The sequence below is a fragment of the Lentzea sp. DG1S-22 genome, from assembly GCF_036321065.1.
In the GTDB taxonomy this organism is placed as follows: Bacteria; Actinomycetota; Actinomycetes; order Mycobacteriales; family Pseudonocardiaceae; genus Lentzea; species Lentzea jiangxiensis.
Window position 1 is genome coordinate 4,325,269 of sequence record NZ_CP143276.1, and the last position, 55,836, is coordinate 4,381,104.

The following is a 55,836-nucleotide window of genomic DNA, read 5'->3' on the forward strand; positions in this document are numbered from 1 at the left end:
TGTTGGCCTGGTCGCTGCTCGAGGGCGTTCCCGCGTTCTTCGGCGGCAAGCTGGTCGGCAGCGCCGTCGACCGGGGCTTCGCGGCGGGACGGCCGCTGGCCGGCGTGCTGTGGCTGCTCGCGTTCGCCACGCTCGCGGTGGTCGGCGCGCTGGGTCAGCGGCAGGTCTTCGCCCGGCTCGGCTCGGTCGTCGAACCGATGCGCGACGCCCTGGTCGCGCGGGTCGTGCGGGGCGTGCTGAGCGATCCGACGCACCGCCGCACCCCGGACGCCAGCGCCGTCGCCATGATCACCCGGCACGTCGAGGTGGTGCGCGACGCCACCGCGGGCGTGCTGGTGCAGGCCCGCGCCCTCCTGGTCACCACGATCGCCGCGCTCGTCGGACTCGCCACCACGGCCGCCGCGCTGATCTGGCTGGTCGTGCTCCCGATCGTGGCCGCGCTGGTGCTCTTCGGGTTCATGCTCCCCTCCCTGGCCCGGCGGCAGCGCCACGCCGTCATGGCCGACGAGAGCACCGCGGAAGCGTCCGGCGCGGTGCTGACCGGCCTGCGCGACGTCGCCGCCTGCGACGCGGCCACCGAGGCCTTCGAGGACATCGCGAGGCAGGTCGACCGGCAGGCCAGGGCCACGATCACGGTCGCGTGGGCGAACTCGTTGCGCGCCACGGTGATCGCGATCGGTGGCTTCGCGCCCATCGCGCTGCTGGTGGCGTTCGCTCCCCCGCTCGTCTCGACGGGCCAGCTCACGACCGGCGCGGTCCTGGCGGCCGTCGTCTACCTCACCAACAGCGTGAACCCCGCGCTGCACGGCCTGGCCCGCACCACGAGCACTGTCGTGATGCGGCTGATGGTCGCGCTCAAACGACTGCAGGAAGCCGCACCGCGCACCGGCGTGGAGAGCGGCGACGAGATCCCGTCCGGCGGCGGCTTCGCGCTGCGGGACGTCACGTTCGGCTGGAGCCCGGAAGCGGTTCCGGTGGTGCGCGGCCTGTCGCTCGACCTGCGTCCCGGCGACCACCTGGCCGTCGTGGGGCCCTCGGGCATCGGCAAGTCCACAATGGCCGGTCTGCTGACCGGCCTGATGCCGCCGGACCACGGCCACGTCCTGTTCGGCGGCGTCCCCGTCGACCGGGTGGTGCCGGCCGTCCGGCACCACGCGATCGCGCTGATCCCCCAGGAGACGTACCTGTTCACCGGCACCGTGCGGGAGAACCTCACGCTCCTCGCACCGCGGGCGACCGACGAGGACCTCGTCGAGGCGGTGGACAAGGTCGGTGCCCGACCACTTCTGGACCGCCTGGGCGGCCTGGACGCCGCGCTGGGCCACGGCGGTGAGGGACTTTCCGCCGGAGAGGCCCAGCTCCTGGCGCTCGCGCGCGTCTACGTGACGTCGGCGAGCGTCATCGTCCTCGATGAAGCGACCTCACACCTCGACCCCGCCGCCGAGGCGCGCGTCGAACGGGTCTTCGCGCAGCGGGGCGGGGTTCTCGTCGTGATCGCGCACCGGCTGAGCTCGGCGCTGCGGGCGAACCGGGTGCTGGTCATGGACGGCGGCAGGCCGTTGCTCGGCACCCACGAGCACCTGCTCGAGACGTCCGCGCTCTACGGGCAGCTGATGCTGGCCTGGGACCCCACGCACAGAGAAACCCCGCTGCCCAAACGGTGAGCGGGGTCCACTCCGGACTGGACGACCCGGTCAGCCAACGCGGTGCAGCCAGGTCACCGGTGCTCCGTCGCCCGCGCGGCGGAACGGTTCCAGCGCGTCGTCCCAGGCGGCGCCGAGGAGTTCGTCCACCCCGTGCGCGAAGGATTCACCACCTCTGGCCCGTGCCGCGAGAGAACGCAACTGGTCCTCGTTCACGACGATGTCGCCGTTGGCCGAGGTGCGGGCGTGCCACAGCCCGAGAACGGGCGCGAAGCAGAAGCGCTCCCCGTCCTGGCCCGAGGAGGGTTCCTCGGTCACCTCGAACCGGAGCATCGGCCACGCGCGCAGCGCGGCGACGAGCTTGGCGCCGGTGCCGGCGTCTCCGGTCCACGCGCATTCAGCGCGCAACTGACCTGGTGCCGCTGGTTGCGCTGCCCACCTGAGGTCCACCCGGGCACCGAGGGTGCCCGAGATCGCCCACTCGACGTGCGGACAGACCGCAGACGGCGACGAGTGGACGTAAACCACGCCACTGGTGCTGCCACGGGTGCTCACTGCTGACCTCCGCTACTCGACGAGGGACGTCTTCCCCTACGCCTTTGCCGAGTGAGGTGATCACCGTGGAACCCGTTCGCTGCATTCTGCCCCGACTTGAGGCATGTCCGCCATAAGAACCAGCTCGATCATCACCCGACCGGGGCAGATACAGGTCTTAAGTCCCGATCTCCCCGGCCGAGCGATGCGCGATCGTGATCTACAACGCGTTTACCGCGGCGACGACGTCGACGAGACCCGTTCCCTTGTCGAAAGACGAGGTGTAGGGCCCGGCGGGCTGGTAGCCGGAGCCGTACCTGTACGCCGTCGACTTCAGCGCGCGCTCGATGTCGGCGGGCGTCGCGGACGGCTTCGACTGGAACAGCTGTGCGACGATCCCGGCGACGTGCGGGGCCGCCATCGACGTGCCGCTGATCGTGTTGAACGTGCCGAGGTCGAGCAGTCCCGGACCGTTCAGCGGCTGCAGGCCGGTCGCGCAGATCGGCAGGTGGAGCCGGCACGACGAGGTGATGTTCTCACCGGGCGCGGAGATGTCCGGCCAGGTCGCGGAGTCCGCGGCGAGACCGCGCGAGGAGAAGCCGGACACGGCGCCGTCGCGGGTGCCGGTCTCCTGGTCGTCGTACGAGGCGACCGAGATCACGCCGGGGGTCGGGTCGACGCCGGGCGGGTTGGACAGGTTCGCGGAGCCGTCACCACCGTCGTTGCCGTTCGCCCACACCACGACGACGCCCTCGGCCACGAGCTGCCGCTGCAGCTTCACCGTCACGGACCCGGGGTCGAACGCGCCGCCGCCGGACGGGCCGTAGGAGTTGTTGACCACCTTGATCGGCGGGCAGGTGGACGCGGGCACGCCGGCGCCGCACGGTGCCCGGTGGTTCTCCAGCACCCAGTTCAGCGCGGCGTCCGCGCCGAGGATGAGGACCGCCGCGCCGGTGGAGATCACGACGCCCTTGGCGCCGGGAGCGGCGCCGCGGACCACGGGTCCACCGGTGGTCTGCACGTCACCGCCGATCGCGATGCCGGTGACGTGGGTGCCGTGCCCGCCCAGCGACGTCGTGTCCGTGTCGAGGAAGCCCGGCACCGGCACGATGCAGTTCGCCTGCGCGGACCCGTCGAGGCAGAGGCTCTTGAGGTTGCGCACGATCCGGCCGCCGAACGACGGGTGCGTCGGGTCGACGCCGGAGTCGATCACCGCGACCGACACCCCGGCGCCGGTCAGGCCGAGGCTGTTGCGGGCGTCGAGACCGCGCGTGGCGGTGTGCGAGGTCGACCCGAGGAACCTGATCGGCTTCTGGACCTCGACGCGGGTCACGCCCGCCCCGGCCCTCGCGGAGGAGATCCGCGCGTCATCACCCCTCGCGGCGACCACACCGATCTTGCGGAAGCTCGTGAGCTTCTCCAGACCGGCCGCCTCGACCGCGGCTTCGGCGGCGGCGATGTCGGTGCCGTGGACGTAGACCGTGGAGGTCGGAGCGGCCGTCGCGACAGGGGATGCGGCGGCCACCAGCAGTACGGCGAGCAGTGCAGCGCGTGTGTACATGGACCCTCCGTGAGCATTGGCAGGCAATCACTCCAACGAGTGATCCACTTATCGGTGACGGCGATCACGCCAGGTCTCCGCCAACTGCGGTGAAACGACCCCGGAGCGCTACGGTGTCCCCCCGTGCGGAAAGGTGGGGACTCGTGCGGCTGATCCGTCTGGGCGCTGAACCTTCGGCCATCGGGGCGGACGTCCGTGCCGCCCTCACGGCCTGCGGCGCGGGTACCGAGGTGCTGGGTGGCGTGGCGCTGATCGGCGTGCAGCCGCCGGACTGCCCCGTCCCCCTCGACGCGATCGTCGTGCTGCCCAAGGGCGTGATGGTGATCGTCGGCGTCGACCTGCCCGACCCCGCGGTGAAGCTCGAGGCGCCGCTCGGCGGTCAGTGGAAGATCGACGGCTGGCCGCTGGTGTCCCAGGACGGCTCGCCGAACCCGGCGACCGAGGCCGTGGCGGCGGCGACGGCGGTGGCGCAGCGGATCCAGGCGATGCGCGCGGAACCGCTCCCGGTGAGCACGGTCGTCGCGGTCGGCCCGTTCGTGAGCCAGGTCGTCCAGCCGACCGTCGACCTCAACCGGGGCGTGCGGGTGCTGCACCCGAAACCGTCCACTGTGCTCAGCGCGGCCCGGGAGCTCGCGACGTCGTCGGTGCCGTGCACGGCCGACCACGCGGTGAAGCTCCTCGCGATCCTGCAGACCACCGGCACGCCACCGGACGCGCGGTCGCTGCTGTCCGAGGGCTTCAGCGACGCCGTCTCCGACCTCGCGTCCGCGAACACGATGCTGATCCCCAAGGCGCAGCTGCGGGCGGCGATCGGCCGCAAGCGTTTGCCGAGCAAGCTGGCCTGGACGTACGTGGCGGCCGGCGCGCTGGTGGCGTTGCTGCTCGTCGTGTGGCTGGTCGTGGCGCTGCCCGGCGGCGACGGCCCTGCCGACGCGACGCCCACACCGACGTCGGCCCAGCCCACGACCGTGGTCGTGGACGGCACGACGTTCGTGCCGAAGGACATGAAGAAGGACAAGGAGTGCCAGGCGCAGGCGTTCGGCGACGTGAAGGCGTGGCTGACCGCGAACGACTGCGGTGTGCTGCTGCGCGCCACGTACGAGGCGACCGTGCAGGGCAGGCAGGTGACCGTGATGGTGGCGGACATGGACCTGCTGGACGCACCCAGCGCCAAGTCGTTGCACGCGGTCGTCGTGCTGCCCGGCTCCGGCGGCGTGAACGGCCTGGACGGCAAGCCGCTGGAGAGCGCGGCGTTCGCGAACAGCACCAAGGGCAGCCACGTGACGCTGGCGTTCGCGGTGTGGACGGGCGGTGCGGGCGACCCGTCGCTCGAGCCGATCGCCAAGCAGGCGTTGCGGCTGCCCGCCACCAGGTAGAGGGTGGAGGGCATGGTCGGACAACTCCGCTCAGTCGTGCTCGACTGTCCCAACCCCTCCGAACTGGCGTCGTTCTACGAGAAGCTGCTCGGCGCCGAGAGACTCCCCGGTGACGACGACAACTGGGTCGTGATCGTCGCCTCCGGCACGCGCATCGCGTTCCAGCGCTGTCCCGACTACCGGCCGCCGGTGTTCCCGGATCCGCACGGGTCGCAGCAGTTCCACCTCGACGTGCTGGTCGAGGACGTCGAGGAGGCCGAACCGAAGGCGCTGGCCCTCGGTGCCCGGTTGGTGCAAAAGGACACCGACGACGACTTCCGGGTCTACGCGGACCCGGTCGGGCACACGTTCTGCCTCATGTGGCTTTCCTGACCCAGGCCTACTGTGGGCGCCATGGATTTCGACGTCATCGTCATCGGTGGTGGCCCCGTGGGTGAGAACGTGGCCTGGCGGACGGCCGCGGGAGGCCTGTCCACCGCCATGGTCGAGAAGGAACTGGTCGGCGGCGAGTGCTCGTACTGGGCGTGCATGCCTTCGAAGGCGTTGCTGCGCCCCGGTCACGCGCTCGCCGCCGCCCAGCGGGTGAAGGGCGTGGTCGGCGGGTCGCTCGACCCGGCCGCGGTGCTCGAGCGCCGCACCGGGTTCACGTCGAACTGGGACGACAGCGGCCAGGTCCGGTGGGCCGAGTCGGAGAACATCCACGTCCTGCGCGGCGAGGGCGAGGTCACCGGCGAGCGCGAGGTCACGGTCGGCGGCGAGGTCCACCGGGCCCGGCAGGCCGTCGTGGTGTGCACCGGCAGCGTGCCGAAGATGCCGCCGCTGGACGGTCTCGCCGACACTCCCGTGTGGACGTCGCGGGAGGCCACGTCGGCGCGCGAGGTGCCGGAGTCGCTGGTCGTGCTCGGCGGCGGCGTCGTCGGTGTCGAGATGGCGCAGGCGTGGGCGCGGCTCGGGTCGAAGGTGGAGCTGGTCGTCTCCGGTGACCGGCCGCTGCCGAAGATGGAGGAGTTCGTCGGGCCGCTCGTCGTCGAGGGCCTGCGGGCGGACGGCGTCGAGGTGCTGCTGAACGCGCGGGCGTCGGCGGTCAAGCCGGGCGAGGTGACCTTGCGGGACGGCAGGGTCGTGCGGGGCGAGGAGATCCTCGTCGCGACCGGCAGGGTGCCGGCCACCAGGGACGGCAAGCCGCTGGCCATCGACGACTCCGGTCTCGTGTCCGGTGTGGACGGACGGTGGCTGTACGCGGCGGGGGACGTCACCGGGCGCGCGTTGCTGACGCACCAGGGCAAGTACCAGGCCCGCGCGGTCGGCACGGCGATCCTGGAGCGCTCGCGCGGGGTCGAGCCGGAGCAGTGGTCGGCGGGTCGGGCGTGGGCGGACCACGTGGCGGTGCCGCAGGTCGTGTTCACCGACCCCGAGGTGGCGTTCGTCGGGCACACCGCCGAGGAGGCGCGGGCGGCCGGGCGGGACGTGAAGGTGGTCGACCTCGACATCGCGGTCGCCGGGTCGTCGCTGCACGCCGACGGCTACCGGGGCAGGACGCGGATGGTCGTGGACGAGCGGACGCGGACCCTGGTCGGTGTCACGTTCGTCGGTCAGGACGTCGCCGAGCTGCTGCACTCGGCGACGGTCGCGATCGTCGGCGAGGTCACCGTGGACCGGTTGTGGCACGCGGTGCCCTCGTACCCGACGATCAGCGAGGTCTGGCTGCGGATGCTCGAGGCCTACGGGCTCTGAGGTTCCAGCACGGACCCGAGCATGCCGGTAAGCAGTTCGTTCGCCGTGCCGACCACGTGCGCGCGGTCGTTCTCGTCGACCCGTTCGGCGAGCTTGAACAGCGCGTCCGCGGTCTGCACGGCGATCCGGAACGTCAGCACCACCGGGGCGTCGCCGTGCGCGCCGAACCGGGAGACGAACATGTCCGCCAGCCGTTCGGCCATCAGCTCGTACTGGTCGACGCTCGAGTCGAGGCGGTGGCTGTCGAGCAGGTCGCTGAACCGCACCCGCCCGAAGCCCGGCACCTCGACGAGCATCCGCATGTAGACGGTGACGACCTGCTTCATGGCCTCGTGCCACGTGTCCGCGATCAGGTCCGCGGCGAACAGCTCCTCGACCTCGCGGAGGTAGGTCTCCATACCGCGAAGCGCCAAAGCGTGCACAACAGATCGTTTGTCCGGGAAGTACTGATAGAAAGAACCAATGGGCACTCCGGCCACATCGACGATGCGCGCCGTGGTGATGTCGTCGTAGTCGTATTCGTTCAGCAGGCTCGCGCAAGCGTCGAGGATCGCGGAGACAGTCGCCGCGCCACGTTGTTGCACCGGCTGCCGGCGCATCACCCTGGCTAACCTGCCTCTGGCCGGGTTCTCATGCACACGGACATCTTTGTCCATGTGCACTCGAAAGCCCAAGCACAGCTTGGCGACGACTTTCAGCCCGGCTCCCCGCGGCGTTTGCGGCGGAGGACCCAGAAGAAGTCCACGACGCAAACGACCGCGAGTAGCAAAAGCACCACGGCGAGCCAGACGAGGTCAGCTCGCAGCGCCAGCCACCCGGCCACCGAGTTGAACACGAGACCGAACCCGGCCAGCCACAACCGCAAGGTCAGCGCGCTGCGCGGGGGCGCGGGTGGGGGCAGGTAGTCGCTCATCTCATCCGGTTTCCCGCAGCAGCGGGGCCTCAACCCGCCTCAGCCGACGCGGCGGTTTCGTCACATAAGGGCTGACCAGGCGCGTGATGGCCAGGCCGGGGGCGATGAGCGGGACCACCGCGGTCAGCACCGCGGCCGTGATCCCGGCCCGGGCGACGTCCTTCGGCATGACGGCGACGCGGTCGACGACGAAGGCCCGCCGGCCCGTGACGGAGACGGCCGCGAGGACGGCCAGGAAGACGACCATGCTGAGCATCGCCCGCTGGACCGCGGGCTCGTACCCCGCCGCCTCGCCCGCCACCAGGACCGCGAACCACCCGGTGAGGGCGGGCAGCTGACCCTGCTCGGTGGTGGCGGCCCAGCTCAGCCCGCCGAGCGTCGCGAGCCAGACGAGGACGTCGACGCGTTCGCGGGCCCATAGGGAAGCCGAATCGAGGGGGATGCCGGTCCAGGCGAGCACGTCGAGCGGGCGCAGGGGGTCGTCGGCGAGCTGGCCGAGGACCCAGGCGAGTGTCCACGCGGAGAGCAGCACCGCGACGACGAGTTGCCACCGGGGCCGGCGCACCACACAGCGGGCGAGCCGGACGATCTCCGCACGCGTCATACCCCCACCTTGCCGCTCCCAGGTGCTCCGCGGAGAAACGTCACCCCTTCGCTCACCCTGTCGGCCCTCGTCCGGGCGCGTTCCTCACGCAGCGCTATCCACGATAGGGGGATGGATCTTTCTTAGACTGGAGGACATGAGCCTTGATCAGCTCCTGCGTCTTCCCAGCTACCTGATGCTCGGACTGGTGCGGGAAGCACGCCGGATCGGGCGCGCGGACCTCCGCGGGCCCCACCTGACCGTGCTCGCGTACCTGTCCGAGCAGGAAGCCGTGGCGCAGAAGCGGATCAGCGACCGGGTGCGGATGGACCCGAGCGACCTCGTGTCCGTGCTCGACGACCTGGAGGGCCTCGGGTTCGCCCGCCGCAGGCGGGACGAGAAGGACCGGCGGCGGTTCGCCGTGTCGATCACCGACGGGGGCAGGCGGGCCCTGCGCGAACGCCTGGAGGCGGCGCGGGCGCACGAGGACGAGTTGCTGGCGCCGTTGACACCGCACGAGCGCGATACGTTGGCCACACTGCTGCGGAAGGCGTACCTGCACCACGCCGATAGGCGTGTAGATTAGACGATCTGCGCTCACGCGAACCCGGCGCGGGCAGGACGAGGCGAATCGGATAAAATCCGACGACGCATGATATCGAGAAATGAGGCAAGTTGTCAAGCCCCTCCGATGACCTCCGGCTCGCCGAAATGGAGCCGGAGCAGGAATACGTGGCCATGTTGTACGGCCGGCTCGACGACCTCCGCGAACAGACGTCGAAACGCCTCGCACAATCGTTGCGACAAACCGGCGGCACGCACCAGATGCGGTCCGAGCGCGACACGTCCGTCGCGATGTACACCGATCAATTGGCTCAGTACAGCGCGGTCGAGAACGGCCTCGCGTTCGGCAGGCTCGATTTCCACAACGGTGACCGCTTCTACATCGGCCGAATCGGTCTCTTCGACGAGGACAAGGAATACGAGCCGCTGCTGATGGACTGGCGGGCCCCCGCGGCCCGGCCGTTCTACCTCGCCACCGCGGCCTCCCCCGACGGCGTCCGGCGGCGCAGGCACCTGCGGACCCGCTCGCGCAAGGTCATCGGCCTCGACGACGAGGTGCTCGACATCAACTCGGTCGAGCCGTCGCGCAACGACGGCCTGACCGGCGAGGCAACGCTGCTGGCCGCGCTGAACGCCTCCCGCACCGGCCAGATGAGCGACATCGTCGCGACGATCCAGGCCGAGCAGGACATCATCATCCGCTCGGAGCTCAACGGCGTCGTCGTCGTGCAGGGCGGACCGGGCACCGGCAAGACCGCGGTGGCCCTGCACCGCGCCGCGTACCTGCTCTACACGCACCGCCGCCAGCTCGCGAAGCGCGGCGTGCTCGTCGTCGGCCCGAACACGACGTTCCTGCGCTACATCAGCCAGGTGCTCCCGTCGCTGGGTGAGACGGGCGTGCTGCTGTCCACGGTCGGCGAGCTGTACCCGGGACTGACCGCCACCGGCCGCGAGCCCGCCGAGGTGGCCGCGATCAAGGGCCGCGTCCAGATGGCCGACGTGATCGCCGCGGCCGTGCGCGACCGCCAGGAAGCGCCGCCGTTCGTCGAGGTCCGCTTCGACAACGACGTGCTGCGCCTGGACCGGCGCGCGATCTCCGACGCGCGGGGCAGGGCGCGCCGGACCCGCCGCCCGCACAACGAGGCCCGCCGCACGTTCGCCCGCGAGATCATCTCGACGCTGGCCGGCATGGTCGTCTCCCGCCTCGGCGGCCACCTGCTCGACAAGGCGGACGTGGACGACATCCGCCGCGAGCTGCGCGAGTCCGACGAGGTGCAGGCCGCGATCTCGTCGCTGTGGCCGGTGCTGACGCCCTTCTCGCTGCTCTCGGAGCTCTACCGGAACCCGAAGCGCCGCAACCGCGCGATGTCGAAGTTCACCCGCGAGGAACGCGACCTGCTGCAGCGCTCGTCGGACGACTGGACGCCCGCGGACGTCCCGCTGCTCGACGAGGCCGCGGAGCTCCTCGGCGAGGACGACACGGAGGCCAAGGCCCGCGCCGAACGCCAGCGCCGCCAGGCCATCGAGTACGCGCAGGGCGTCCTCGACATCCTCGACCTGGAGGACGACGCGGACCCGGACCTCCTGATGGCCTCGGACCTGATGGACGCGTACAGCCTGGCCCAGCGCCACGGCGTCGACCGCTACGAGACCGCGGCGGAACGCGCCGCGGCCGACCGCACCTGGACGTTCGGCCACATCATCGTCGACGAGGCCCAGGAGCTCTCGGCGATGGCGTGGCGCACGCTGATGCGCCGCTGCCCCAGCAAGTCCATGACGGTCGTCGGCGACATCGCGCAGACCGGCGACATCGGCGGCGCCACCTCGTGGGGCACCGTGCTGTCGCCGTACGTGCAGAACCGCTGGCGCCTGACGGAGCTGACGGTCAACTACCGCACGCCGGCCGAGATCATGGAGGTGGCCGCGGACGTGCTCGCCTCCGTGGACGCGTCCCTCGTGCCACCGACGTCGGTGCGCGAAACCGGTGTGGCGCCTTGGGTCTCCCGCGTGTCGTCGTTCACCGCCGAACTGCCGGCCCTGATCTCCGGCGAGGTCACCGCCGTCGGCGACGGCAAGATCGCGGTGATCGTGCCGGCCGCCCTGCTCCCGTCCGTCGGAGCGGCCGTCGTCGACGCGGTGCCCGCCTCCTCGGTGGGCAACGAGCTGGAGCAGGCGCAGGTCGTCGTGCTCGGCGTGACCGACGCGAAGGGCCTGGAGTTCGACTCGGTGGTCGTGGTCGACCCGGAGGGCATCCTCGCCGAGTCGCCCCGGGGGGCGTCGGACCTCTACGTCGCCCTCACCCGCGCCACGCAACGACTCGGCGTCGTGCACACCGGAACGCTGCCGGATGTGCTATCCCGGCTGAAGGACGTTTCCTAGCGAACGGTGGGAGGCCCTGGGTGGCGAGCGTGGACGCGGCGGTCGGCCGCATCGTGGTGTCCGTCAGCAACCAGCTCGCCTCCAGGCTCTGCCAGCTCATCCCACCTCCGCCGCCGGATGTCGATCCGGTGCTGCTGGGGTACCTCGAATCACCGGACTTCGCCGAGGTGGCACGCCAGGTCGTGCTCTGGCGTGCGATGCGAGGTGCTCTCGACCCTGGCCTGGCATCCGATCTGCGAGAGCAGATCGTCCAAGGTCTGCGCCACTCCGGTGCCTCCACCGATCCCAAAGCGGTGCTGAACGCGCTGGCCGCCGAGGCAACGTTGCGCGCCAACGACCTCGACACACCGACAGCGGTGGCCGTGGCACACCTGGCGAACGCCGCGACGAACAACAGATTGCTGTTGCGGCGCGCGCCTTCGCTGGACGACCTGCACGCGTACGCCGGCCAACTCCGTGCTCGGGTCGCGGCTATGCACGGCGAAATGCGATTACCCCACATCGGGGTCAGCCGCTCGGTGCCGTACGACGAGTTGTACGTGCGCCCGACTCTCAGCCCGTCGATCGCGATCGGCGATCTGGTCCTCCCGGGCCGCCGCACAGTGCTTCTCGGTGGTCCCGGCGCCGGAAAGTCCACGCTGGCCGCGAAGCTCGCCCACGACGTCGCGCTTTCCGACGGTGACCGCGTCCCGTTCCTGCTGGTGCTACGCGACTTCACGTCATGGTTTCGCGAAGGCGGCCGTGAGCTGCTGAAGTATCTGGAACACATCTGCGGCGATCCCTACAACCTCACTCCCCCACGCGATGCAGTGGAATACTTGCTGCGCAACGGGCGTGCCGTAGTCATCCTCGACGGGTTGGACGAGCTCGTCGACCCCGAACTGCGGCGTCGTGTGGTCAGGCTGATCGAGGGCTTCACGCACCAGTACCCGCTGACGCCGATCGTCGTGACCGCGCGCAAGGTCGGTTATCTGGAAGCGCCACTGAGCGAGTCGCTGTTCAACAAGGGCACCGTCGACGACTTCGACCTCTCACAGGTGAAGGACTACGCAACCCGCTGGTTCGCGCTCGACGCCGCAACGCCCTCGCACGAACGAGCCGAACTGGCCGGTGCGTTCTTGCGCGAGAGCGGTGCTGTGGAGGAGCTGCGCCGCAATCCGTTGCTGCTGGCTCTTCTGTGCGCCATGTACTCCAGTGAGCACTACCTGCCGCGCAACCTCGCCCAGGTCTACGAACGCTGCGCCGTGATGCTCTTCGACCGCTGGGACTCCATGCGCGGCATAGCTTTGCCGGTGCAGTTCCAGGGCAGACTGCGCGGAGCCGTACAACACCTCGCCTGGTACCAGTTCACCGCACCTGAGTCCGGTAGAGCACTGCCACGCAGCCGAATCGTGCGAGTGCTGGCCGCCTACCTCGAGTCCAAGTCCTTCGACCCCGACGACGCGGCCGGTGCCGCCGAGCAGTTCACCGAGTTCTGCACAGGTCGCGCCTGGATCCTGACGGATCTGGGGGCTGATCGGCACGAGCCGTTGTTCGGCTTCACCCACAGAACGTTCATGGAGTACTTCGCCGCGGAGCACCTGGCCCGCAAGCACACGACATCGTCGGCGTTGTGGGAAGTGCTGGGCCCCAACGTCGCGGAGGGTGCGTGGGACGCGGTCTCCGGAATCGCCCTGCAACTGCACGACCGCAACGTCGACGATGGCGCCGACGAAGTGTTGGCGCTGGCATTGGGCGAACGCCAGACGGGGTTCGCCGCGAGCGCGTTGCGCCACCTCACACCTCGGCCACCCGTGGTCCGGGAGATCACCCGAGGCTGTTTGAGCGACGTGATCGTCACCGGCTCGAACCGGCGGGTGACCTACTTCCCCGTCACCGAACCGATACCCGCGGATCTCCCGTTGCGCACGTGCCTGCGGGAAAGCCTGCCCGCGAACATCCCCATGGTGCACCGCGCCCTGGTCGAGGAACTCGGCCGGTTGTGCGAGGGCGACGCGCAGGCGGTCGCCTACACCGTCAAATGTCTGTTGGGCTGCGGATTGCTGGAGGCGGATCTCCGCTCGGCCGTGCACGAGATTTACCTGCACAGCCCGATTATCAGAGCGCGTTCGCCGTGGCTTCCTGATCTGGACAGCATGACCGTTCTCGCCGCACTCGTGAACGCTCGCGGGCCTCGAGCGTTGTTCGAGCATCAGAACTTCCTGGGTGCGACGGTTCCAGCGCCCGCAATGGCTCTCCTGTCCCCGAACAACACCGGACACGACGTCTTCACGGTGGAGCGGATCGCGGGCATGGGTCGTGAGCCGTGGATCGAACACGAACGCTGGGCACGCGACTACGATCCGTCGACCATGCCGAGGATGTCGCTCGGCGGAACTGTCGGCATAGACTTCGAACTCCTCCTGTGCCTGCCCTACCTGGAGGCCTCCACGGACTTCTCGCAGGCCTTGCCGTTCGACCCGACCATTCTTCTGCACGACCTGGCCTTCAGCCGCATCAGCGCTCCCCGCGGCGAGTTCCCGTTGTTCGAACTGCGGCGGGAAGGCGTGTCGTACGCGGTCGAGGACCTGCTGTTCGACTGGACGCAACGCGAGTTCTCCGTCTTCGAGCGCTGAGGAGGCTCCGTTGCGCGCATCGAATCCGCGATAGCACGCGCGTGCTGGAAGTGAGCGACCAGCTCTCCGCCCGCCTCGCCGCCTCCGGAGAACTACCCGGCGCAATGGCCGCGAGCGCTGCCACGGACGACCTCTCCACTTGCCCGCCTTGGAATGAGGTGCGAAGTCATCAAAGACCACAGGAATCTGCCGCTGTCTTGGAATGGTGAGAGCACGCCGCAGTTCCGCGAGTTCCTGGCTCGCTGGGAGTCCGGTGAGATCAGCGTGCTAGCGCCAGACCCAGAGCCGCGGCACCCACTCCCAGGGCAACGCTGACCACCACGTTCAGCAGCGCCGGCCGGTACTTCCCGGCCTCCAGCAACTTCACCGTCTCGTAGCTGAACGTCGAATACGTGGTGAGCCCGCCGCAGAACCCGACCCCGAGCAACGGCATCCAGGCCGTCCCGACGAAGAACCCGATCAGGAAGCACCCGAGGACGTTCACGGTCAACGTCCCCCAGGGGAAGCCCGACGAGTGCCGCCCCGACACGAACCGGTCCACCAGGTACCGGCAGGGCGCTCCCAAAGCGGCGCCGAGGAACACGGCCAGCAAGGTCACCGGGTCACCCGCAACCCGAGGAACGCCGCCGCCACAGCACAAACCGGCGTAGCCAGGAGCGCCCACGACCACGAGACGGCGTACGACGAGAACGTCGTGAACCCGCCCAACAGCCCGACGCCGAAGAACGCGCGCACCAACGGCCGGGGCACCAGCCCCATCAGGACGCCGATCAAGAACGACCCCAGCACGTTGATCAGGAACAACCCCCAGGCGCCGGGCACCAGAACCGACAGGCCGTAGCGCGCCACGCCGCCCAGCCCGCCACCCAGCGACACCAGCGAGACGAACGCGAGAGGCCGGTCAGGCGGTGGGTTCGGCAAGGTGCTCCACCAGGTGGTCCAAGGCCTTCAGGGCGCGCACCACGTCCTCCCGCTCCGAGGACTCCAGCTTGCCCAGCGCGGCGCCGATCCGCTTCTCGTGCTCGCGCTGCCAGACGAGCAGCTGTTCGTGTCCACGGGGTGAGACGGATAGCCGTGCTACCCGCCTGTCCCTGGGGTCTCCACCGCGCACGACGAGGCCCGAGTCGATCAGTTGGGACACCAGGCCCGAGACCGTGTTGGGGGCCAGGCGGAGGGCCGCGGCGAGGTCGCCGACCTTCATCGGGGGACGTTCCGCGAGGGTCTGCAGCAGCTCTACCTGCGCCATCGGCAGCGATTCCCACGGCCAGTCGGCCCGGATGCTCGTCCGCAACGCCCGGCGCAGGCGGGTGACGACGTCGGTGAGCGTGCGGGCTTCGTCTGACATGCGGAAATCTTACTGAACCCACGCTTATACCTCGGTATCAGATATAATCTGGTTACGATGAACTGGTTCGTCACCGAGTCCCCCAGACCGGCGTGGATCGCGCGCCGGTCGTACGCGCCCTGGCTGGTCATCGCGACCGTGTGCTTCGGGGCTTTCATGGGGCAGCTCGACGCCTCGATCGTCACGCTGGCGTTCCCCGCGATGGCCGCGCACTTCCACGCCGATCCCGAGTGGATCTCGCTCAGCTACCTGATCACGCTCGTGGCGCTGCTCGTCCCAATGGGCAGGATCGCGGACCGCGTGGGGCGCAAGATCGTCTACATCTACGGCTTCGCGTTGTTCACCGGGGCGTCGATCGCGTGCGTCTACGCGCCGGGGTTCGACGCGCTCATCGCGGCGCGGGTCGCGCAGGGCGTGGGGGCGGCGATGCTGCAGGCGAACAGCGTCGCGCTCGTCACCACGGCGGTCGCGCCCGAGCAGCGGCGCAAGGCGCTCGGCGTCCAAGCCGCGGCGCAGGCGGCGGGGCTGGCGGCGGGGCCGTTGCTCGGCGGGTACCTGACGGAGCACCACGGCTGGCAGGCGGTGTTCGCGATCAACGTGCCGATCGGGGTCGTCGCCGTGGTCGCGGGCCACTACCTGTTGCCGCGCACGAAAACGGTGCGGGACAAGGGGAAGCCGAGCTGGAGGGTCGTGCCGGGGCTGGTGGGCGTCCTGCTCACCTATGCGGCGTTGTTCGCGCCGATGACGTTGCTGCCGTTCACCATGCAACGACCGTTGGCACAGATAGGACTCACGGTCGCCGCGCTGCCGCTCGGGTTCGCGCTGGCCGCGACGTTGCTCAGCAAGCCGGGCATCCGGGTCGGGGCGCTGATCGCGGCCGTCGCGCTGCTTTTGCCCGTGCCGCAGGTGGTCCAGCTCGTCGTGGCGGGCATCGGGCTCGGGATCATCGCGCCGGCGTGCACCAAGCGCGTCATGGGCGCGTTGCCGGAGGGGTCGGCCGGCGTCGGCAGCGGGCTCGTCAACGTCGCGCGCGGGCTCGGCACCGCGCTGGGTGTCGCCGTGGCGACGCTGCTGGTCCACGCTCTCCAATGAGAGCAGCGGTTCCGCTGCTCCGAACGGGCTCCTCCACTGCCGTCCCCGGCTCGCGCCTCAGTAGGCTGCTCCCCATGTTCGAACGGGTGAGCTGGGTTCCGGAAGGCGTCGACACCGGCAAGCCGAGTGCGGCTCGCCTGTACGACTACCTGCTCGGGGGCGGGCACAACTTCGCCGCGGACAGGGCGCTGGCGGAGAAGTTCCTGCGCGCCCAGCCGAACGCGCGGACGATCGCGCGGCTGAACAGGGCGTTCCTGCGCCGCGCCGTGCTCTTCATGATGGACAACGGCATCCGCCAGTTCCTCGACCTCGGCTCGGGCATCCCGACGGTCGGCAACGTGCACGAGATCGCGCAGAAGTCCGACCCCTCCTCCCGCGTCGTGTACGTGGACTTCGAGGAGGTCGCGGTCGCGCACAGCCAGCTCATCCTGGAGAACGACCCGCGCGCGGCGGTCATCCAGGAGGACATGACGAGGCCCGAGGCCGTGCTGAAGGCGGCCGAGGCGAGCGGTCTGATCGACTTCGCGCAGCCCGTCGGGGTGCTGACGGTGGGCGTCTTCCACTTCGTGCCGGCGGAGGCGGACCCCGCGTCGGTCGTAGCGGCCTACCGGGACGCCGTGCCGGCGGGCAGCTACCTGGCGTTCTCCCACTTCACGCAGGACCTGCAGCCCGCGGAGATGGCCGGGATCGTCGAGGTGATGGAGAAGAGCCAGAACCCGATCTTCCCCCGCACCAGGACCGAGGTCGAGGGGTTCTTCGACGGGTTCGAGCTGGCCGAGCCCGGCATCGTGCCGCTGCCGCTGTGGCGGCCGGAGGGCGCGAACACCGACGATCCGGACAAGGCGGGCATCTACGGGGCCGTGGGGCGCAAGCCGTAGAGCGCCTGTCGTTGTTGGCCGCGGGACGGCGAATCCGTACGCTCTGCACACAGATGGAACTTCCGGAGCTCGCCGCCCGCTGGATGCACGCGCTGACGTCCACCGCGTACATCCCGCTGTCCCACGCCGAGATCGAGCAGGCACTGCTCGACGCGCTCGTGCAACTTCCGGAGTCACCTGAATCGGTAGCCGATCGATTGGTGTCACTGCACGCAACCGGTCCGGACTCGTTGCGCACCACGATCGAGGTCCTTTCCCCCACCTTCGACCTGCCGCTGCTCGCCCGGTTGAGCTCCGCGTACGCACAGGCCATGCGGATGGACGCGTTCGACCAGCAGGAGCAGATCAAAGTCGCGATCGTGCGCGCCAAGCAACGGGTCGAGCGCACGCTCAAGGTCAGCCAGGCGCGGTTCCGGGAGGTGTTCGACTCCGCCGCGCTCGGCATCGTGATCACCGACCTCACCGGCCGGTGCGTCGAGGCGAACGACACGCTCGCCGAGATCGTGGGCCTGCGGTCCGGCGCCGACCTCACCGACCGCGACCTGCGCGACTTCTACCACCCCGAGGACCTGGCCGCCCTGGGCGCCTCGTACCGGAAGGTGAGTGAGGGCCACCTCGACAGGTTCCGCGACCAGCGCAAGCTGATCCGCGCGGACGGCGAGCCGGTGTGGGTGCACCTCGTGGTCTCGGTGCTGCGCGACGCGGACGGCGACCCGACGCACCACGTGACGATGGTCGAGGACATCAGCGAGCTGCACCTGTTGCAGCGCAACCTGGACCACCAGCTGCTGCACGACTCGCTCACCGGGCTGTCGAACCGCCAGCACTTCGTCTCGCAGCTCGAACGGCAGCTCGACGGCACCCCGATCACCCTGTACCACCTGGGGCTCGACGCGTTCTCGGTCGTCAACAACGGCCTCGGCCACGACACCGGCGACAAGCTGCTCAAGATCGTCGCGCGCCGCCTGACCAAGCTCGCCCAGGAGAAGAAGGCGGTGCTGGCGCGGATCGGCGGCGACGAGTTCGCGTTGGTCGCGGTGGCGGACAACGTCACCTCGACCATCGTGGAGATCCAGGACGTCCTCGGCGAAGCGACGTTCGTGGACGACCACGGCATCGCGCTGTCCGCCAGCATCGGCGTCGTCGACCGGCCACCGGCGTTCGTCACGGCCTCCGAACTGATGAGGTGCGCCAACGCCGCGCTGCGCCAGGCGAAAGCACGCGGCAAGCGGCAATGGGCGCTGCACGACCCGCACGACGACGCGCGCCGCCGCGGCAAGTACGCGCTGGCCTCGTCCATGCCGGGCGCCTGGGAGCACGGCGAGATCGAGATCGTCTACGCGCCGGTGCACGACCTGGAGACCCGCGAGGTCCTCGGCGCCGTCGCCCGCCTGCACTGGGACGACCTGAGCCACAACGACCTGATGGCGCTGGCGGACTCGACGGGCCTGTCGCTGCCGATCGGCCGGTGGCTGCTCCGGGAGGCGTGCGCCCAGGCCGCGCGCTGGGCCGGGGAGTTCGGCGACAGCGCACCTGTGCTGCACATAGCCCTGGGTGCCCTGCAGTCCCGCGACGAGGACCTGGTCGCCGACGTCAAGCGAGCGCTCGACGAGACGGGCCTGCCCGCCGAACGGCTGCGCATCGCCCTGGACATCTCCTCGGTGCTCGCCGGCGACGACAACGCGGTGGTGCTGCACGACAGCGGCATCGTGACGGCGCTGGACGGGTTCCGCGGCGGGCACGACGAGCTCGCCGTGCTGACCGAGGTGCCCGTTCGCTCGGTGATCACCCGGGCGCCCGCCCCCGCCCCGGGTTCCCCGCTGCGGCAGGCGATGCGCGACCTGATCGCGACGGTGCACAGCTTCGGCGTGCGGTTCGGCGTCGACGAGGTCCACACCCTCGACGACGCCGAGCACTGGAGGTCCGCCGGCGCGGACGGCGTGATCGGCCTGCTGCCCGCCGTGCCCGCCGCCGACGTGACGGACCTGCTGGCTAGAGCTGCTTCACCGCCGCCAGGAGCTTCGTGAGCGAGTCCTTCGCGTCCCCGAACAGCAGCGTCGTCTTCGGGTTGTAGAGCAGCTCGTTGTCCACGCCGGCGAAACCCGGCCGCATCGACCTCTTCATGAACACCACCGACTTCGCCCGGTCGACGTCGAAGATCGGCATGCCGTAGATCGGACTGGTCGGCTCGTCCCGCGCGCCGGGGTTCACCACGTCGTTCGCGCCGACCACCACGGCCACGTCGACCGACGTGATGCCGGGGTTGACGTCGTCGAGCTCCTTGAGCTGCTCGTAGGGCACGTCCGCCTCCGCGAGCAGCACGTTCATGTGCCCCGGCATGCGCCCCGCGACGGGGTGGATGCCGTACGACACGGAGACTCCGCGCTTCTCCAGCTGCGACACGAGTTCCCGCACCGCGTGCTGCGCCTGCGCGACCGCGAGCCCGTACCCCGGCACCACGACCACGTTGTTCGCGTACCCCAACAGGATCGCGACGTCCTCGACGGTGCCGGACTTGACCGTGCGCTGCTCTTGCTGTTGCGCGGTGGCGGTTGTCGCCTTGAACGCGCCGAACAGGATGTTCGTGAGCGAGCGCCCCATCGCCTGCGCCATCAGCCGGGTCAGGATGGTGCCGGACGCGCCGACGAGCGTGCCCGCGACGATCAGCAGCGTGTTCGCCAGCACGTACCCGGACGCCGCCACGGCCAGACCGGTGAACGCGTTGAGCAACGAGATCGCGATCGGCACGTCCGCCCCGCCCACCGGCAGCACGAACAGCACACCGAGCGCGAGTCCCACCGCCGCCAGCAGCCACAGCAGCACCCCGTTCGGCACCGCCACCGTCAGGGCGCACAGGGCGACCGACGACACACCGGCGGCGATCGCGAGCTGCCGCCCGGCCGGCAGGAGCACCGGGCGCGTGGTCATCAGCTCCTGGAGCTTGAGGAACGTGACCACCGAGCCGGAGAAGCTGACCGAGCCGATCAGGACCGTCAGCACGGTCGCGAGCCGGAACAGCACCGTGGTGTCCGGTACGGCGAAGAACTCCGCGAGTGCGACGAGGGCCGCCGCGGCGCCACCGACCCCGTTGAACAGCGCGACCATCTGCGGGATGGCGGTCATCTTCACCGAACGCGCGGCCGGGATGCCCACGGCCACGCCGAGCGCGACGGCGACCAGGATCCACAGTCCGTTGTGGACGACACCGTGGACGTAGGCGGTGACCACCCCGACCAGCATGCCGAACGCGCCGATGAAGTTGCCGTAGCGCGCGTACTTGGGCGAGCTCAGGCCTTTCAGCGCCAGGATGAAGCACAGCGACGCGACGAGGTACATCAGCTGGACGATCATCTGAAGCCCTCCAAGGAGACACCCCCACCGGGAGCCCTGTGAAATCCGCTAGGTTGTGCCGGGTGAGCGGATCGGTGAAACGCGGGTTCAAGTACCGCTTCTACCCGACCGATGGTCAGGCCGCCGAGCTGCTGCGAACGGTCGGCTGTGTCCGCAAGGTCTACAACCTGGCACTGCAGGCACGCACGGAGGCATGGACGCAACGCGGCGAGCGGATCGACTACAACGCCTCGTCGGCAATGTTGACGACGTGGAAACGCACCGAAGAACTCGCCTTCCTCAACGAGGTGTCGTGCGTCCCGTTGCAACAGACGTTGCGGCACCTGCAGTCTGCGTTCCTGAGCTTCTGGAACGGGAGAACACGTCATCCGCGCTTCAAGTCGAAGAAGAGGTCGCGCGACAGCGCCGTTTACACGCGATCGGCATTCCGGTGGCGTGAAGGGTCCTTGACGCTCGCGAAGATGTCGGCACCTCTGGACATTCGCTGGTCGCGGCCACTGCCCACGGGCGTCACCCCCTCGTCTGCGACCGTGTCCCGTGATGCGGCCGGCCGCTGGTTCGTGTCCATGTTGTGCGAGGCCCCCCTCGTGCGGGCACTGCCCGCTGTGGAGGCGGAGGTGGGAATCGACCTCGGTCTCGACCACCTGCTCGTGCTTTCGACCGGCGAAAAAATTCCGAATCCCCGGCACGAGCGCCGCGACAGATTCGCGCTCACCAAGGCCCAGCGAGCCCTTTCCCGCAAGCAGAACGGCAGCAAGAACCACCTCAAGGCGCGTTCGGCCGTCGCGCGTGTGCACGCCCGAATCGCAGATCGGCGTGCCGATCACCTGCACAAGATCACCACTCGGCTCGTGCGTGAGAACCAAACGCTCGTGATCGAGGACCTGGCGGTCTCCAACATGGTCGGCAACCGGCGCCTTGCCCGCGCCATCAGCGACGCGGGCTGGCGTCAGTTCCGCCGAATGCTCGAGTACAAAGCGAACTGGGGAGGACGAACCGTCGTCGCGATCGACCGGTGGTTCCCGTCCTCCAAGTTGTGCTCCGCCTGTGGATCGCTCCGGACGAAGTTGCCGCTGCACGTGCGCACGTGGACGTGCGGCTGCGGCGCAACCCACGACCGGGACGTGAACGCGGCTCGCAACATTTTGGCCGCCGGGCCGGCGGCAACGGTCTGTGGAGCCGGTGCAAGACCTCAACGGAACACTCCGGGCGGGCAGTCGGTGACGAAGCAGAAATCCCCTGACGACAAAGGGGAAAGGTCAATTCTTGAACATCTCCAGCATCCTGTCGGTCACCACGAACCCGCCGACCACGTTGACCGTCGCCAGGAACACGGCGAGCAGCCCGAGCACCAGCTCCAGCGTGCTCTCCGCCGACCCCGTGATCAGGATCGCGCCGACGAGGATCACGCCGTGGATGGCGTTCGCGCCGGACATCAGGGGCGTGTGCAGGATCGTGGACACCTTCGAGACCACCTCGAAGCCCACGAAGACGGCGAGCACGAAGATCGTCAGCAGGTCGATCACGGCAACTCCTTGCGGATCTGACCGTCGTGGGTGAGGCAGCAGCCGTCGAGCACCTCGTCGGTGAGGTCCGGCGACACCGTCCCGTCCGCGATCATCAGCTTGAGCAGGTTCACGACGTTGCGCGAGTACAGGCGGCTCGCGTGCACGGGCATCGACGACGGGAGGTTCTGGGCGCCGTGCACCAGCACGTCGCCGACCCAGATCTCCGAGCCCGCGACGGAGCCCGCGTAGTTGCCGCCGGACTCCGCGGCCAGGTCGACGAGCACGGAGCCGGGGGCCATCGCCTTGAGCATGTCGGTCGTGACGAGGACCGGGGCCTTGCGGCCGGGAACGGCGGCGGTGGTGATCACGACGTCGGAGGCGGCGACGTGCTCGCCGATGAGCTCTCGTTGGCGTTCCAGGAACTCCTCGGACTGCACGGACGCGTAGACGCCCGACTGGGTCTCCAGGTCCAGCTCCAGGAACTTCGCTCCCAGGCTGCGGACCTCCTCGCCCGCCGCCTTGCGCACGTCGTACGCCTCGACGACAGCGCCCAGACGACGGGCGGTCGCGATGGCCTGCAGGCCCGCGACGCCCGCGCCCAGCACCAGCACCTTCGCCGGGGGCACCGTGCCGGCCGCCGTGGTGAACATCGGGAGGAAGCGCGGCAGTCGTTCGGCGGCGACCAGGACGGCCCGGTAGCCCGCCACGAGTGCCTGCGAGGACAGGGCGTCCGCGCCCTGGGCCCTGGTGACGCGGGGCAGGAGGTCGAAGCTGAACGACGTGACCCGGCGTTCGCGGTAGACCTCGAGCAGGTCCCGTTCGGCACCCGGCTGCAGGAAGCTGATCGTGACGGCGCCCGGTTTCAACCGGGAGGCCTGGTCGGGCGTCAGCGGTTGCACGGACACGACGACGTCGGACTCGGGTGTCGGGTCCTCGGGCGTCACGGTCGCGCCAGCCGCCCGATAGGCGGCGTCGGGGGCGTGGGCGTGTCGCCCGGCGCCCTCCTGGACTTGCACGGTCAGACCGGCGTCGACCAGCGACGACACCGTTTCCGGTACGCAGGCGACTCGGCGCTCGGCGGGCCGCGACTCTGCGGGGGTTCCCACTTTCACCGTACGCACGTTACGCGATCAAAGGTGACCTGGGCCACATCACAGTTGCCAGAGCACCGCACCGGCGAGGGTCAGGCACCCTGCCAGCCCAACGGCGGGCACGACCCGCTTACCGAGCGTCCACGCGCTGGCGTTGGCGATCGCGTAGTAGAGCAGCACGCAGAACGAGCTGAACACGATCGCCCGTGTGACGTCGACGGTGAGCACCAGCCCGATCGCCGCGAGCCCGGTCGCGATCTCCGCCCAGCGCAGGTCGGCCAGGAACCCGGGCAGCCTGCGGTCGCGCGCCATCGCCAGCGCGGTCCGGCTGACGCCCAGTTGCAACGACAACAACGAACCGAGGGCGGCCAGGCAAGCGGCGACGCGGATGACAGGCGCGAGAGAAGGCGACACGTCAGCCAGGGTCGACACGGCCAGACGACTGCCCAGCGCGTTCAACGCCACGACAGCCACCACGGCGTAAACGACCAAGGTGATGGCCAACGCGATGACCACGGCACGGGGGATCGTGCGTTCTGGTTCTCGAACTTCCTCTCCGAGAGTGGCAATGCGCGCGTAGCCGGCGAACGCGAAGAAGAGCAGCGCGGCGGCGGGAAGGATTCCTGAGGGCAGGAACTCCGCCGGCTGCACGGCATCGCGTGCCGTCACAGCGGTCAGCACCAGGACGAGCAGAACAGCGATCACGATCACGCGCGTGACCAGCGCCGACTTCTGGACGCCGGTCAGGTTCAGCACGGTCAGCGCCACGATCGCCGCCACCGCAGCGGTTTTGGGTGCGCCGACGTACACGCCGACCGTCAGCGCCATGGCCGCGCACGACGCCGTCTTGCCGAGAACGAACGCCCAGCCGGCCAGGTCGCCCCACACGCGCCCGAGGCGTTCGCGGCCGTAGACGTACGTGCCGCCGGACTGCGGGTAGCGGGCCGCGAGCCAGGCGCTCGACAGCGCGTTGCAGCAGGCGACCACGCCCGCCACGACGAGGCTGACGAGCAACGCGGACCCGGCCGCCGCCGCGGCCGGGGCGAACACCGCGAACACGCCCGCGCCGATCATCGAGCCGAGCCCGACGAAGACGGCGTCGGTGAGGGTGAGACTTCGGGTGAGCTGCACCCCGTCAGTGTGGAACGGGGCAGCCGGAGGGCTTGTCGGCGGGGAAGAAGTTCGGCAGCAGTTCACCCGAGTCGTAGTAGCGGTGGTAGACCGGCGTCAGCCCGCCCGACACGGGTGGCACGATCCAGGACCAGTCGGCGGGGCAGGTACGTCCGGCGGCCTCCTCCTTCTCCAGGTGCGTCAGGAACCTCTTCGACTCGGTGTGGTGGTCCGTGATCGTGACCCCGGCCTCCGCGAACGAGTGCAGGACGGCGCGGTTGAGCTCCACCAGGGCTCGATCGCGCCACAACGTCGCCTCCGACGACATGTCCAGGCCCATCCGCTTGGCGAGGTACGGCAGCAGGTCGTAGCGGTCGTGGTCGGCCAGGTTGCGGGCGCCGATCTCGGTGCCCATGTACCAGCCGTTGAACGGTGCCGACGGGTAGTCGACGCCCCCGATGCGCAGGCGCATGTTGCTGATGGCGGGGACGGCGTGCCACTTCACGCCGAGCGTCTCCAGCCACGGGAGGTCGGGGTGCGACAGCGGGACCTCGAGCACCGCGTCGGCCGGGATCTCGACCAGCGCGGGGTCGTGACCCTCGCAGGAGACCATCAGCGGCAGCACGTCGAACGGGCCGCGGGTGGACGGCGGCTGCCAGCCCCGCTTCACCGCGAGCTCGGTGAGCTCCAGGTTCCGCGCGTCGCCGAGGACGCCGCCGTCCGAACCGCGGTAGGCGGCGTAGCGGATGATCTGCTCGTTGAGGATCCGCGGGGCGTGCGTGCCGGGTTCGGCCGGGGCGAAGACCGTGATGACGGGGCGGATCTTGCCCTTGTTGGTGGCGACGCGCAGGTGCTGCACGCACTCCTTCGCGACGTCGGCAGGGGTCGACGTCTCCCGGAGGTCGCGCACCTTCAAGCTCCGCCAGTACAGGCGGCCGATGCAGCGGGAGCTGTTGCGCCAGGCCACGCGGGCGCCGAAGGTCAGTTCGGCGGCGGTGTGGCGGTAGGTGCCGGTCGCCGCGATCTCGGCGTGCACCTCGGCCAGCCTGGCCTCGACCGGTCCGAGGTCCGGGTGTTCGGCGTGGTGCTGCCGGACGAAGTCCTCGGCCTCGGCGATGTCGATCTCGCCGGTGTTCTCGACCTGCGCCGGGGGAAGCGCCGTGAGGGAACGGGGCAGCACATCAGTCGGGACGGGGGTCATGGCGAGGCACCGTAGTTGCGCTTTCGGGTAGCGGAAACCGCCTCTAGCGCTACGCCATCTGGATCACTGGACCACGTCCGACACGCTCAGCAAATGCTTGATACCGCAACCGGGTGACAATGAGCGCGACAAAGGGTGGTTCTGGACCGTTATCGCGCCGTCATCAAACATTGATCGGTGATCTAGGTCACTGACGGACTCGACCCGTTCGAGTGAACTTCGGCCGGCATCCGCCAAGCGGCGAAACGCGTCATCCCTTTGACGGCCACCGAATGCGGCAGGAGGCGGAAGGCGGAGTTCCGCAACGCCAGGGCGACCGGCGATCGCACCTCGATGCCGAACCTGCCCGCCATCCGCGACCCCTTCCACACCGCTTGCGCGCGTGGCCTCCGCAACGCGTCGTAGCGGGCGAGATCGCCGCCGACGGCCGCCAGCGTCACCGCGTCCTCCAGCGCCATGCACGCTCCCTGCCCCAGGTAGGGCGTCATCGCGTGCGCCGCGTCGCCGAGCAGCGCCACCCGTCCCTTCACGAACGTCGGCAGCAGCGGCAGCTCGTAGATGTCGTGCCTGATCACGTCGGGGGTCGACGCCACGAGGTGGGGCAACGGGTCGTGCCAGCCGGCGAACAGCTCGAGCGGGTCCAACGGCGCCTGAGGGGGCGCCACGGCGGCCATGTACCAGCAGATCCTGCCGTCTCCCAGCGGCAGGATCCCCGCCTCGCGGCCGGGACCGAGCGTCTGCGAGATCGGCAGGTCGTACGGCCCCGGCGCCACCCCGCGCCACGCCGTCGCCCCCGCGTACACCGGTTCCGGCGCGCCGGGCAGCAGTTCCGCGCGCAGCCGGCTGTGGATGCCGTCCGCCGCCACCACGAGGTCCGCGTCCAACTCGTCGGCGCCGGTGACCTCGACGTCGTTGACGAGGATCTCGGACGGCAGGGCGCGCAGCAGGACGCCGTGCAGGTCGGCGCGGTGCATCGCGACGACCCTGTCCTGGCCGACGTCGGGCAGGTGCACGAGCCAGCGCCCGTCGGAGGACCGCACGCCGCCGGACACGCGCGGGGTGCCCAGCCGCCGCACCTCGTCGGCGACGCCCATCCACTCCAGCGCGCGCAACGCGTTGGGCATCACCCCGACACCGGCGCCGATCTCGCCGAAGGACGCCGCACGCTCGTAGACGACGACCTCCCAGCCGACGCGCCGCAACGACACCGCCGCCGCCAGCCCGCCGATGCCGCCACCCACCACGATCGCCTTCATCGCAACCTCCTCTACAGGTGTAGAGGAATCTACACCTGTAGAGTGCGTTCCAGGACGAGATCGGGACCACGATGCGCAAAGACCTCATCACCGACGCCGCGATCCAGCTCGTGGCGGAGCAGGGCATGCGGGGCCTCACCCACCGGGCGGTCGACCGCCGGGCCGGCCTGCCGGAGGGCTCCACCAGCGCGTACTTCCGCACCCGCAAGGCGCTGGTCGAGGGGTTCGTGGAGCGGCTCGCCGCCCAGGAGCGGATCGACACCGCCCTCGACCCGGCCGACGTCGTGGGCAGCATCGCGAGGACGCTCGACAGCTGGCTCGTCGAGCGGAACCGGACGCTCGCCCGGTACGCGGCGATGCTCGAGGCCACGCACCACCCCGAGCTGCGGTCGATCCTGGTCCACTCGCCGCGCGAGCAGGCCACGGCGCTCGCGAAGGCGTTGGGCCACGAGGATCCCGAACGCTCCGGCGCGCACTTCACGGCGTTCCTGGAGGGCCTGCTCTTCTACCGGCTCGTCGGCGGCGGCAGCACGACCGGTCCGGCGCCGGGCACCGAGGAGAGCGTGGCCGACCTGCGCGCCGCCGTCGAAAAGGCGTTGCGGCCGTAGGTACCGTGGGTTTCATGGGATTCGGGTACGGGGTCTTCTACCTCTGATCACGGGCGTGTGCCACCGCGCAACACGTCCTGATTTCGCGTACCCAGAAGAGGATCCCCATGCGTTCGCATGTGCATCTGACGACCCAAGATCTCACCAAGGGCTATGAGGCCGGGCCCGTCGTCGACGGCATCTCACTGACGGTCTCCGCGGGCCAGCGTCTCGGCATCATCGGCGAGAACGGCCGCGGCAAGACCACTCTCCTGCGACTGCTGGCCGAAGACCTCATACCGGACCAGGGAACCGTGACGCGCCACGGTTCGTTGAGCCTCGTGCAACAGGAAATGCCGTTCAACGAAGGCGAAACGGTGGGGGACCTGCTGTCCGAAGCGCTGCACGAGAGCCGTCGAGCACTGTCCGAACTGGACAGTGCGGCGGAACCGTTCGACGAGCAGCGCTACGCCGCCGCCCTGGCGCACGCCGAGGACATCGAGGCGTGGGACGCCGAACGCCGAGCCGACATCGCGCTCAAGGCGCTCGACGCGGACCACGACAGGTCCACGGGGCTGGCCCGGCTCAGCGTGGGGCAGCGCTACCGCGTCCGGCTTGCCTGCCTGCTCGCCGAACGCGCGGACGTCCTGCTGCTCGACGAACCGACCAACCACCTCGACTCGGCCGCGCTGGCGTTCCTCACCGAACGCCTGCAGCAGCACCACGGCGTCGTGGTGCTGGTGAGCCACGACCGCACGTTGCTCGACGAGGTCTGCACCCAGCTGCTCGACCTCGACCCGAGCCCGGACGGCGAGGTGCACCTGCACGGCGGCGGCTACCGGGCCTTCAAGGAGGCCAAGCGCGCCGAACGCCGGCGGTGGGAGCAGCGGTTCGCCCAGGAGGAGGCCGAGCACGACGAACTGGCCGAGAAGGTCGAACGCGCCCAGACGCGGCTGAAGGACGCGTGGCGGCCGCCCAAGGGGGCGTTCAAGCACAAGCGCGGCACGCGTGCCGCGAACAAGATGCGCAACGTCGCCCGCAGGCTCGAGGAGCTGGACGGCCAGCGGGTCGGCGCTCCCCCGCCGCCGTTGCGCTTCACGCCACCCGAACTGGAGGCGAGCGGCGACCTGCTGCACGCCACCCCGCTCACGGTGCCGGGAAGGCTCGAGCTCACCGAGCCGATCTCCCTCGCCGCGGGCGACAGGCTCCTGGTCACCGGCCCGAACGGAGCAGGCAAGTCGACGCTGCTCACCGTGCTCGCCGGCCGGCTCCGGCCGTCGAGCGGCACCGTCCACCACGCCGGCAGGGTCGCGTTGCTGGCGCAGGAGTCGTCGTTCGAGAACGAGGACGCCACCGCGGCGCGGCTGTGCCCGCGGGTGGAGGAACTCGGCCTGCTGCGGGGAAGAGACGTCACGCGGCCGGTCAGCCGGCTCTCCACCGGGCAGCGCAGGCGCCTGGAGCTCGCGATCCTGCTGAGCGGGGGTCCGCACGTGCTGCTGCTCGACGAACCGACCAACCACCTGTCGATCGCCCTGGTCGACGAACTGACGGAGGCGCTCCAGCGGACACCGGCCGCCGTGGCCGTCGCGACCCACGACCGGCAGATGCGGACGGATTTCGCGTCGTGGCGTTCCTTGACCCTGAATTCATCTTCACGGAGTCCTGAATTTTCTGTAGGTTCGGAATAGGTCCTCTGCCGAGCACTGGGAGGTGTGCGAGATGACCGAACTGATCTCCGACGAACTGCCCACGAAGCGCCAGACCCCGTTCGACCCGCCCGCCGAGGTCACCGAGATCCGCGACAAGGCCCGCATCAGCAGGCTGAAGTTCGCCGACGGTCACCTCGGCTGGCTGGTCACCGGCCACCACCAGGTGCGCGAGGTGCTGGGAAGCCCGAAGTTCACGAACGACCCCTCCAAGCACCACATGCTCGACGTCCGGTTCCAGGGCGACGCGCCACCCGAGCGGCGCAAGGTCGAGCCCGGCATGTTCCTGAGCCAGGACCCGCCGGACCACACCCGGCTGCGCAAGATGCTGCAGGGCCAGTTCACCGTCCGGCGGATGAACCAGCTGTCCGAGTGGATCGGCACGATCGTCGACGACCAGCTCAAGCACCTGCGGTCGTTCGACGGCAGGGCGGACCTCGTGAAGGAGTTCGCCCTCCCCGTGCCGTCGCTGGTCATCTGCGCGATGCTCGGCGTGGACTACGAGGAGCGCCACCGGTTCCAGGAGGACACGGCGAAGCTGCTGAGCCTGGAGTCGACGTTCCAGGAGGCCATGGACGCGATGGGGCGCATCCAGGTCTTCATGCGGGAGCTCGTCGCCCGCAAGAAGGAGACGCCCGGCGACGACATGATCAGCGACCTGATCGCCACGGGTGAGCCGACCGACGAGGAGGCGGCGAACATGGCGCTGCTCCTCCTGCTGGCGGGTCACGAGACCACGGCGAACATGCTGGGCATCGGCACGTTCACGCTCCTGCAGCACCCGGACCAGCTGGAGCTCCTGCGCGACGAGCCCGAGATCATTGACAACGCCGTCGAGGAGCTGATGCGCTACCTGTCGATCATCCACTTCGGACCGGTGCGCACCGCGACCGAGGACGTGGAGATCGACGGCCACCTCATCAAGGCGGGCGACACCGTCCTGATGCACGTGCCGGCGGCGAACCGGGACCCGGAGAAGTTCCCCGGCAACCCGGAGGAACTGGACCTGCGCCGCCCGGCGAGCGGCCACGTCGCGTTCGGCCACGGCATCCACCAGTGCCTGGGCCAGCAGCTGGCCCGCATCGAGATGCGGATCGGGTTCTCCAAGCTGTTCCAGGAGTTCCCCGACCTCCGCCTCGACGTGGCACCGCAGGACGTCCCGCTGCGCACCGACATGGGCATCTACGGGGTGCACTCGCTGCCAGTAGCGTGGTCGTCATGAAGATTTCGGTCGACCAGTCGAAGTGCTGCGGATCGGGGATGTGCGTTCTGACCGACCCGGACCTCTTCGACCAGAACGAGGACGACGGCACCGTCGTGCTCCTGCAGGAACACCCGGACGAAGCACACGAGGCCACCGCGAAGGAAGCGGCCGGCCTCTGCCCGGCCGGGGCGATCACGATCAGCTGACCGCCGTCGGTGCCAGGCGACACCAGTGCCCCGTCGCCTGGCACCGACGACCGCTCCGCCCCTGGGCTCGGGCCAGGAACACCGCGCCCGGCTGGTACCCGGACAACGCCGACCCGCGGGGCTGACCCGAAGCCGGAGGCGCTCCTGGCCGCGAGCCGTGAAGCCGAAGCGAGAAAGCCTTGCGCCGCTGGGGAAGCGGTGAACGCGACCACGACGGCGATCGGGGCTTGACTTCGGGTGCGAGCTGCTGCCGTTGCCCGGCTCGGCCGAGCCTTCCAGCTCGGCTTTTCAGGCCGACCCAGCATCTCGCGAGGGACCCGAAGTCAAGCCCCGATCGCAATCGTCGCGAAGCGGCGATGACTCGACCACGCGCGACGCGGGCCCAAGGCAACCACCTCACGAAGTGGCCATCCGCAGCTCCTCCGCCTCAGCCTGGAACCCGGCAGCGGTCAGCGTCTCCTCGGCCAGCCGCCACTGCTCCCGAGCCTCCCGCGCCCGCCCGGCCCGCTCCAGGGCGTTGCCGAACACCCGCAGGGAGCGGCCGAACTCCGGCGGCGACCCCATCTCGCGAGCCGACTCCAGCGCGAGCGACGCCAGCCTCAACGCCTCGTCGGCCGAGTGGGCCATCCCGGACCTCAGCCGCCACACCCAGATCCGGCCCTGCCGGTCGTCGTGCGCCTCGAAGAACTCCCAGGCCTGTTCCAGCTGCTCCTCCGCGGCAGCGTCCGCCCCGGACCGCACCAGCGTGTCCGCGAGGAACAACCGGACGTTCGCCGCCAGGTCCGGGTCGCCGAGCTTCTGCGCGGCCGCCAGCGAAGACCGCAGCAGCGAGACCGAGAGCTCCAGCTCCCCGGTGAACTGGTGCAACCGCCCCAGCTCCAGCGTCGCCATCAGTTCGCTCTGCTCGTCGCCCATCTCGCGGGCGATCAGCCGGGCCCTCTGCAGGTACTCCGACGCCGCGCCCAGCCCGCCGGCCCGCCGTTCGATGGCGCCCAGCGAGCAGAGCACCTCGATCTCGCCGTGCCGGTTCGCGGAGGCGGCGAACCGGGTCATGGCCTCGCGGTGGGCCGAGCGGGCCTCGGCGGACCGGCCGCTCCACTCGTGCATCCAGCCCATGCCGTACCAGGCGTAGGCCTCGCCCCACACGTCCCCGGCTGCGGCGAAACCCTCTTGCGCCGCCTGGAAGTTCTCCGAGGCGGCGGCGTAGTCGTGCATCCGCGCGCGCAGGATTCCGCGCTGCTGGAACAGCATCGGCCTGCGGTCGGCCGGCGCGCACGAGAGGCCCAGGCAGTTGATCTGCTCCCAGTCGTCGAAGCGCGCCCGCAGGTCGCAGAACGCCATCGACCGGATCGCGAGTTCCGCGGCGAGGTCGCCCAGGCCGAGTGCCGCGGCCTGGTTGATCACGGCGTGGACGTTCTGCCACTCCGCGTCGAACCACTCCGCCGCGTCGCCGAGGTCGAACGGTTCCAGCGCGACGGGATCCAGCCGGACGCCCTGGTGCGGCAGCTCCGCGTCCGCGCGCATCGCGAGGTCCAGCCACTGCTCGAACAACGGCCTCAGCGCCACCGCCGGGTCCTCGGTGGCGGTCTCGCGGCCGAAGGCGCGCAGCAGGTCGTGCAGGCGGTACCGCACCTGTCCCAGCGCGTCGCGGCCCGCGTAGTCGACCAGCCTGGCGTCGACCAGCGCCTCGACGTGGTCCTCGGCGTCGTCGGGGTCGAGGCCCAGCAGCGGGGACGCGATCCAGGCCGGGAAGTCCGGGGCGTCCACCAGCGACAGCAACCGGAACGCGGCCCGGTGCGACTCGTCGAGGCCGTCGTAGGACAACGCCAGCGAGGCGCGCACGTCGAGGTCGCCCAGCGAGAGCTCGTCGAAGCGGCGGCGCTCGTCGGACAACCGGCCGGCGAGCTTCGCGAGCTGCCAGTGCGGGCGCGCCACCAGACGGGCCGCCGCCACGCGCAGTGCCAGCGGCAGGTTGCCGCAGTAGGTCGTGATCTCCTGTGCCGCGGCGGGTTCGGCGGCGCAGCGGGCTTCACCGACGGCCGCCCGCAGCAGTGCCAGGGCGTCGGACGGGGGCAGGACGTCCAGCGGCACGACGTGCGCCGCCTCCAGTCCCGCGAGGGCGGCGCGGGAGGTCACCAGCGCGGCCCCGGACGTGGTGCCCGGCAGCAGCGGCCGGACCTGGGCCTCGTTCACCGCGTTGTCCAGCACGACCAGGATCCGCCGGTCCGACAGCAGGTCGCGGTACAGGTCGACGCGGTCGTCCACAGTGGACGGGATGGCACCGCCCGACACGCCGAGGCCGCGCAGCAACCGGTCGAGGGCCGCGGCCGGCTCGACGGGCTTCTGCTCGCCGCCGCGCAGGTTCAGGTACAGCTGGCCGTCCGGGAAGGCGTCGCGCACGGCGTGGGCGCAGTGCACGGCCAGCGAGGTCTTGCCGACACCGCCGGGTCCGGTGATCGTCCACGTCCCGCCGGAGCGCAGCCCGGCGGTGAGGCGCGCGACCTCGTCGGCACGTCCGGAGAAGTCGCCCACCGCCGGCGGCAGCCACGACGGTCCCGCCTGGACGGCGACCGGTGCCGACGAACCCGCGAGGACCTCCATGTGCAGGGCGCGGAGCTCGGCGTTCGGGTCGATGCCGAGCTCGTCGGCGAGCACCTCGCTGGCGCGGCGGTAGACGTCGAGCGCCTGCGCCTGCTGACCGGTGCGGTGCAGGGCGAGCATCAGCTGGTACCAGAACCGTTCGCGCAGCGGGTGTTCCGCGACCAGCGAGCGCAGCTCGTCGACGACCTGGTCGTGCCGGCCGAGCTGCAGTTCGGCGTCGTTGCGGCGCTCCAGCACCTCCCAGCGCTGCTCGTTGAGCCGCTGCACGTCGGTCTGCTCCATCCGCAGCGACGACACCTGGTCGAGCGCCGGTCCGCGCCACAACGCCGCGGCCTCACCCAGGAGCCGGGCCTCGGTCTCGAGGTCGGGCGCGCGCCGGGCCTCGGCGCGCAGGCGCTGGAAGGTCAGCAGGTCGAGCTGGTCGTCGTCGACGTGGATCGAGTAGCCGGTGGGCCACGTGCGCACCAGCTTGCGGTCCGCCAAGTCGTCCAGCGACTGTCTCAACCGCATGACGTAAGTCTGCAGGGTCGCGCGCGCTGCACCCGAAGGCTCTTCGCCCCAAAGGTGTTCCATCAGCTCGTACGTCGACACGGGCGCGTTGGCTTTCATCAACAACGCGGCGAGCAGGACGCGCTGCTTGGCCGAGCGCAGTTCCACGACCCGTCCGTCGTCGATGACCTGCAACGATCCGAGAACCCTGAACCCCCACCGCCGTTGCATGACGCCGATCCTAACCAGCCGGTAACCCGGAGGTGTCAGCGAAATGTCAGCGGGCCGCGTGATGATTCTCGCCCAGGGGGAGAACAACCTCGGCCGCGGCATCGGCGTTGTTCATGGGGGACAACGCCCGGAAACCGGGCAGCACCGGTGCCGCGGCCGACGCGCGGACCGGAGCGGCGCTTTGGCCCCCCAGCGGGGCGCCGCTCCTCCCCGGCGGTGTCGCCGGGGCTCGAAGCCCAACCTCTCCTCGGGCCCCGGTGACGCCTCCACGACGAACAGCGCGGGCACGCCCTACGCGGCGCCCTGCGAGCTCGTCATGAACCTCCCCAGGCTCGACGCCAGCTGGTCCGCGGCCTCGTTGCCCCGCAACCGCGCCGCCTCCTGCTTCAACGGCCGCATGCGGTCGCGGGTGCGCGCCGAGCGGATGCGGCCGGACACCGCGATCGCCTGCTCCCCGACCTCCAGCGCCTGCTCGGGTTCGTTCCGCACCAGGTAGTTCATCGCCAGCGCGGCGAGCCGGAACGACTGGCTGCGCGAGGCGTCCTCGCCCCCGGAGGAGATCGCCCTGGTGAGCAACGGGATCGCCGATCGCGCGTACCTCACGTCGCAGGTGCGCGCGAGCTCCGTGTGCACCATGCCGCCGATCGACACCAGGTCGGCCAGGTCGAAGAACCGCGCCCACGGCGGTGCGTCCTCCGTGCGGGCACGGGCGAACTCGTCCTCGGCGCAGGCGAACTGGCGCAGCGCCTGCCTTTCGGCGCCCAGCTTCGCCAGCGCCCACGCCTCGTTCGCGTGCAGGATGGACATGGCCAGGGTGGAGCCGCTGTCCCGCGCGATGGGCAGTCCTCGGCGGAACGAGGCCAAAGCGTCCTCCGCCAGTTCGTAGTGCAGGTGCACGCGGCCCATCCGGTAGTGGATGTTCGCCTCCAGCGAGCAGTTGCCCGATGCGCGCGCAAGGCCCATCGCACGGCCGAAGTGCAGGTGCGCCGACTCGAGCAGTCCCATGTCGAACGACGCCCAGCCGGCGAGGTTGTGCAGGTCCGCGACCGCGACCTGCAGCCGGTGCGGCACCCTGCTCGCGGAGCCGGCGTCGAGCAGCGGGGCCGCCCAGTTCAACAGTGCGACGCAGGCGTCCCGGCAGGCACCACCGCCGTATTCGTGGTCCAGCGCTCTGAGCGCACTCGTCAACGTTTCGACATGCCGCACGTCGGTTCTGTCCACGCGAGCCGGAAATGCATCGCCGTTGAACATGGTTGGCCCTCCTGACGTGCGTCGGACACCCTCAGCGGAGTTACCCGTTGCACACCGCCGGTACTCACGGCGCCGCCGACACCATCCCGTTGTCAGGCCTGGTCGGGAAGGGGCTTTCGACTCCCGTAGGACACGTCGGCGCGACCGCCACAACGCCGTGGTGGTCGCGCCTACGATTTCGGACGGTCGTGGTGATCGGAAAGGGCCATAAAGGTGTCAGCGGAGGGAAGCTGGACCTATTTCCCGTGACGGCACCTCACCGGAACGGCCGATCAGCTCACTCTTGCAGGGTCACCACCTGGGCGGGGCACCTGTCCACCGCGTCACGAACCCCCGGCAGCAGCTCCGCGGGAGGCTCGGCGATCAGCACGACACCGAGCCCGTCGTCGTCCGACTGGTCGAACACGTCGGGCGCGGCGAGCACGCACTGACCCGATCCGATGCACCTGGCCTGGTCTATCCGGACGATCGCGTTCTGCCCCACGTCACCACACCACCGGGATCTCGGCGGCGCCGTAGGTGATCATGTCGTTGCGGTAGCGCATCTCGGTCACGGGGACCGCCGGGCGCAGGTTCGGGAAACGCTCGAACAACGTCCGCAGCCCGATCTGCAGCTCCGCGCGGGCCAGGTTGGCGCCGAGGCACTGGTGCGGGCCGAACCCGAATCCCAGGTGCGACACGGCATCCCGTTCCAGGTCGAGCTCCTCGGCACGCGGGCACAGCGCCTCGTCGAGGTTCGCCATGAGCGACACGCTCACCCAGTCGCCCGCCTTGATGAGCACGCCGTCGACCTCGACGTCCTCCGTCGCCCTGCGGGTGAGACCCGGCCCGCCGAGCTGCCCGACGGTGTAGCGCATCAGCTCCTCGACGATCACGTCCGCACGGCTCGGATCGCGCCGCAGGACCTCCAGCTGGTCGGGCTTCTCGAACAGGTGCAACGTGAACAGGCCGAGGAAGTTCGACGTGGTCTCGTGGCCGGCGGCGAGCAGCCCGATGCACAGGAAGATCAGCTCTTCCATGCTGAAGTCCGTGTCGTTGGCCATCAGGCCGATCATGTCGTCGGTGGTGCCCGCGGCCTTCTTCTCCGCGACGATCGGCGTGAGCACCTCCGCGAGCTTGGTGGCGTGCGCGAGGTACTCGTCCTTCGAGCCGTTCTTGCCGAACAGGTCGCCGGCCGTGGCCTGGAACAGCTCCTGGTGCTCCGGTGGCACGCCCAGCAGTTCCGCGATCACGAGCGACGGCAGCGGCAGGCACAGCGAGCTGACCAGGTCGGCGGGAGCGCCCTTGGCCTCCATCGCGTCGAGGTGCTCGTCGACGATCTGCTGGATGCGGGGACGCAGCTCGTTCATGCGCTTGACCATGAAGCCGCGCGAGAGAGGACGGCGCAACCGCATGTGCTCGGCGCCGTCGATGCCGTTGATGTTGCCGGGCTGGTCGGGGTCGAGCACCGCCTCGCCCTGGTCCGTGCGCATCTCCGGCTGGCCGCCCTTGCGCGTGCTGAACCGCGGGTCGGAGAGCACCTGCCGGACCCCGGCGTAGCTCGACACCACCCACGCCTCGACACCGTTGGGCCAGAGCATCTTCACCGGCCCGCCGCTGACGGCCTCGGCGAAACCGGTCGGCGGGTGGAGCGGGTGTTCGCGTTCGTGGTGGACCGGGCAGACAGCAGCTTCAGTCACGGGAGTTCCCCTCAATAGAACAGAACTGTTCTTTTGAAACCATGACCGAACGTAGCGCAGTGACTACGATCTGACGAGTTATTTGGTCCTGAAGGTTCCGATCAGCGGTCTCAACAGGCCGTCCACGATGCCGCCGACCACGTCCTGCTCCTCAGAGCGCAGCACGAACGTCGAGATCAGCGCGGTGATGAGGATTCCGGCGTCGAGGTCGCCCGGCAGCTCACCGCGCGCCTTCGCCCGGTCCACCGCGACCTGCAGGTGCAGCGTGTAGGCGCGGTCGATGTGCTTCTCGCGCAGGTACGCGAGATCGGCGTCCTGGCGGCTGCCCTCGAGCAGCCCCAGGAAGATCCCCGCGGTGTCGAACGGCATCGGCTCGCCCCACGCGACGAGGATCCGGCGGACGTCCTCGGCGAACGTGCCCTCGTCGGGCTGCGGCAGCTCGGGCAGGTTCGCCTTCAGCGCGTCGGTGATCAGCCGCGCCTTGGACGGCCAGCGCTGGTAGAGGCTCGCCTTGGACGCGCGGGCCCTGCTCGCGACGAGGTCCATGTTGAACCGGGCGTAGCCGACCTCGGCCAGGACGTGGAGCACGGCGGCGAAGACCTCCTGCTGACGCTCCGGCGCGTCCAGCGGCATGCGACCCAACGCCTCCTCCTCGGCTCAGGTGACGTGCACCGTACCGCCGGGGGCGTCGGCGAGCCGACCCGTGCAGCGCCGTGACCAACGACTGGATCACGACCGCGTACATCAACTGCCGGTAGACGAACTGCTGCAGGGGATACGCCCACAACGGCCGGAGGGACTCGCCGTCGAGCCTCAGCGCGTAGCCCGCGCTCGCGGTCTGGATCAGCAGGAACACCGTCCACACGATCAGTGCGAGAGGCGCGTCCGCGACGAGGAACCCGTACAGCACAAAGAGGTCCATCACCGGAGCGAGCAGTGGCAGCAGCAGGTGGAACGCCAGCAGGTAGAGAAGCCCCAACCGCCCCATCGGCCCCTTCTCGACCAGAGCCCCGCGATGTTTCCACATCGACTGAAAGGTGCCGTACGACCAGCGGTAGCGCTGGCGGAACAGGCCGCGGACGGTTTCCGGCGCCTCGGTCCACGCCCTGGCCTGCAGGCGGTAGGCGACCCGCCAGCCCGCGCGGGTGACCGCCATCGTGAGGTCGGTGTCCTCGGCCAGCGTGTGGCCGCTGACGCCGCCGACGTCGGTGAGCGCGGCCCTGCGGAACGCCCCGACCGCGCCCGGCACCGTCGGGATGCACCGCAGCGCGTGCAGGATCTGGCGGTCCAGGTTGGACCCCGCGCAGTACTCCAGGTGCTGCCAGCGCCCGAGCAGACCACGCCGGTTGCCGACCTTGGCGTTGCCGGAGACCGAGCCGACACCGCTGTCCGCGAACGGCTGCACGAGCTGGCCGATCGTGCCCGGTTCGAAGATCGTGTCGCCGTCCACGAGCACCAGCAGGTCGTGCTTCGCCTCGCGCACCCCGGCGTTGAGCGCCGCGGGTTTGCCCCGGTTGCTCTGCCGGACGACCGTGACGCCGGGCAGGGCCAGCTCCCGCGCGCGGTCCGCGGTGCCGTCGGTCGAGCCGTCGTCGACCACGACCACCTCGACATCGGCGAGGTGGTCGTTCGCGGCGATGGACCGCACCGTGGCGGCGATGTTCAACGCCTCGTTGTACGCGGGGACCACCACCGAGACCGGTGGCGCGAACCACGGCGGCGGTTCCAGCTCGCTCTCGCGCCGCAGCCTGCGGTCGGTGTGCGCGAGGCCGAGCTGCAGGAGCGTGCGCAGGATGCCGAGCAGGGCGGCGATCGCGATGGCCGTGCCGAACACGAGGAGCACGACGCCGCCGTTGCGCTGCGACCACGTGGTGACGGCGCCGGTGAACCGTTCGCGGGCACCGGCGGGAACCGGCTGGTCGTCGGTGACCGTGACGAACCGGTAGCCCGGCGTCCGCGCGAGCTCGCGGGCGATGTCCGCGCCGATGCTGCCGTCGTCGTGCAGGCGGACGACGCCTCCCCTGTCCCGCAACGACATCCGCACCAGCGTGCCCATGTCCTGGAAGTCGCGGTCACCGCTGTCGACCTCGGCGGGAGCGCCGGCGAGCGGCACGTGGACGCCCAGCGCGTCGGCGAGCGCGGCCTGCGCGAACGCGAGGTTCAGCGGACCGGTGTGGTCGCCCTCGGTGCGGAAGCCGTCGATGCCGATCTGGTGCCCCTCCGCGGCGATGCGGCGGGTCAGCTCCGGGTTGCGGGTGACCTGCGCGCCGACGACGAAGAAGGTGGCCCTGATGTCCGCCTCGCGCAACACGTCCAGCACGCGCGGTGTCCACTTCGGATCGGGTCCGCCGTGGAACGCCAGCGCGACGGTGCCTTCCGGGAGATCACGGCGTTCGCCGGCGTGCCGCACCGGCTCGGGCCTGACCGCGGTGTGGGCGTGGAAGGTCATCACGCCCATCAGCACGAGCAGGCCGAGCAGGATGGAGAGCCAGTGCAGCCGCGGCGGCCGCCTCACCACGCTCCCAGCAGGGTGCCGCCGACGACCGCGGCGAACACGATGAGTCCACTCGCGACGGTCAGGCTGATCAGCCGCGCCGCTACCCGTCTACCGCCGTTGCCGTCGACGAAGACCTGCATTTCCCTCTTCCCCCAGAACGATGCGGACGGTCGCGACCACGAGGGCCGCGCCGGCCGATGCGGCGAGCCACGGGAACCCGGTGACGAGCCACGGGACCGCGTCCGCGACGAACTCCCTGCCGCTGCCCCACGACGACTGCCTGAGCGACTGACGCCGCCAAGCCGCGTTGCCGACCGCGACGACCACGAAAACGACCGGTGGCGCCGGTGCCACCGTCCACAACCCCACCCTGCGGACGAGCGCCGAGGACACGACCGCACCCGCGACCAGCCAGACGCCGAACGCCCAGCCGAGCTCGTCACCGCCGGCCCAGATCCCCGTTTGCGCGAACACCGCCAGCACCGCGAGCGCCGCGAGACTGGGCAGCTCAACCCCCATGATCACCTAGAATAGTCGAGGGGGTGTCTTGTTCATGCAACCACGTGGCGGCTATCACCGCACCACGGTCCTGGTCCTGCTGCGCACGGCCTGGTCGGTCGTGTGCGCGATCGTGCTCGTGGTCTCGGCAGTCGCGTGGTCGACGGTGTCCACGATCTCGACCGGGGTCGAGCGGTCGTACGCGATCCCGGACGACGCACCCCGCTCGGAGTCCGGCCGCAACATCCTGATCATGGGTCTCACGACCCGCCTCGACCTGCACGGCGAACCGCTGCCCGACGACGTGCTGCGCCGCATGCAGGCGGGCGAGAGCGACCGCGGCGGCTACAACGCGAACACGCTGATCCTCCTGCGCATCCCCGATTCCGGCCCCGCCGTCGCGATGTCGGTGCCGCGCGACAACCTCGTGCCGCTGTCGTCGGGAGGCGAGGGCAAGATCAAGGAGGCCTACGGCCGGGCCAAGATCGTCGAGGAGGACCGGCTGCGCGCCGCCGGGACGCACGACAGGCGGGCGCTGGAACGAGCGGGCCGTGAAGCCGGGCGCCGCGCGCAGGTGCGGACGGTGTCGGCGTTCCTCGACCAGCCCGTCGACCACCTCGTCGAGATCTCGCTGATCGGGTTCTTCCACATCGCCGAAGGGCTCGGCGGCGTGGACGTGTGCCTGCGCGGGCCGGCGAAGGACCCGTTGTCCGGCGCGGACTTCCCCGCCGGCCCGCAGCACCTCGACGCCGGCCAGGCGCTGTCGTTCGTGCGGCAGCGGCACGGCCTGCCGAACGGCGACCTCGACCGCACCCGGCGGCAGCAGGCGTTCCTGTCCGCCGTGGCGAAGCGGCTCGAGGGCGCGGACGTGACGGCGGTGCAGGCGATGGTCGACATGGCGAAGCAGGACGTCGTGCTGGACGCCCGGTTCGACCTCGTGGAGTTCGCGCGGAACATCCCGGCGGAGGTGCGGTTCGACACGCTGCCGATCGAGGGCGGCGCGCACCTCGGCGGGCTCGACGTGAACAAGGTCGACCAGGAGAAGGTGCGGGCGAAGGTGACGGAGCTGGCTAGCGCCCCGCCTCCCCCGCCGCCGAACGACGGCGTCCCCTGCGTCGATTAGGGCCTGTGCCGAAGTCCCGTTCGATGAGAGTCGCGCCTGAGGTGGTTCCTGGCGGTGCGGCCGACTGACCCGCATACCGGTGTTGTATGTGGGTCAGTCGGCCGTGCCCCGGGGGCCGCCTCCGGCCCGGCTATCGCGAACATGGACTTCGACACAGGCCCTAGGCGCTCAACGCCTCTCGTACCTGGTCAGGACCACCCCGCCGGGGAACGTCCGCGTCTGCACCAGGTCCAGCTCCACCCGGCCGTCCAGCGCGGGGAAGAACGGCTTGCCACCGCCGAGGAGGACCGGGTGCGTGACGACCTCGTACTCGTCGACCAGCCCGGCCCTCATGGCCGCCGCGGCCAGCGCCGCACCACCGACCCTCATCGGGCCGCCGTCCCCGGCCTTGAGGCGGGTGATCTCGGCGATCGCGTCACCGGTCACCACGCGGGTGTTCCCCCGGCCTCACCGGTCGTCGTGGACGAGAACAGCACCTTCGGCGTGTCCCGCCAGTTCCGCGCGAACGCGGCCTGCGCCGGTGTGGCGTCCGGCCGCTGGTCGCCCGTCGGCCAGTGGGAGCTCATCATCTCCCACAGCCCGCGTCCGTACAGGAACACCTCGATCGCCTGCTCCCGCTCGAGCCACCACTCGAACAGCTCGTCGCTCGACACGCCCCAGCCGACGTCGCCGCTCGCGTCGGCGATGTGGCCGTCGAGGCTCAGGTTCATGCCGTAGACCAGTTTCCGCATGGTGCGATCCTCCCGTCAGTCGTCCTGGAAGTGGGACAGGCGCGACGCGGGGAACTCATCGGTGCGGACGGTCTCAGTTGCGGCGTTCGGTCACCCAGGTCGCGATCTGGGCGCGGGAGGTGAACCCGAGCTTCTGCAGGATCCGCTCGACGTGCCCCTCGGCGGTCCTGCGGGCGATCACGAGCCTGGCCGCGATCTCCTTGTTCGACATGCCCCCGGCGATCAGGTCTGCCACCTGCTGCTCGCGCCGCGTCAACGGCGTGGGGGTGGCGGCCGGGGCGGGGTCCTCCGCCTGTTCCTCGCCGATGGCGAACGCGACGGCGTCCTCCAGTTCGAGGTCCATGCCCTTGCGGAAGACCGCGCGGAACTCCTGCTCCCCCAGCGCGGACACCGACATCGACTCGCACTCGCCGTGCGGGGCGCCGAAGTAGCGCGAACCGAACATCGGGTAGCCGACCGACTGCCAGATCTCGTTGGTGGCGCCCAACAACGTCGTCGCGCGCACCGCGTCGCCCTGCGACGCCGAGATCCAGGCCAGCACCTCGATCGCGAGCACGATGCCCAGCAGGTCGTGGAACGAGCGCTTGATCCGCAGGCACTCCCTGCCGAGCCGGTCGGCGCGCGCGAGGTCGCCGCTCACCCACGCGCACAGCGCCAGCACCCAGATCGCGTAGGCCTGCGCCCACAGCTCGCCGTGTTCCTCGCCGACGGCCCTGGCCTCGGTGCAGAGCCGTTCCGCCGCGTCGAAGTCGTGCCGGAACGTCGCCGAGATCGCCAGTTCGACGCCGGCGAGCATGGTGTGGCTGTTGACCGTGCCCTGACCGCGGTACAGGCGCCTGGCCTCCTCGAACAGGCTCTCCGCGAGGTCGAGGTCGTCGCCGACGAGGTGCGTGCAGGCGAGGCGGTGCGTCGAGTAGGCGAGCGCGGACGCGTCCCCGGCCTCGAGGGCGTACTCCCGGCACTCGTCGAGCATCCTCGTCGAGGCGGGGATGTCGCCCTGCAGCGTCGCGACGTACCCGTTGACCCACAACGCCTTCGCCCGCGACGGGCCCGGTTTCGCGCTCGCCACGGCGCGGTCGAGCCAGTAGCGGCCCTCGCCGAGCATGCCGCAGCCCGCCCAGTAGAACCACAGCGTGCCGGCGAGGTGCACGCACTGGTCGCCGTCCTGCTCGAAGCAGAAGTCGAGGGCGCAGCGCAGGTTCGCGTGCTCCAGCCGGGTGAGCGTGAAGATCTGCGGCTGGGCCGGGCCGAACCACTCCTGCTCGCGCCGCTCGGCCCACTCGATGAAGTGGTCCCGGTGCCGTTCCCGCACGACCTGCTCCCGGCCGGCGGCGCGCAGTTTCTCGAGACCGTACCGGCGCAACGGTTCCAGCAGCCGGAAGCGGGTGCCGGACGGGTGCTGCTCGGAGACGACGACCGACTTGTCGACCAGACCCATCAACGACTGCAGGACGTCCTCGGGTGCCACGCTGTCGCCCGAGCAGACCCGTTCGGCGGCCTGCAGGTCGAACGTGCCGGCGAACACCGACGCCCGCGCCCACAGGACCTGCTCGGCCCGCGTGCAGAGGTGGAAGCTCCAGTCCACGGCGGCGTGCAGCGTGTGGTGGCGCGGGTCGCCGCCGCGCTTGCCGTCCGCGAGCACCCGGAACGTGTCGTCCAACCTGGACAGCAGGTGGTCGAGGGACAGCACGCGCAGCCGGACGGCGGCCAGCTCGATCGCCAGCGGGATTCCACCCAGGAGAGCGCAGATCTGCTCCACCCCGGCGCGGTTGCGCGCGTCGAGCGCGAAACCGGGTTCGACGGCGGTGGCCCGGTCGGCGAACAGCGCCAGCGCCGGTTCCCGCGGCAGCGGCGTGACCTGCCAGAGGTGTTCGCCGTCGACGCCGAGGCGTTCGCGGCTGGTGACGAGCACGCGCAGGCCGGGAACACCGCGCAGCAACGCGCTCACCAGGTCGGCGGTGGCTTCGACGACGTGCTCGCAGTTGTCCAGGACCATCAGCATCTGGCGGTCGCGCAGGTGTTCCACCAGGACGGTGCGGTGCCGGCGGACGGTGTCGTCGTGGACGCCCAGCTGCTCGAGCACCGAGTGCACGACCAGGTCCGGCTCGGTGACGCCGCCCAGGTCGACGAACCACACCCCGTCGCGGAACGCCCGGCTGGTCTCGCCGCCGACGCGCAGCGCGAGCCTCGTCTTGCCCACGCCGCCGACGCCCGTGAGCGTGACGAGGCGGGACTCGGACAGCAGCCTCCTGACCTCGGCCACGTCCTGCCTGCGGCCGACGAAAGTAGTTGTGTCGGCAGGCAAATTGCCTTTGCGACCTGCGGAAAGCGAACTGCCCACAGCGGCACCCTAGGTCGGCTGGATCTCCCGCTGCAACGCGGTCCCCCGGAGGCACCAACGGTGGAACACGGGTAGTTACCCCCTAGGACGCACGCGGTGACCTTGTCAGTCTTGAAGGCTTGGGACGTGCCTGGGAGGGAGCCGATCATGGCCGCTGACGGTCTCGTGGTGGACGTCCGGGAGCAGAGCGGTGTCCTCGTCGTCCGCTTCAGCGGGCGGCTCGACTGGGTGACGTACATGCGGGCGCAGGACGTGCTGCTCGACCACGCCACCAAGGAGCTCGTCGGCGTCGTCGTGGAGCTGGACGAGCTGGTCACCGAGTCCCCCGCGCTGCTCGTGCTGTTCGACGTCGTGTGGCTGTCCGCGGCGCGCTGGCCCGGGATCTCGCTGAGCCTCGTGGTGAGCGACCACGAGCTGCGGTCGACGCTCGAGTCCCGCGGGCTCCCGCGGCACATCCCGCTGCACTCGTCGACGGCGGCCGCGGTGGCCGCGGTCGTGCGGCTCAAGCACGAGGACAGGGTGGACGCGGCGCTGCCGACGTGCCGCTGCCTGCCGCACGTGGCCGAGCGGATCACCGAACGCGCCTGCGAGCGGTGGGGTGTCCAGTCGCTGCTCGACGTCGCCCCGCAGATCGCCGTCGAGCTCGTGTCGCACATCGAGGACGACAGTCCACTGGCGCTGCTGCTGCGCATGCGTGGTGACAAGTTGTCCGTTGCCGTGCGCACGACCGCGCGGTTCGACCTCAGGCAGTGGCACATCATGCGGCGCAACATCGCGTCCATCGCCGTCTGCAACTTCACCATGGGCGAGACGCCCGCCGGGGGTGGCCGGCACATCGTCTGGGCGATGCTCGACGTGCCGGAGGACAGCAGGCGGCCCCCGAGCTACCTCCCGGAGATCGCCGCCTTCACCCACCAGGGTTAACGCTTCCGGGTCATTCGGCAAAGCCGTTCTACCGGCGTGCGTCCCTACCGGGCGTGCATCGCCGCGATGCTGGTGCGGCAGGCCTGGACGACCTGGCGGTTCGCCGCCGTGTCGGGGGTGCCGTAGCCGCACCTCGGGCAGAACAGGACCGCGTTCGTCCCGTCGACGTGCACGTCGAGCGCACGGCGGCACGGACGGCACCAGCGCTGCCCGGTGAAGGGCATGACGTGGTCGGGGAGGGCAACGCACTGGTGCAGCCAGCAGCGGTGCCGTCCGCACGTCACCCGGGCGTGGGGGTCGAGGCCGAACTCCTGCGCCAGGTCTTCCGCGCTCAGCACCGCTGTGAGAGTCGCGTTGTCGGTCTCGGAGGAGGTCACCGGTCGCAGGTGCCCGCGTCGCCTCATGACGAGAACAATGCCCTTGCCGGGGAGCGCGGTTGTACCCGGATTTATACCCGTTCAACCTCACCCCCCGCCGGATTCCACTTCGCGCAGCACACCCTTTCCAGCGGCACGCGGGCGTCCTACTCTCGGATTTCAACGGCGGCGCAGAGGTGTACTACATGGCGAATCCTGCGTACTTCCCTCCCCCGCACTCCAGCCGCATCGGCGCGAGTGACGTCGAGCAGCTGGAGTCGCAAACGCGCTCACTGCGTTCCGTGGACTACCGGTACGGAGGAGAGGCGTGCCGGGACGCCGTCGTCGTCCGCATCTACTGGGCCCAGCAGCTGCTCACGGCCGAGGCGTCGGACGCGGTGCGGGCACGCCTGCTGTCCGCCGTCGCGGACCTGCACAACCTCGCCGGGTGGACGTCGTTCGACAGCGGCCAGGTCGGGGCGGCCTACCACCATTTCGACCGCGCGCTGGATTACGCGCGCCACGACGAAGAGCTGACGACCAACATCGTTTATCGGCGTGGGCGCGTGCATCTGCACCACGGCGCACCGGGTGATGCGCTGGCGTATTTCCAGAGGGGCGCTTTCGCACCGTTGGCGGCGAGCATCATGTACGTGAACGAGGCGTGGGCGTACGCGCGCCAGGGCCGTTCCGCGGAGGCTTTGCGGGCGTTGGGCAAGGCTCAGGACTCGTTCGCGGCCTCCGGCTCGGCGCACGTGCCGGACTGGGCGCGGTTCCACGACGAGACCGACCTGACCGCGATGGTCGGCGTGGTCCACGCCGAGCTCGGCGACACCCGGCTCGCGATCCCGGCGCTGTCCGAGTCGGTCGAGCGGTTCGGGCCGGCGATGGCGCGCAGCCGGACGTTCTGCCTGATCGCGCTGGCCTGCTGCCACTTCCTCGACGGCGACCTCGACGAGGGCCGGGTCGTGGCGATGCGGGCGATGAGCGCGGCGCGGGAGCTGCGGTCGGAGCGGGTGTGGGACCGGATGCGCCCGCTGGAGCAGGCCGCGGCGGTGCGCGGGGTGGCGCTGCGCTGATCTTTGCAGAACCCGAACATCCGGCGCACCCGGCTCTGATCGTGGGCGGCCATCGTTGTGCGCCATGAACATTTCGCGAATCGGTGGACTCGTGCCGGTACTGCTGCTGCTGGGCGTGGGGACCGCGTCGGCGCAGGAACCGATCACGATCAGCCCGGAGAAGGTGCAGAAGATCTGTTCGGAGCGGGTGCCGCGGATCGAGTCCCGCGTGAAGGCGCTGACGGACAGGATCAACGGCGGCCCGGAGACGCTCGGCTCGAAGAAGTGGATCGAGCAGAAGGCCGCCGACGCCCGCAAGGCCGGCAACACCGCCCGCGCGGACGTGCTGGACGCGCGGCTCGAGCTGCGCGACGCGCAGCTCGTGAAGCTGGGCAAGGCCGCCGAGCGGGTCGCCGGGTTCAAGTCCGAGCACTGCGGGGCGAAGTGAGGTGGCTCGCCGCCCTGGCGCTGCTGGTCTCGCTGACGGCGTGCCGGGCCGAGGAGCCTCCCGGACCTCGATGATGTGGAATCAACGCTGAACAGCATCGAGTCGGACATCAACCAGCCGGGGTGAACGCGTGGATCGTGGCCTGGTGCTCGTCGTGGAGGACGAACCGGCGATCGCGGAGCTGGTCGCGCTGTACCTGCGGCGCGACGGGTTCGGCGTGCACCTGGAGTCCTCGGGGGACGCGGCACTGGCCGCGGTCCGGTCGCTGTCGCCGGTGGCGGTGGTGCTGGACGTCGGCCTGCCCGTGCTGAACGGCATCGAGGTGTGCCGGGCGATGCGCGCGGCCGGTGACTGGACGCCGGTGCTGTTCGTGACGGCGCGCGACGACGAGGTCGACCGCCTGCTCGGCCTGGAGCTGGGCGCGGACGACTACATCACCAAGCCGTTCAGCCCGCGCGAGCTGGCCCTGCGCGTCCGGACGGTCCTCCGTCGCGCTTCCAGGCCCGTCTCCGACGTTCTGCAGGTGGGTGCAGTACGGCTCGATGTCGGCGAACGGCGTGCGTTCGCCGGTGGTGACGAGGTGTCGTTGACCTCCACGGAGTTCGGGCTGCTCGCGCACCTGATGAAGAACCCGCGTCAGGTGTTCTCGCGCGAGCAGCTCCTGAGCGCCGTGTGGGGTTATTCGTCCGTGGCCGGCACACGAACCGTGGACGTGCACATCGCCCAGTTACGCGCCAAGTTCGGTGCTTGCAGTCCGATCCGGACGGTGCGCGGCGTCGGTTACTCGGCGGACGCGTCATGACCCTGTCGACCCGGATCGCGTTGGTGTGCCTGGGAGTCGTGGTCGTGGCCGTCGTCGTCGCGGGCTTCGTCTCGGCCCGTCTCGTCCTGTCGACGTCGCAGCAGGTGAGCCGCGAGATCCTGCGCTCGCAGGCCGACGTGGTGGCGGGCCAGATCTCGAACGACCGCGTCGAGCGGGTCTTGGAGGGCCAGGGCATCGCGATCGTCCGGATCTCCGCCACCGGCGAGGTGACGGGGTCCGACCGCGCCGCCGTCCGCGCGGCCCGGGACGTCGGCGTGCGCGAGGTGCTGTCCGGTTCTCCGGTGTCGGGGGTGAGCGGCCGCCTGAACGTGGAGGCCCGTCCGTCGGGGGCGGGCGGCTTCGCCCTGGTCCAGGAGACCGAGACCGGCGGCACCTACCGCAAACTGGTGCGCAACATCGTGTTCGCCCTGGGCGTCGGCCTGCTGGTGGCGGCCCTGGCGGGCCTCGCCCTGGGCGCGTACCTGGCCCGGCCGCTGCGCCGGGTGGCCACCGTGGCCCACTCGATGGGCGCGGGCCGGCGCGACCTGCGCGCCCCGGTGGCGGGCGCCGCCGAGGTGGCCGAGGTCGCCGCGTCCGTGAACTCGCTCGCGGAGGCGTTGCAGCGCAGCGAGTCCCGCCAGCGCGACTTCCTGCTCTCCGTCTCCCACGAGCTCCGCACCCCGCTGACCGCCGTGACGGGCTTCGCCGAGTCCCTGGCCGACGGCGTCGTCTCCGGTGACCGGGTGGCCCCCGTCGGCACCGTGATCCTGGACGAGGCCCGCCGCCTCGACCGCCTGGTGACCGACCTGCTCGACCTGGCCCGCCTGGGCGCCGACGACTTCCGCCTGGACCTGGCCGCCGTGGACCTGGAGCCGGTCGTCCGCTCGGCCGCCGAGGTCTGGCACGCCCGCTGCCACGCCCGCGGGGTGGAGTTCTCCCTGCAGGTCACGGCCTCGCCGGTGGTGTGGGCGGACGCGCGCCGCCTCCGCCAGGTCGTCGACGGCCTGATGGAGAACGCCGTGCGCGTCACCCCCGCCGGCCGCCCCGTGGTGCTCGCGCTGTCGTCGGTGCTCCAGGTGCGCGACGGCGGGCCGGGGCTGGCCGCCGAGGACTACCCCGTGGCGTTCGACCGCGGGGTGCTGCACGCGCGGTACCAGGGGTCGCGGCCGGTCGGGACCGGCGTGGGGCTCGCACTCGCGCACGGGCTGGTGACGCGGATGGGCGGGATGATCGTGGCCGGACCGGCCGCGGAGGGCGGGGCGGCCTTCACCGTGGCGCTGCCGCCGGCAGGACCTCGGCGGCCGGTCACTTCGACTGCGGGAGCTTGACCTTCTTCTTCGCTCCCGGCGCCGACGGCGGTGGCACCACCGGCCCGATGTCCCCGTCCGGGGCCTCGTCCAGATCGACGATCACCGGTGCGTGGTCGCTCGGCCCGGTGCCCTTGCGCGCGTGCCGGTCGATCCACGCGGCCTTGGCCCGCGGCGCCACCGAGTCGGACGCGAGGATCAGGTCGATCCGCATGCCGAGGTCGCGGTGGAACATCCCGGCCCGGTAGTCCCAGTAGCTGAACACCCGCTCGGTGGGCCAGCGGTCGCGCACGACGTCGTGGAACCCCAACGCCTTGATGGCCTCCAAGGCGGCGCGTTCGGGTTCGGTGACGTGGGTCGAGCTCGCGAAGGCGTCGGGGTCGAACACGTCGGCGTCGGCGGGGGCGATGTTGATGTCGCCGCACACCAGCGCGTCTGCGGGGCCCGCCTCCAGCACGTCGCGCAGAGCGGCGAGCCATTCGAGCTTGTACTTGTAGTGGTCCGATTCCGGCTCACGGCCGTTCGGCACGTACAGCGAGTGCACCCGCACGCCACCACACGTCGCCGCCACGGCACGGGCCTCGATGTGCGGGAAGCCCGGTGCGCCGGCCACGCCCACGGCCACGTCGTCCAGGCCGACGCGCGAGAGCAGTGCGACGCCGTTCCACTGCGTTTCGCCGAACAGCGCGAACTCGTAGCCGCGTTCCGTCAAGGAGTCACCGAGCAGTGCCGTGAAGGCGTCGTCGGCCAGCTTCGTCTCCTGCAGGCACACGACGTCCGGCTGCCGCTGGTCGAGCCACGGCAGCAGGCGGGGCACGCGTTGCTTGACGGAGTTCACGTTCCAGGTCGCCACTCGCACGCTCCAACCGTAGCCATCCGCGCTCAAGCCCGCATGGAACGAGGCGACCTCAGGCCCCGCGCCGCCGCCCACGCGATCACCGGCAGCACCACGAGCGACAGCAGGCCCCACTGCAGGTCCCACACGCCCGCGACCACGCCGACCACCGGCGAGCCCAGGCCTCCGACGCTCACCGCGAGGCCCAGCGTGACGCCGCTGGCGGTGCCGACGCGGTTCGGCAGGTAGTCCTGGCCGAGGGTGACGTGCAGCGAGAACGGCACGTACAGCGCCACGGCCGTCAATGCCACCATCAGGTAGACGAGAGGTCCCGGCACCAACGCGATCCCTGCGACGGCAGGCACCGCCGCGGCATAGGACACCTGCAACACGCGCACGCGTCCCCACCGGCCGGCGAGCACGCCACCGAGCAACGTGCTCGCCGCACCCGCACCGAACAACACCACCAGCGCCGCGGCTCCCGCGACAGGACCCCCTCCGACGCGTTGGGTCACCCAGATCGCGAGGAACGTGCCCAGCCCGAACGTCACCATCGACCTCGCGACGATCACCACGGTCAGCCTGCTGAACTGGCCCCAGTCGTCCCGGCCGGAGCGGTCCGCCACCGAGGCCGCCGCACCGTGCACGCCGCGCAGCGCCAACGCCGTGAGCGTGCTCCCCACCAGCGCGGGAACGGCCAGCAACGGGCTCCAGGCCAGCCCGCCGAACGCCAGGACCGGCGTGACGAGCACCGGCCCGAGCGCGAACCCGACGTTGCCCCCGACCGAGAACCAGCTCATGCCGACGTGGCTGTCCTGCGCGACCCGGCGCGCCAGGCGGGCCGCCTCCGGGTGGTACGCGGCGACCCCCAGGCCCGACAACGCGATCGCCAGCCAGGTGAGCAGGTACGACTCGCTCAACCCCGACAGCCCGATGCCCGCGCCGGCCACCGCCATGCCGACGGGGACCAGCCACGGCATCGCGCGCCGGTCGGTCAGGTGGCCGAACAGCGGCTGCACGACCGACGACAGCAGCGTTGCGGCGACCGTGATCCCGGCCGCCGCGACGTAGCCGTAGTGGCGTTCGGCGACCAGGAACGGCACCACGGCCGGGACCGCGCCCTGGTAGAGGTCGTTCACCGCGTGCCCGGCGACCAGGACCGACATCCGCCGGCGGGAGTTGCTCACACACCGATTCTGGCCCCGCGACAGCGTTCGCGATTCCGATATTCTGCCGTTGCATGTCGCATTCTCGCCATCTGCCCGCGGCGCCGACCACGAGCCGCGACCTGGCGGCCACCAGTGGCATCACGGCGCACTGGCACGACGAGAACCAGCTCGTCTACGCCAGCCGCGGCGTCGTGGCCGTGCACACCGAGACGTCGAGGTGGATCGCGCCCGCACACCGTGCGTTGTGGATCCCTTCTGGCGCAGTGCATTCACACCGCGCGTATGGCGTCACACGGCTGCATCTGCTCGGGCTGACCCAGAACCCGTTGCAGCTCCACGAACCGACAGCACTCGCCGTCTCCCCTCTGCTCCGTGAACTGCTGATCGCTTACACAGAGCTCGACGACCGAGAAACCCCTGCAGGCAAACGAATGCACGCCGTCCTGCTCGACCAGCTCGCCACCGCGTCCGAACGACCGGTGCGCGTCCCCGCCGCCCGCGACCCCAGGCTCGCGGCGGTCTGCGCCGCGCTCGAGACCGACCCCTCGGACACCCGCGGTCTCGACGCCCTGGGCCGTTCGGCCGGCGTGAGCGGAAGAACGCTGACCCGGCTGTTCCGCGACGAGATGGGCATGACGTTCCCCCAGTGGCGCACGCAACTGCGGCTCTACCACGCCCTGCGCCTGCTCGCCGAAGGCCAGCCCGTCACCGCCGTGGCCCTGCGGTGCGGTTTCGCCACCGCCAGCGCGTTCATCGACGTCTTCCGGCGCTCGCTCGGCCACACCCCCGGCTCGTACCTCTAGAAGACCGAGAACACCTCCTCCGCGCGGTCCCGCTGCACGAACATCTGCCACGCGACGTCCGCGATGGCGTCGGGATCCAGCGTGCGCACCTCGCCGAACTTCTCCGGCGCCGCCGTCACCGCCCGGTGGATGTCCCCCCGTTCGACGAGCCCGCCGATCGTCAGCGTGCCGGCGTACACGCCCTTGCCGGCGAGCGCCGCGTTGAGCGTCAGCGCGTAGTTCCTCAGCGCCGCACCGGAAAGCGCGAGCGCCCCGAGCATCGGCATCGGCCGCACAGCGCTCAGCCCACCGGCGAACAACAGCCCGCCACCGCGCTCGGTCACGCCCGGCAGCACGTGCTGAACGACGTCGATCGCCGGGTAGAGCCAGCCCATCGCCCTGCGGGCGTCTTCCGACGTCGTCACCGCGATGTCCTCCGGCGCCTCGCCCAGGTCGGTCGCACCGGGCCCGTAGTACACGACGTCCACCGGCCCGATCGAGTCCAAAGTGGACCTCAGCTGACCGGGGTCGCGCACGTCAGCCGCGAATGCCCGCGCCTTCACCCCCTGCGCCGCCAACCCCGCCAGATACCCCTCGTGCCGTTGCGCGCTGCGGGAAACGAGCACGACGTCGTACCCCTCGCGCCCGAACCGGTGCGCGACCGACAGACCGAGCCCGGGACCAACCCCGAGCACCACCGCGGTGGGAGACATGGGTTCCGTCCTTCCGCCCCTAATTCGAGGGTGGCCTCGACTTACTCGGCCGACGCTACCACAAAACTTGAGGCCACCCTCGACTTAACCGCTGAGTAGGATCCGGCGCATGGTCACCGCGTCGAGGCCCCTGCGTGCGGACGCGGCACGCAACAGGGACAAGCTGCTGGCAGCGGCCGCGGAACTCTTCGCGGACCGAGGCCTCGACGTGCCGCTGGAACACATCGCCCGCAAGGCCGGCGTCAGCATCGGCACGCTCTACAAGCACTTCCCGACCCGCGACGACTTCGTGTCGTCGATCTTCCCGGAACGCCTCGCCGCACTGGAGGTCATCGGCGCCAAGGCCCTGGCCGACCCCGACCCGTGGCGCGCGTTCACGACGTACCTGGACGACCTCTACGCACTGCAGGCACAGGACCGCGGCCTGAACGACGTGCTGGCCCGCGACCTGCCGAACGCCCCCGAGGTCGTCTCCGCCTGCCACCGGGGCGCGGGCCACGCCCAGGCACTGATCACGCGCGCGGCCGACGCGGGCGTGCTGCGCACCGACTACTCGATCGCCGACCTGGCCACGCTGACCAGGGCGATGGCCCAGGTGATCAGGGACGTGCCCGGCGAGTGGCGCCGCTTCCTGTCGATCTACGTCGAAGGCCTGCGCGCAAGCTGAGCGGGTTCAGGCGACGACCGGAGCCGTGGTCCTGCCGCACTCCATTCGCCGTTTTGAAGCCAAGTGCACGTGCTTCTACCTGACGTCGTGGTGGGGCAGGTCGGATTCGAACCGACAACCTGACAGATTATGAGTCTGCTGCTCTGACCGGTTGAGCTACTGCCCCCTGCAGCGACAAGCTCCCCCGCTAACGCTGCGTGGTGGAGGATACCGATCACGCCGGACGGGCCTTGCGCGCCCCCGTGGCGAGCGACACATAGGCTGCACGCGTGCGTCTGACCCTCCGCGACTTCACCCCGGCGGACGAGCCCGAGGTGCTGCGGCTGTTCGCCGACTGCGACGACTGGTTCCAGGCCGCGACGGGTCATCCGTCCGGGCCCGGTGACGTGCAGAGCCTGTTCTACGCGTTGCCGGAGGGGGCGGCGTTCGAGCAGAAGCACCTGCTGGTCGCGCAGGCCGAGGGCATGATCGGGTTCGTCGACCTCGTGCTGGACCACCCGGAGCCGAGGGACGCGAGCATCGGGTTCTTCCTGGTGCCCAAGGACCTGCGGCGGTGGGGCATCGGGCGGGAGATGGCGCGGGCGCTCGCCGAGCGGTTCCCGGGCGTCACGCGCGTGCACGTCCGGATGGACGACTTCGAGCCCGGCACCGAGTTCCTCAAGGCGCTGGGTTTCACGCCCCGAGGTCAGAGGGCGGTGCTGGAGCTCGCGCCGAGGTCGGACGGGCGGTAGCCGCGCGGGTAGCCGGGGTAGGTGCGGTTGCGGGTGGAGGTCAGCTTCACCTCGCGGCGCACCGGCATCCGGCGGACGACGGCGGCGCGCAGGCGCAGCGCCAGTCGTCCCGCGGCGCCGACCCACGCCGGAGGCGCCGTGAAGCCGAACGCGCGCACCATGTGCTCGTCCAGCATCGAGACCACGGCGCGTGACACCACCGGGCGCGCGACGGACGGGTACCACGAGCAGAACAGGTCGAGCGTGTACTGGCCGATGCGGCGGTTCGACGGCGCGAACACGAAGTGCTCCTGCTCGTAGGCCGTCTTGAACGCCAGGAACTCGTCGTAGCCGGCCGGGATCTCGCGGATCCCCATGCGGGCACCGACCGCGCGGTAGAAGTGGAACGCGGCCAGCCGCTCGTTGTGCGTCAACGGCCGCCAGCCGTAGCGCCGCAGCCAGTCGATGGGGTCGTAGATGAACGTCGACAGCACGTAGAGCATGTCGGCGTTCGAGATGTCGTAACGGCCGTGCTGCCGGTTGACCACGCGCAGCGCCTCACGTCCGCGCGCCGAGTCGTAGCCGTGTTCCACGAGCTCGGCCATCAGGACAGCGGTGTCGTCGTAGCGCTTCTGCGGCCGTCGTTCGAACTCGCCGGTGCGTTCCAGCAGCCCCGAGATCGTCGGGACGCAGTACGTGCGGAACAGCGCCATCTCCAGCGCCTTCTGGTAGTCCCACGGGAACTCGAGGCCGGCGGAGATCCGCATGATCTCCTGGTGGTCGGTCACGGGGTCCAGGGCGGAGATCCGGCGGAGGTTCGCGAAGCGGGCCATGTCCCCAAAGTCATGCACGGGAGCCGAAACCGGTAGACCCCACTTGGATGAGCGGGGTGGCCTGCGAACTCACGAGGGACGGCCGCGAACGAGGTGAGGCCCCGTCCTCAATCGGACGGGGCCTCACCTCATTGCTACGCTCCCCCAACTGGACTCGAACCAGTAACCCTGCGATTAACAGTCGCATGCTCTGCCAATTGAGCTATGGGGGAATGTTCTGTTGTTCTGCACTGTCAGGCTTGGTTCCTCCTGACAGTGGGTAACTCTACATGAGCCTCAAAAGGGGTTTTGCAAGCACCCCCCACTTTGCGGCGAAACAGGGCCTGACCAGGCACGATGCGAGAGGAGACGCCACATGAAGGGCATCTTGGTCGGTGCGGCCATCGGCTACGTGCTCGGCGCGAAGGCCGGACGGGAGCGCTACGACCAGATCGTGCGCCTTTGGCACCGCTTCGTCGAGAACCCGACGGTGCGCAAGACGGCGAGCCAGGCGAAGGACAAGGCGTTCGAAGCCGCAGTTCAGGCCAAGGACCTCGCCGCCGACGCCGCCGAGAAGGCCGCGGAGAAGGCTCCGTGGAAGCACCAGGCGGAGTCCAACGGCAAGGCCTTCACGCCTCCGGCGACGCCGCGGGCGTGACGAGCTTCACACTCGCGCCACCGCGAAGATCCGCCTGAAAGGGAACCAAGTGGTGCCGTCGGCGCGCGCGGGGTACGCCTCGCGCAGCCGCGGCGCCAGTTCCGCCACGTAGGCCTCCCAGTCCGCTGAGGACAGTGCCGCCCGGACGGGTCGCAGCGCCGTTCCGGTCACCCATTCGAGCACGGGGTCGGGACCGGAGAGCCGCTGCACGTACGTCGTCTCCCAGACGTCCACAGTGGAGCAGTCGCCCAGCAGTCCGGCGTACTCCACCGGGCTCAGCACCGGCTTGTCGTCACGGAAGACGTGTGCCAGCGCCTCGCCCGCCACCTCGCGGATCAGCCTGTGCGACGGGCTCGTGAAGTTGCCCGGCACCTGGAACGCGAGCCACGCGCCCGAAGGCAGCGAGGAAGCCCACCCGGACACGATCGAGGGATGTTCGGGGACCCACTGCAGCACCGCGTTGGACACCAGGACGTCGGTGTCGGGCGCCGGGCGCCAGGTCCTCACGTCGTCCACGCGCGCGTCGACGCCGGCGGCACGGGCCGCCTCGACCATCTCCGGCGACGAGTCGAACGCCTCGACCACGGCCGAGGGCCAGCGCGCGGACAGCGAGACCGTCAGGTTGCCCGGTCCGCAGCCCACGTCCACCACGCGCCGAGGCTCCGAGACCTGGACGCGCGCCATGAGCTCGTAGAACGGCCGCGCCCGGTGATCGGC

At 70.3% G+C, this 55,836-nt stretch carries 52 protein-coding genes, 2 tRNA genes and 3 pseudogenes (2 of these 57 cut by a window edge); 25 read left to right on the plus strand and 32 right to left on the minus strand.

The features are described 5' to 3' along the window. Positions 1-1,664 carry the 3' portion of an ABC transporter ATP-binding protein gene (locus V1227_RS19615; protein WP_329787071.1) on the plus strand. The gene continues 52 nt to the left of window position 1, outside the view, so the window shows 1,664 of its 1,716 coding nt (coding positions 53-1,716); its start codon lies off the left edge, out of view; it ends in the stop codon at positions 1,662-1,664. A 30-nt stretch (positions 1,665-1,694) separates the two neighbouring features. Here V1227_RS19615 and V1227_RS19620 read toward each other — a convergent pair whose 3' ends face one another. Both V1227_RS19620 and V1227_RS19625 read right to left on the minus strand, forming a co-directional pair. After that, positions 1,695-2,198 carry a DUF3145 domain-containing protein gene (locus V1227_RS19620; protein ID WP_236223642.1) on the minus strand — a complete coding sequence of 168 codons (504 nt, stop codon included), beginning with the start codon at positions 2,196-2,198 and terminating at the stop codon, positions 1,695-1,697. Between the two features lie 199 nt (positions 2,199-2,397). Continuing rightward, on the minus strand, positions 2,398-3,738 hold the full coding sequence (locus V1227_RS19625; protein ID WP_329787072.1) for a S8 family serine peptidase: 1,341 nt from the start codon (positions 3,736-3,738) through the stop codon (positions 2,398-2,400). Positions 3,739-3,881: 143 nt separating this feature from the next. Here V1227_RS19625 and V1227_RS19630 point away from each other — a divergent pair, with 143 nt between their 5' ends. From V1227_RS19630 to V1227_RS19640, 3 genes are read left to right on the plus strand one after another with little or no spacing between them, the layout of a single operon-like run. Then, positions 3,882-5,114: a hypothetical protein gene (locus tag V1227_RS19630; RefSeq protein ID WP_329787073.1), complete on the plus strand. Its 1,233-nt coding sequence runs from the start codon at positions 3,882-3,884 to the stop codon at positions 5,112-5,114. A gap of 12 nt (positions 5,115-5,126) precedes the next feature. Continuing rightward, entirely contained in the window at positions 5,127-5,486 is a 360-nt protein-coding gene (locus tag V1227_RS19635) for a VOC family protein (RefSeq protein WP_329787074.1), read from the plus strand. 21 nt (positions 5,487-5,507) lie between these two features. Then, a complete protein-coding gene (locus tag V1227_RS19640; protein ID WP_329787075.1) occupies positions 5,508-6,848 on the plus strand; it encodes a dihydrolipoyl dehydrogenase family protein in 1,341 nt (446 codons plus the stop codon). Here the strand turns inward: V1227_RS19640 and V1227_RS19645 are convergent. Genes V1227_RS19645 through V1227_RS19655 form a run of 3 tightly spaced genes read right to left on the minus strand, consistent with a single transcriptional unit; the run spans position 6,836 to position 8,365 of the window. Beyond that, positions 6,836-7,504, minus strand: coding sequence for a TetR/AcrR family transcriptional regulator (locus tag V1227_RS19645; RefSeq protein ID WP_329787076.1), 669 nt, complete (start codon positions 7,502-7,504; stop codon positions 6,836-6,838). The two genes, V1227_RS19640 and V1227_RS19645, sit on opposite strands and share 13 nt — an antisense overlap. 38 nt (positions 7,505-7,542) lie before the next feature. After that, positions 7,543-7,761 carry a DUF6343 family protein gene (locus tag V1227_RS19650; protein ID WP_329787077.1) on the minus strand — a complete coding sequence of 73 codons (219 nt, stop codon included), beginning with the start codon at positions 7,759-7,761 and terminating at the stop codon, positions 7,543-7,545. Position 7,762: 1 nt separating this feature from the next. Next, complete coding sequence (locus tag V1227_RS19655) at positions 7,763-8,365, minus strand: hypothetical protein (protein WP_236223648.1); 603 nt, start codon at positions 8,363-8,365, stop codon at positions 7,763-7,765. 136 nt (positions 8,366-8,501) lie between these two features. On the opposite strand from V1227_RS19655, the gene V1227_RS19660 reads away from it, so the two are divergent. From V1227_RS19660 to V1227_RS19670, 3 genes are all read left to right on the plus strand, one after another. Then, the gene (locus V1227_RS19660; protein ID WP_329787078.1) at positions 8,502-8,930 is read left to right on the plus strand and encodes a MarR family winged helix-turn-helix transcriptional regulator; all 429 of its coding nucleotides are present in this window, start codon (positions 8,502-8,504) and stop codon (positions 8,928-8,930) included. A gap of 125 nt (positions 8,931-9,055) precedes the next feature. Continuing rightward, positions 9,056-11,287: a HelD family protein gene (locus tag V1227_RS19665; protein ID WP_329794063.1), complete on the plus strand. Its 2,232-nt coding sequence runs from the start codon at positions 9,056-9,058 to the stop codon at positions 11,285-11,287. 29 nt (positions 11,288-11,316) lie between these two features. Further along, a complete protein-coding gene (locus tag V1227_RS19670; RefSeq protein WP_329787079.1) occupies positions 11,317-13,902 on the plus strand; it encodes an NACHT domain-containing protein in 2,586 nt (861 codons plus the stop codon). 259 nt (positions 13,903-14,161) lie between these two features. Here the strand turns inward: V1227_RS19670 and crcB are convergent, their stop codons facing one another. From crcB to V1227_RS19685, 3 genes are read right to left on the minus strand one after another with little or no spacing between them, the layout of a single operon-like run. Next, complete coding sequence (gene crcB, locus V1227_RS19675) at positions 14,162-14,500, minus strand: fluoride efflux transporter CrcB (RefSeq protein ID WP_329787080.1); 339 nt, start codon at positions 14,498-14,500, stop codon at positions 14,162-14,164. Then, positions 14,497-14,823, minus strand: a complete 327-nt coding sequence (locus tag V1227_RS19680) for a fluoride efflux transporter FluC (RefSeq protein WP_329787081.1) — start codon at positions 14,821-14,823, stop codon at positions 14,497-14,499. Before V1227_RS19680 ends, crcB begins: the two co-directional genes overlap by 4 nt. After that, complete coding sequence (locus tag V1227_RS19685) at positions 14,804-15,247, minus strand: MarR family winged helix-turn-helix transcriptional regulator (protein WP_090100601.1); 444 nt, start codon at positions 15,245-15,247, stop codon at positions 14,804-14,806. Before V1227_RS19685 ends, V1227_RS19680 begins: the two co-directional genes overlap by 20 nt. Positions 15,248-15,304: 57 nt before the next feature. Here V1227_RS19685 and V1227_RS19690 point away from each other — a divergent pair, with 57 nt between their 5' ends. The 3 genes from V1227_RS19690 to V1227_RS19700 all read left to right on the plus strand — a co-directional run bounded on the left by V1227_RS19690 (position 15,305) and on the right by V1227_RS19700 (position 19,244). Beyond that, the gene (locus V1227_RS19690) at positions 15,305-16,339 is read left to right on the plus strand and encodes an MFS transporter (RefSeq protein WP_329787082.1); all 1,035 of its coding nucleotides are present in this window, start codon (positions 15,305-15,307) and stop codon (positions 16,337-16,339) included. A gap of 74 nt (positions 16,340-16,413) precedes the next feature. After that, the gene (locus V1227_RS19695) at positions 16,414-17,217 is read left to right on the plus strand and encodes an SAM-dependent methyltransferase (RefSeq protein ID WP_329787083.1); all 804 of its coding nucleotides are present in this window, start codon (positions 16,414-16,416) and stop codon (positions 17,215-17,217) included. Between the two features lie 53 nt (positions 17,218-17,270). After that, the gene (locus V1227_RS19700) at positions 17,271-19,244 is read left to right on the plus strand and encodes a diguanylate cyclase domain-containing protein (protein ID WP_329787084.1); all 1,974 of its coding nucleotides are present in this window, start codon (positions 17,271-17,273) and stop codon (positions 19,242-19,244) included. On the opposite strand, the gene V1227_RS19705 is transcribed toward V1227_RS19700, so the two are convergent. Beyond that, the gene (locus V1227_RS19705) at positions 19,210-20,568 is read right to left on the minus strand and encodes an NAD(P)(+) transhydrogenase (Re/Si-specific) subunit beta (RefSeq protein WP_329787085.1); all 1,359 of its coding nucleotides are present in this window, start codon (positions 20,566-20,568) and stop codon (positions 19,210-19,212) included. The genes V1227_RS19700 and V1227_RS19705 overlap by 35 nt on opposite strands. Positions 20,569-20,642: 74 nt before the next feature. Between V1227_RS19705 and V1227_RS19710 the strand changes: the two are divergent. After that, a pseudogene (locus V1227_RS19710) lies at positions 20,643-21,707 on the plus strand (RNA-guided endonuclease InsQ/TnpB family protein); the annotation flags it as partial. Between the two features lie 120 nt (positions 21,708-21,827). Here V1227_RS19710 and V1227_RS19715 read toward each other — a convergent pair. The 5 genes from V1227_RS19715 to V1227_RS19735 all read right to left on the minus strand — a co-directional run bounded on the left by V1227_RS19715 (position 21,828) and on the right by V1227_RS19735 (position 26,734). Then, positions 21,828-22,133, minus strand: coding sequence for an NAD(P) transhydrogenase subunit alpha (locus V1227_RS19715; RefSeq protein WP_442916542.1), 306 nt, complete (start codon positions 22,131-22,133; stop codon positions 21,828-21,830). Further along, positions 22,091-23,188, minus strand: a complete 1,098-nt coding sequence (locus V1227_RS19720) for an NAD(P) transhydrogenase subunit alpha (RefSeq protein ID WP_329787086.1) — start codon at positions 23,186-23,188, stop codon at positions 22,091-22,093. Before V1227_RS19720 ends, V1227_RS19715 begins: the two co-directional genes overlap by 43 nt. Positions 23,189-23,227: 39 nt before the next feature. After that, positions 23,228-24,298, minus strand: a complete 1,071-nt coding sequence (locus V1227_RS19725) for an APC family permease (RefSeq protein ID WP_329787087.1) — start codon at positions 24,296-24,298, stop codon at positions 23,228-23,230. A 4-nt stretch (positions 24,299-24,302) separates the two neighbouring features. Then, positions 24,303-25,478 (minus strand): nitric oxide synthase oxygenase, encoded by a 1,176-nt coding sequence (locus V1227_RS19730; RefSeq protein WP_329787088.1) that lies wholly within the window; start codon positions 25,476-25,478, stop codon positions 24,303-24,305. 182 nt (positions 25,479-25,660) lie between these two features. After that, positions 25,661-26,734: an FAD-dependent monooxygenase gene (locus tag V1227_RS19735; protein ID WP_329787089.1), complete on the minus strand. Its 1,074-nt coding sequence runs from the start codon at positions 26,732-26,734 to the stop codon at positions 25,661-25,663. 71 nt (positions 26,735-26,805) lie between these two features. Here V1227_RS19735 and V1227_RS19740 point away from each other — a divergent pair, with 71 nt between their 5' ends. The 4 genes from V1227_RS19740 to V1227_RS19755 all read left to right on the plus strand — a co-directional run bounded on the left by V1227_RS19740 (position 26,806) and on the right by V1227_RS19755 (position 30,437). Next, the gene (locus tag V1227_RS19740; RefSeq protein ID WP_329787090.1) at positions 26,806-27,342 is read left to right on the plus strand and encodes a TetR/AcrR family transcriptional regulator; all 537 of its coding nucleotides are present in this window, start codon (positions 26,806-26,808) and stop codon (positions 27,340-27,342) included. A gap of 107 nt (positions 27,343-27,449) precedes the next feature. Next, positions 27,450-29,009, plus strand: a complete 1,560-nt coding sequence (locus tag V1227_RS19745) for an ABC-F family ATP-binding cassette domain-containing protein (RefSeq protein WP_329787091.1) — start codon at positions 27,450-27,452, stop codon at positions 29,007-29,009. 31 nt (positions 29,010-29,040) lie between these two features. Further along, positions 29,041-30,249 carry a cytochrome P450 gene (locus V1227_RS19750; protein ID WP_329787092.1) on the plus strand — a complete coding sequence of 403 codons (1,209 nt, stop codon included), beginning with the start codon at positions 29,041-29,043 and terminating at the stop codon, positions 30,247-30,249. Beyond that, entirely contained in the window at positions 30,246-30,437 is a 192-nt protein-coding gene (locus V1227_RS19755; protein WP_329787093.1) for a ferredoxin, read from the plus strand. The genes V1227_RS19750 and V1227_RS19755 overlap by 4 nt, the downstream gene beginning before the upstream one ends. Positions 30,438-30,833: 396 nt before the next feature. On the opposite strand, the gene V1227_RS19760 is transcribed toward V1227_RS19755, so the two are convergent. From V1227_RS19760 to V1227_RS19795, 8 genes and pseudogenes are all read right to left on the minus strand, one after another. Next, positions 30,834-33,758 carry an AfsR/SARP family transcriptional regulator gene (locus tag V1227_RS19760; protein ID WP_329787094.1) on the minus strand — a complete coding sequence of 975 codons (2,925 nt, stop codon included), beginning with the start codon at positions 33,756-33,758 and terminating at the stop codon, positions 30,834-30,836. Between the two features lie 291 nt (positions 33,759-34,049). Continuing rightward, on the minus strand, positions 34,050-34,964 hold the full coding sequence (locus tag V1227_RS19765) for a hypothetical protein (RefSeq protein WP_329787095.1): 915 nt from the start codon (positions 34,962-34,964) through the stop codon (positions 34,050-34,052). A 322-nt stretch (positions 34,965-35,286) separates the two neighbouring features. Beyond that, positions 35,287-35,493: a ferredoxin gene (locus V1227_RS19770; RefSeq protein ID WP_329787096.1), complete on the minus strand. Its 207-nt coding sequence runs from the start codon at positions 35,491-35,493 to the stop codon at positions 35,287-35,289. Position 35,494: 1 nt separating this feature from the next. Beyond that, entirely contained in the window at positions 35,495-36,688 is a 1,194-nt protein-coding gene (locus tag V1227_RS19775) for a cytochrome P450 (RefSeq protein ID WP_329787097.1), read from the minus strand. Between the two features lie 78 nt (positions 36,689-36,766). After that, positions 36,767-37,321, minus strand: coding sequence for a TetR/AcrR family transcriptional regulator (locus tag V1227_RS19780; RefSeq protein ID WP_329787098.1), 555 nt, complete (start codon positions 37,319-37,321; stop codon positions 36,767-36,769). Between the two features lie 238 nt (positions 37,322-37,559). Continuing rightward, positions 37,560-39,146 (minus strand): annotated as a pseudogene (locus V1227_RS19785) (glycosyltransferase); the annotation flags it as partial. Between the two features lie 53 nt (positions 39,147-39,199). Further along, a complete protein-coding gene (locus tag V1227_RS19790) occupies positions 39,200-39,325 on the minus strand; it encodes a hypothetical protein (protein ID WP_281199648.1) in 126 nt (41 codons plus the stop codon). Beyond that, positions 39,294-39,704 (minus strand): DUF6542 domain-containing protein, encoded by a 411-nt coding sequence (locus V1227_RS19795; protein ID WP_329787099.1) that lies wholly within the window; start codon positions 39,702-39,704, stop codon positions 39,294-39,296. Before V1227_RS19795 ends, V1227_RS19790 begins: the two co-directional genes overlap by 32 nt. A gap of 34 nt (positions 39,705-39,738) precedes the next feature. Here V1227_RS19795 and V1227_RS19800 point away from each other — a divergent pair, with 34 nt between their 5' ends. After that, positions 39,739-40,806 (plus strand): LCP family protein, encoded by a 1,068-nt coding sequence (locus V1227_RS19800; RefSeq protein WP_329787100.1) that lies wholly within the window; start codon positions 39,739-39,741, stop codon positions 40,804-40,806. A gap of 168 nt (positions 40,807-40,974) precedes the next feature. Here V1227_RS19800 and V1227_RS19805 read toward each other — a convergent pair. Beyond that, positions 40,975-41,537, minus strand: a pseudogene (locus V1227_RS19805) (dihydrofolate reductase family protein). Positions 41,538-41,610: 73 nt separating this feature from the next. Beyond that, positions 41,611-43,800 (minus strand): ATP-binding protein, encoded by a 2,190-nt coding sequence (locus tag V1227_RS19810; protein WP_329787101.1) that lies wholly within the window; start codon positions 43,798-43,800, stop codon positions 41,611-41,613. 225 nt (positions 43,801-44,025) lie between these two features. Between V1227_RS19810 and V1227_RS19815 the strand changes: the two genes are divergently transcribed. After that, a complete protein-coding gene (locus tag V1227_RS19815) occupies positions 44,026-44,802 on the plus strand; it encodes a hypothetical protein (RefSeq protein ID WP_329787102.1) in 777 nt (258 codons plus the stop codon). 44 nt (positions 44,803-44,846) lie between these two features. Here the strand turns inward: V1227_RS19815 and V1227_RS19820 are convergent, their stop codons facing one another. Then, a complete protein-coding gene (locus V1227_RS19820; protein ID WP_329787103.1) occupies positions 44,847-45,206 on the minus strand; it encodes a hypothetical protein in 360 nt (119 codons plus the stop codon). A 158-nt stretch (positions 45,207-45,364) separates the two neighbouring features. Between V1227_RS19820 and V1227_RS19825 the strand changes: the two genes are divergently transcribed. The 4 genes from V1227_RS19825 (at position 45,365) to V1227_RS19840 (ending at position 48,794) form a co-directional block, all read left to right on the plus strand. Beyond that, positions 45,365-46,237: a hypothetical protein gene (locus V1227_RS19825; protein ID WP_329787104.1), complete on the plus strand. Its 873-nt coding sequence runs from the start codon at positions 45,365-45,367 to the stop codon at positions 46,235-46,237. A gap of 64 nt (positions 46,238-46,301) precedes the next feature. Next, positions 46,302-46,664, plus strand: a complete 363-nt coding sequence (locus tag V1227_RS19830; protein WP_329787105.1) for a hypothetical protein — start codon at positions 46,302-46,304, stop codon at positions 46,662-46,664. A gap of 130 nt (positions 46,665-46,794) precedes the next feature. Next, positions 46,795-47,466 (plus strand): response regulator transcription factor, encoded by a 672-nt coding sequence (locus V1227_RS19835; RefSeq protein ID WP_329787106.1) that lies wholly within the window; start codon positions 46,795-46,797, stop codon positions 47,464-47,466. Further along, entirely contained in the window at positions 47,463-48,794 is a 1,332-nt protein-coding gene (locus V1227_RS19840; protein WP_329787107.1) for a sensor histidine kinase, read from the plus strand. Before V1227_RS19835 ends, V1227_RS19840 begins: the two co-directional genes overlap by 4 nt. Here V1227_RS19840 and V1227_RS19845 read toward each other — a convergent pair. Continuing rightward, positions 48,772-49,632, minus strand: a complete 861-nt coding sequence (locus V1227_RS19845; protein WP_329787108.1) for an exodeoxyribonuclease III — start codon at positions 49,630-49,632, stop codon at positions 48,772-48,774. The genes V1227_RS19840 and V1227_RS19845 overlap by 23 nt on opposite strands. 23 nt (positions 49,633-49,655) lie before the next feature. After that, complete coding sequence (locus tag V1227_RS19850) at positions 49,656-50,774, minus strand: MFS transporter (RefSeq protein WP_442916543.1); 1,119 nt, start codon at positions 50,772-50,774, stop codon at positions 49,656-49,658. A gap of 74 nt (positions 50,775-50,848) precedes the next feature. On the opposite strand from V1227_RS19850, the gene V1227_RS19855 reads away from it, so the two are divergent. After that, positions 50,849-51,580: an AraC family transcriptional regulator gene (locus V1227_RS19855; protein WP_329787110.1), complete on the plus strand. Its 732-nt coding sequence runs from the start codon at positions 50,849-50,851 to the stop codon at positions 51,578-51,580. On the opposite strand, the gene V1227_RS19860 is transcribed toward V1227_RS19855, so the two are convergent. Next, positions 51,577-52,272 carry an SDR family NAD(P)-dependent oxidoreductase gene (locus V1227_RS19860; protein ID WP_329787111.1) on the minus strand — a complete coding sequence of 232 codons (696 nt, stop codon included), beginning with the start codon at positions 52,270-52,272 and terminating at the stop codon, positions 51,577-51,579. The two genes, V1227_RS19855 and V1227_RS19860, sit on opposite strands and share 4 nt — an antisense overlap. Positions 52,273-52,381: 109 nt before the next feature. Between V1227_RS19860 and V1227_RS19865 the strand changes: the two genes are divergently transcribed. Continuing rightward, positions 52,382-52,939: a TetR/AcrR family transcriptional regulator gene (locus V1227_RS19865; RefSeq protein WP_329787112.1), complete on the plus strand. Its 558-nt coding sequence runs from the start codon at positions 52,382-52,384 to the stop codon at positions 52,937-52,939. 88 nt (positions 52,940-53,027) lie between these two features. Here the strand turns inward: V1227_RS19865 and V1227_RS19870 are convergent. Then, positions 53,028-53,105: transfer RNA gene (locus tag V1227_RS19870), tRNA-Ile, on the minus strand. A gap of 103 nt (positions 53,106-53,208) precedes the next feature. On the opposite strand from V1227_RS19870, the gene V1227_RS19875 reads away from it, so the two are divergent. Then, positions 53,209-53,670 carry a GNAT family N-acetyltransferase gene (locus tag V1227_RS19875; protein WP_329787113.1) on the plus strand — a complete coding sequence of 154 codons (462 nt, stop codon included), beginning with the start codon at positions 53,209-53,211 and terminating at the stop codon, positions 53,668-53,670. On the opposite strand, the gene V1227_RS19880 is transcribed toward V1227_RS19875, so the two are convergent. Both V1227_RS19880 and V1227_RS19885 read right to left on the minus strand, forming a co-directional pair. Beyond that, positions 53,625-54,482, minus strand: coding sequence for an oxygenase MpaB family protein (locus tag V1227_RS19880; RefSeq protein WP_329787114.1), 858 nt, complete (start codon positions 54,480-54,482; stop codon positions 53,625-53,627). The genes V1227_RS19875 and V1227_RS19880 overlap by 46 nt on opposite strands. A gap of 139 nt (positions 54,483-54,621) precedes the next feature. Further along, positions 54,622-54,694: transfer RNA gene (locus V1227_RS19885), tRNA-Asn, on the minus strand. Between the two features lie 143 nt (positions 54,695-54,837). On the opposite strand from V1227_RS19885, the gene V1227_RS19890 reads away from it, so the two are divergent. Then, the gene (locus V1227_RS19890) at positions 54,838-55,119 is read left to right on the plus strand and encodes a hypothetical protein (RefSeq protein ID WP_236223685.1); all 282 of its coding nucleotides are present in this window, start codon (positions 54,838-54,840) and stop codon (positions 55,117-55,119) included. Positions 55,120-55,125: 6 nt separating this feature from the next. Here V1227_RS19890 and V1227_RS19895 read toward each other — a convergent pair whose 3' ends face one another. Then, positions 55,126-55,836: the 3' portion of a trans-aconitate 2-methyltransferase gene (locus V1227_RS19895; RefSeq protein WP_329787115.1), read on the minus strand. The gene runs 30 nt beyond the window's last position; only the last 711 of its 741 coding nucleotides appear in the window; its start codon lies beyond the right edge, outside the window — the gene reads right to left on this strand; its stop codon occupies positions 55,126-55,128.

Excerpts from the sequence above, each read along its gene's own strand:
- V1227_RS19625 (WP_329787072.1), bottom strand. The coding sequence starts at position 3,738 with ATGTACACACGCGCTGCACTGCTCGCCGTACTGCTGGTGGCCGCCGCA.
- V1227_RS19635 (WP_329787074.1), top strand. The coding sequence starts at position 5,127 with ATGGTCGGACAACTCCGCTCAGTCGTGCTCGACTGTCCCAACCCCTCC.
- V1227_RS19640 (WP_329787075.1), top strand. The coding sequence starts at position 5,508 with ATGGATTTCGACGTCATCGTCATCGGTGGTGGCCCCGTGGGTGAGAAC.
- V1227_RS19645 (WP_329787076.1), bottom strand. The coding sequence starts at position 7,504 with ATGGACAAAGATGTCCGTGTGCATGAGAACCCGGCCAGAGGCAGGTTA.
- V1227_RS19650 (WP_329787077.1), bottom strand. The coding sequence starts at position 7,761 with ATGAGCGACTACCTGCCCCCACCCGCGCCCCCGCGCAGCGCGCTGACC.
- V1227_RS19655 (WP_236223648.1), bottom strand. The coding sequence starts at position 8,365 with ATGACGCGTGCGGAGATCGTCCGGCTCGCCCGCTGTGTGGTGCGCCGG.
- V1227_RS19660 (WP_329787078.1), top strand. The coding sequence starts at position 8,502 with ATGAGCCTTGATCAGCTCCTGCGTCTTCCCAGCTACCTGATGCTCGGA.
- V1227_RS19665 (WP_329794063.1), top strand. The coding sequence starts at position 9,056 with ATGGAGCCGGAGCAGGAATACGTGGCCATGTTGTACGGCCGGCTCGAC.
- V1227_RS19685 (WP_090100601.1), bottom strand. The coding sequence starts at position 15,247 with ATGTCAGACGAAGCCCGCACGCTCACCGACGTCGTCACCCGCCTGCGC.
- V1227_RS19690 (WP_329787082.1), top strand. The coding sequence starts at position 15,305 with ATGAACTGGTTCGTCACCGAGTCCCCCAGACCGGCGTGGATCGCGCGC.
- V1227_RS19695 (WP_329787083.1), top strand. The coding sequence starts at position 16,414 with ATGTTCGAACGGGTGAGCTGGGTTCCGGAAGGCGTCGACACCGGCAAG.
- V1227_RS19700 (WP_329787084.1), top strand. The coding sequence starts at position 17,271 with ATGGAACTTCCGGAGCTCGCCGCCCGCTGGATGCACGCGCTGACGTCC.
- V1227_RS19705 (WP_329787085.1), bottom strand. The coding sequence starts at position 20,568 with ATGATCGTCCAGCTGATGTACCTCGTCGCGTCGCTGTGCTTCATCCTG.
- V1227_RS19730 (WP_329787088.1), bottom strand. The coding sequence starts at position 25,478 with ATGACCCCCGTCCCGACTGATGTGCTGCCCCGTTCCCTCACGGCGCTT.
- V1227_RS19735 (WP_329787089.1), bottom strand. The coding sequence starts at position 26,734 with ATGAAGGCGATCGTGGTGGGTGGCGGCATCGGCGGGCTGGCGGCGGCG.
- V1227_RS19740 (WP_329787090.1), top strand. The coding sequence starts at position 26,806 with ATGCGCAAAGACCTCATCACCGACGCCGCGATCCAGCTCGTGGCGGAG.
- V1227_RS19745 (WP_329787091.1), top strand. The coding sequence starts at position 27,450 with ATGCGTTCGCATGTGCATCTGACGACCCAAGATCTCACCAAGGGCTAT.
- V1227_RS19750 (WP_329787092.1), top strand. The coding sequence starts at position 29,041 with ATGACCGAACTGATCTCCGACGAACTGCCCACGAAGCGCCAGACCCCG.
- V1227_RS19755 (WP_329787093.1), top strand. The coding sequence starts at position 30,246 with ATGAAGATTTCGGTCGACCAGTCGAAGTGCTGCGGATCGGGGATGTGC.
- V1227_RS19760 (WP_329787094.1), bottom strand. The coding sequence starts at position 33,758 with ATGCAACGGCGGTGGGGGTTCAGGGTTCTCGGATCGTTGCAGGTCATC.
- V1227_RS19780 (WP_329787098.1), bottom strand. The coding sequence starts at position 37,321 with ATGCCGCTGGACGCGCCGGAGCGTCAGCAGGAGGTCTTCGCCGCCGTG.
- V1227_RS19790 (WP_281199648.1), bottom strand. The coding sequence starts at position 39,325 with ATGCAGGTCTTCGTCGACGGCAACGGCGGTAGACGGGTAGCGGCGCGG.
- V1227_RS19795 (WP_329787099.1), bottom strand. The coding sequence starts at position 39,704 with ATGGGGGTTGAGCTGCCCAGTCTCGCGGCGCTCGCGGTGCTGGCGGTG.
- V1227_RS19800 (WP_329787100.1), top strand. The coding sequence starts at position 39,739 with ATGCAACCACGTGGCGGCTATCACCGCACCACGGTCCTGGTCCTGCTG.
- V1227_RS19815 (WP_329787102.1), top strand. The coding sequence starts at position 44,026 with ATGGCCGCTGACGGTCTCGTGGTGGACGTCCGGGAGCAGAGCGGTGTC.
- V1227_RS19820 (WP_329787103.1), bottom strand. The coding sequence starts at position 45,206 with ATGAGGCGACGCGGGCACCTGCGACCGGTGACCTCCTCCGAGACCGAC.
- V1227_RS19825 (WP_329787104.1), top strand. The coding sequence starts at position 45,365 with ATGGCGAATCCTGCGTACTTCCCTCCCCCGCACTCCAGCCGCATCGGC.
- V1227_RS19830 (WP_329787105.1), top strand. The coding sequence starts at position 46,302 with ATGAACATTTCGCGAATCGGTGGACTCGTGCCGGTACTGCTGCTGCTG.
- V1227_RS19840 (WP_329787107.1), top strand. The coding sequence starts at position 47,463 with ATGACCCTGTCGACCCGGATCGCGTTGGTGTGCCTGGGAGTCGTGGTC.
- V1227_RS19850 (WP_442916543.1), bottom strand. The coding sequence starts at position 50,774 with ATGTCGGTCCTGGTCGCCGGGCACGCGGTGAACGACCTCTACCAGGGC.
- V1227_RS19855 (WP_329787110.1), top strand. The coding sequence starts at position 50,849 with ATGTCGCATTCTCGCCATCTGCCCGCGGCGCCGACCACGAGCCGCGAC.
- V1227_RS19860 (WP_329787111.1), bottom strand. The coding sequence starts at position 52,272 with ATGTCTCCCACCGCGGTGGTGCTCGGGGTTGGTCCCGGGCTCGGTCTG.
- V1227_RS19865 (WP_329787112.1), top strand. The coding sequence starts at position 52,382 with ATGGTCACCGCGTCGAGGCCCCTGCGTGCGGACGCGGCACGCAACAGG.
- V1227_RS19880 (WP_329787114.1), bottom strand. The coding sequence starts at position 54,482 with ATGGCCCGCTTCGCGAACCTCCGCCGGATCTCCGCCCTGGACCCCGTG.
- V1227_RS19890 (WP_236223685.1), top strand. The coding sequence starts at position 54,838 with ATGAAGGGCATCTTGGTCGGTGCGGCCATCGGCTACGTGCTCGGCGCG.